At 44.9% G+C, this 56,525-nt stretch carries 63 protein-coding genes, 3 tRNA genes, 1 other RNA gene and 2 riboswitches (2 of these 69 only partly in view); of the genes, 11 read left to right on the top strand and 56 right to left on the bottom strand.

Features of this window, described 5'->3' with window-relative positions; all coding sequences use genetic code 11:
* The 5 genes from lpdA to EDD67_RS04625 all read right to left on the bottom strand — a co-directional run.
* A protein-coding gene (gene lpdA, locus EDD67_RS04645; RefSeq protein ID WP_121438916.1) for a dihydrolipoyl dehydrogenase crosses the window boundary here: on the bottom strand, window positions 1-983 show its 5' portion. It extends 448 nt beyond the left edge of the window; only the first 983 of its 1,431 coding nucleotides appear in the window; it begins with the start codon at window positions 981-983; its stop codon lies beyond the left edge, outside the window.
* A 53-nt stretch (window positions 984-1,036) separates the two neighbouring features.
* Window positions 1,037-2,134, bottom strand: a complete 1,098-nt coding sequence (gene buk, locus EDD67_RS04640; protein ID WP_121438917.1) for a butyrate kinase — start codon at window positions 2,132-2,134, stop codon at window positions 1,037-1,039.
* Between the two features lie 34 nt (window positions 2,135-2,168).
* The gene (locus EDD67_RS04635; RefSeq protein WP_093071644.1) at window positions 2,169-3,266 is read right to left on the bottom strand and encodes a Leu/Phe/Val dehydrogenase; all 1,098 of its coding nucleotides are present in this window, start codon (window positions 3,264-3,266) and stop codon (window positions 2,169-2,171) included.
* Window positions 3,267-3,279: 13 nt separating this feature from the next.
* Window positions 3,280-4,206: a bifunctional enoyl-CoA hydratase/phosphate acetyltransferase gene (locus EDD67_RS04630; protein WP_121438918.1), complete on the bottom strand. Its 927-nt coding sequence runs from the start codon at window positions 4,204-4,206 to the stop codon at window positions 3,280-3,282.
* 160 nt (window positions 4,207-4,366) lie between these two features.
* Window positions 4,367-6,415: a sigma 54-interacting transcriptional regulator gene (locus EDD67_RS04625; RefSeq protein WP_121438919.1), complete on the bottom strand. Its 2,049-nt coding sequence runs from the start codon at window positions 6,413-6,415 to the stop codon at window positions 4,367-4,369.
* 156 nt (window positions 6,416-6,571) lie between these two features.
* Between EDD67_RS04625 and EDD67_RS04620 the strand changes: the two genes are divergently transcribed.
* Window positions 6,572-6,829 carry a DUF2627 domain-containing protein gene (locus EDD67_RS04620; protein ID WP_093071647.1) on the top strand — a complete coding sequence of 86 codons (258 nt, stop codon included), beginning with the start codon at window positions 6,572-6,574 and terminating at the stop codon, window positions 6,827-6,829.
* A 33-nt stretch (window positions 6,830-6,862) separates the two neighbouring features.
* Here the strand turns inward: EDD67_RS04620 and spo0A are convergent, their stop codons facing one another.
* The 18 genes from spo0A to EDD67_RS04530 form a co-directional block, all read right to left on the bottom strand.
* Complete coding sequence (spo0A, locus tag EDD67_RS04615; RefSeq protein WP_121439169.1) at window positions 6,863-7,657, bottom strand: sporulation transcription factor Spo0A; 795 nt, start codon at window positions 7,655-7,657, stop codon at window positions 6,863-6,865.
* A gap of 89 nt (window positions 7,658-7,746) precedes the next feature.
* The gene (recN, locus tag EDD67_RS04610) at window positions 7,747-9,495 is read right to left on the bottom strand and encodes a DNA repair protein RecN (protein WP_121438920.1); all 1,749 of its coding nucleotides are present in this window, start codon (window positions 9,493-9,495) and stop codon (window positions 7,747-7,749) included.
* A gap of 39 nt (window positions 9,496-9,534) precedes the next feature.
* On the bottom strand, window positions 9,535-9,984 hold the full coding sequence (gene ahrC / locus EDD67_RS04605; protein ID WP_093071650.1) for a transcriptional regulator AhrC/ArgR: 450 nt from the start codon (window positions 9,982-9,984) through the stop codon (window positions 9,535-9,537).
* A 104-nt stretch (window positions 9,985-10,088) separates the two neighbouring features.
* Window positions 10,089-10,901: a TlyA family RNA methyltransferase gene (locus EDD67_RS04600; protein WP_121438921.1), complete on the bottom strand. Its 813-nt coding sequence runs from the start codon at window positions 10,899-10,901 to the stop codon at window positions 10,089-10,091.
* Between the two features lie 3 nt (window positions 10,902-10,904).
* Entirely contained in the window at window positions 10,905-12,794 is a 1,890-nt protein-coding gene (dxs, locus tag EDD67_RS04595) for a 1-deoxy-D-xylulose-5-phosphate synthase (protein ID WP_121438922.1), read from the bottom strand.
* Window positions 12,795-12,803: 9 nt separating this feature from the next.
* Window positions 12,804-13,412 carry a CNNM metal transporter family protein gene (locus EDD67_RS04590; RefSeq protein WP_121438923.1) on the bottom strand — a complete coding sequence of 203 codons (609 nt, stop codon included), beginning with the start codon at window positions 13,410-13,412 and terminating at the stop codon, window positions 12,804-12,806.
* A gap of 714 nt (window positions 13,413-14,126) precedes the next feature.
* On the bottom strand, window positions 14,127-15,020 hold the full coding sequence (locus tag EDD67_RS04585; protein WP_121438924.1) for a polyprenyl synthetase family protein: 894 nt from the start codon (window positions 15,018-15,020) through the stop codon (window positions 14,127-14,129).
* Window positions 15,017-15,253, bottom strand: a complete 237-nt coding sequence (locus EDD67_RS04580) for an exodeoxyribonuclease VII small subunit (RefSeq protein ID WP_093071655.1) — start codon at window positions 15,251-15,253, stop codon at window positions 15,017-15,019. The genes EDD67_RS04585 and EDD67_RS04580 overlap by 4 nt, the downstream gene beginning before the upstream one ends.
* Window positions 15,243-16,619 (bottom strand): exodeoxyribonuclease VII large subunit, encoded by a 1,377-nt coding sequence (gene xseA, locus EDD67_RS04575; protein WP_121438925.1) that lies wholly within the window; start codon window positions 16,617-16,619, stop codon window positions 15,243-15,245. The genes EDD67_RS04580 and xseA overlap by 11 nt, the downstream gene beginning before the upstream one ends.
* Window positions 16,620-16,636: 17 nt before the next feature.
* On the bottom strand, window positions 16,637-17,485 hold the full coding sequence (gene folD, locus EDD67_RS04570; protein WP_121438926.1) for a bifunctional methylenetetrahydrofolate dehydrogenase/methenyltetrahydrofolate cyclohydrolase FolD: 849 nt from the start codon (window positions 17,483-17,485) through the stop codon (window positions 16,637-16,639).
* 50 nt (window positions 17,486-17,535) lie between these two features.
* Window positions 17,536-17,928: a transcription antitermination factor NusB gene (gene nusB, locus EDD67_RS04565; RefSeq protein ID WP_121438927.1), complete on the bottom strand. Its 393-nt coding sequence runs from the start codon at window positions 17,926-17,928 to the stop codon at window positions 17,536-17,538.
* A gap of 133 nt (window positions 17,929-18,061) precedes the next feature.
* Window positions 18,062-18,481, bottom strand: a complete 420-nt coding sequence (locus tag EDD67_RS04560) for an Asp23/Gls24 family envelope stress response protein (protein WP_093071659.1) — start codon at window positions 18,479-18,481, stop codon at window positions 18,062-18,064.
* 18 nt (window positions 18,482-18,499) lie between these two features.
* Entirely contained in the window at window positions 18,500-19,861 is a 1,362-nt protein-coding gene (accC, locus tag EDD67_RS04555; RefSeq protein ID WP_121438928.1) for an acetyl-CoA carboxylase biotin carboxylase subunit, read from the bottom strand.
* Window positions 19,862-19,872: 11 nt separating this feature from the next.
* Window positions 19,873-20,388: an acetyl-CoA carboxylase biotin carboxyl carrier protein gene (gene accB, locus EDD67_RS04550; RefSeq protein ID WP_121438929.1), complete on the bottom strand. Its 516-nt coding sequence runs from the start codon at window positions 20,386-20,388 to the stop codon at window positions 19,873-19,875.
* 224 nt (window positions 20,389-20,612) lie between these two features.
* Window positions 20,613-20,978 (bottom strand): hypothetical protein, encoded by a 366-nt coding sequence (locus EDD67_RS04545; protein WP_093071662.1) that lies wholly within the window; start codon window positions 20,976-20,978, stop codon window positions 20,613-20,615.
* A gap of 120 nt (window positions 20,979-21,098) precedes the next feature.
* A complete protein-coding gene (locus EDD67_RS04540) occupies window positions 21,099-21,512 on the bottom strand; it encodes a hypothetical protein (protein WP_121438930.1) in 414 nt (137 codons plus the stop codon).
* 76 nt (window positions 21,513-21,588) lie between these two features.
* On the bottom strand, window positions 21,589-22,146 hold the full coding sequence (gene efp / locus EDD67_RS04535; RefSeq protein ID WP_121438931.1) for an elongation factor P: 558 nt from the start codon (window positions 22,144-22,146) through the stop codon (window positions 21,589-21,591).
* Between the two features lie 20 nt (window positions 22,147-22,166).
* Window positions 22,167-23,237 (bottom strand): M24 family metallopeptidase, encoded by a 1,071-nt coding sequence (locus EDD67_RS04530; protein WP_121438932.1) that lies wholly within the window; start codon window positions 23,235-23,237, stop codon window positions 22,167-22,169.
* A gap of 261 nt (window positions 23,238-23,498) precedes the next feature.
* Here EDD67_RS04530 and EDD67_RS04525 point away from each other — a divergent pair, with 261 nt between their 5' ends.
* Window positions 23,499-23,918 (top strand): SA1362 family protein, encoded by a 420-nt coding sequence (locus tag EDD67_RS04525; RefSeq protein ID WP_093071666.1) that lies wholly within the window; start codon window positions 23,499-23,501, stop codon window positions 23,916-23,918.
* Window positions 23,919-23,987: 69 nt separating this feature from the next.
* Window positions 23,988-24,794, top strand: a complete 807-nt coding sequence (locus EDD67_RS04520) for a hypothetical protein (protein WP_121438933.1) — start codon at window positions 23,988-23,990, stop codon at window positions 24,792-24,794.
* A 41-nt stretch (window positions 24,795-24,835) separates the two neighbouring features.
* On the opposite strand, the gene mntR is transcribed toward EDD67_RS04520, so the two are convergent.
* Window positions 24,836-25,261, bottom strand: a complete 426-nt coding sequence (gene mntR, locus EDD67_RS04515; protein ID WP_121438934.1) for a transcriptional regulator MntR — start codon at window positions 25,259-25,261, stop codon at window positions 24,836-24,838.
* A 132-nt stretch (window positions 25,262-25,393) separates the two neighbouring features.
* Window positions 25,394-27,949 carry a vitamin B12-dependent ribonucleotide reductase gene (locus EDD67_RS04510; protein ID WP_121439170.1) on the bottom strand — a complete coding sequence of 852 codons (2,556 nt, stop codon included), beginning with the start codon at window positions 27,947-27,949 and terminating at the stop codon, window positions 25,394-25,396.
* A 481-nt stretch (window positions 27,950-28,430) separates the two neighbouring features.
* Here EDD67_RS04510 and EDD67_RS04505 point away from each other — a divergent pair, with 481 nt between their 5' ends.
* Complete coding sequence (locus EDD67_RS04505) at window positions 28,431-28,805, top strand: rhodanese-like domain-containing protein (protein ID WP_121438935.1); 375 nt, start codon at window positions 28,431-28,433, stop codon at window positions 28,803-28,805.
* A 43-nt stretch (window positions 28,806-28,848) separates the two neighbouring features.
* Here the strand turns inward: EDD67_RS04505 and gcvPB are convergent, their stop codons facing one another.
* The 11 genes from gcvPB to EDD67_RS04450 form a co-directional block, all read right to left on the bottom strand.
* Window positions 28,849-30,309, bottom strand: a complete 1,461-nt coding sequence (gcvPB, locus tag EDD67_RS04500; protein ID WP_121438936.1) for an aminomethyl-transferring glycine dehydrogenase subunit GcvPB — start codon at window positions 30,307-30,309, stop codon at window positions 28,849-28,851.
* The gene (gcvPA, locus tag EDD67_RS04495; protein WP_242005921.1) at window positions 30,306-31,652 is read right to left on the bottom strand and encodes an aminomethyl-transferring glycine dehydrogenase subunit GcvPA; all 1,347 of its coding nucleotides are present in this window, start codon (window positions 31,650-31,652) and stop codon (window positions 30,306-30,308) included. Before gcvPA ends, gcvPB begins: the two co-directional genes overlap by 4 nt.
* Window positions 31,653-31,677: 25 nt before the next feature.
* The gene (gcvT, locus tag EDD67_RS04490; protein WP_121438937.1) at window positions 31,678-32,787 is read right to left on the bottom strand and encodes a glycine cleavage system aminomethyltransferase GcvT; all 1,110 of its coding nucleotides are present in this window, start codon (window positions 32,785-32,787) and stop codon (window positions 31,678-31,680) included.
* Window positions 32,788-32,868: 81 nt separating this feature from the next.
* A riboswitch (glycine riboswitch) is annotated at window positions 32,869-32,960 on the bottom strand.
* A 3-nt stretch (window positions 32,961-32,963) separates the two neighbouring features.
* A riboswitch (glycine riboswitch) is annotated at window positions 32,964-33,057 on the bottom strand.
* A gap of 79 nt (window positions 33,058-33,136) precedes the next feature.
* Window positions 33,137-33,511, bottom strand: coding sequence for a hypothetical protein (locus EDD67_RS04485; protein ID WP_121438938.1), 375 nt, complete (start codon window positions 33,509-33,511; stop codon window positions 33,137-33,139).
* Complete coding sequence (locus EDD67_RS04480) at window positions 33,508-33,990, bottom strand: ComGF family competence protein (RefSeq protein WP_121438939.1); 483 nt, start codon at window positions 33,988-33,990, stop codon at window positions 33,508-33,510. Before EDD67_RS04480 ends, EDD67_RS04485 begins: the two co-directional genes overlap by 4 nt.
* Window positions 33,962-34,279, bottom strand: coding sequence for a hypothetical protein (locus EDD67_RS04475; protein WP_121438940.1), 318 nt, complete (start codon window positions 34,277-34,279; stop codon window positions 33,962-33,964). The genes EDD67_RS04480 and EDD67_RS04475 overlap by 29 nt, the downstream gene beginning before the upstream one ends.
* Window positions 34,260-34,721, bottom strand: a complete 462-nt coding sequence (gene comGD, locus EDD67_RS04470) for a competence type IV pilus minor pilin ComGD (protein WP_121438941.1) — start codon at window positions 34,719-34,721, stop codon at window positions 34,260-34,262. Before comGD ends, EDD67_RS04475 begins: the two co-directional genes overlap by 20 nt.
* A complete protein-coding gene (gene comGC, locus EDD67_RS04465) occupies window positions 34,711-35,028 on the bottom strand; it encodes a competence type IV pilus major pilin ComGC (RefSeq protein WP_121438942.1) in 318 nt (105 codons plus the stop codon). Before comGC ends, comGD begins: the two co-directional genes overlap by 11 nt.
* A 16-nt stretch (window positions 35,029-35,044) precedes the next feature.
* A complete protein-coding gene (comGB, locus tag EDD67_RS04460) occupies window positions 35,045-36,058 on the bottom strand; it encodes a competence type IV pilus assembly protein ComGB (RefSeq protein WP_242005937.1) in 1,014 nt (337 codons plus the stop codon).
* A 5-nt stretch (window positions 36,059-36,063) separates the two neighbouring features.
* Complete coding sequence (comGA, locus tag EDD67_RS04455) at window positions 36,064-37,143, bottom strand: competence type IV pilus ATPase ComGA (RefSeq protein ID WP_242005922.1); 1,080 nt, start codon at window positions 37,141-37,143, stop codon at window positions 36,064-36,066.
* 159 nt (window positions 37,144-37,302) lie between these two features.
* The gene (locus tag EDD67_RS04450; protein ID WP_121438944.1) at window positions 37,303-37,758 is read right to left on the bottom strand and encodes a YtxH domain-containing protein; all 456 of its coding nucleotides are present in this window, start codon (window positions 37,756-37,758) and stop codon (window positions 37,303-37,305) included.
* Window positions 37,759-37,987: 229 nt separating this feature from the next.
* On the opposite strand from EDD67_RS04450, the gene EDD67_RS04445 reads away from it, so the two are divergent.
* Both EDD67_RS04445 and EDD67_RS04440 read left to right on the top strand, forming a co-directional pair.
* Entirely contained in the window at window positions 37,988-38,695 is a 708-nt protein-coding gene (locus tag EDD67_RS04445) for a helix-turn-helix transcriptional regulator (RefSeq protein WP_121438945.1), read from the top strand.
* 121 nt (window positions 38,696-38,816) lie between these two features.
* Window positions 38,817-39,062: a DUF2626 domain-containing protein gene (locus EDD67_RS04440; protein WP_093072411.1), complete on the top strand. Its 246-nt coding sequence runs from the start codon at window positions 38,817-38,819 to the stop codon at window positions 39,060-39,062.
* A 51-nt stretch (window positions 39,063-39,113) separates the two neighbouring features.
* Here EDD67_RS04440 and EDD67_RS04435 read toward each other — a convergent pair whose 3' ends face one another.
* Window positions 39,114-40,247, bottom strand: a complete 1,134-nt coding sequence (locus tag EDD67_RS04435) for an SAM-dependent methyltransferase (protein ID WP_162843781.1) — start codon at window positions 40,245-40,247, stop codon at window positions 39,114-39,116.
* Between the two features lie 199 nt (window positions 40,248-40,446).
* Window positions 40,447-41,085 (bottom strand): MBL fold metallo-hydrolase, encoded by a 639-nt coding sequence (locus EDD67_RS04430; protein WP_121438947.1) that lies wholly within the window; start codon window positions 41,083-41,085, stop codon window positions 40,447-40,449.
* A 193-nt stretch (window positions 41,086-41,278) separates the two neighbouring features.
* Here EDD67_RS04430 and EDD67_RS04425 point away from each other — a divergent pair, with 193 nt between their 5' ends.
* The gene (locus EDD67_RS04425) at window positions 41,279-41,461 is read left to right on the top strand and encodes a DUF2759 domain-containing protein (protein ID WP_093072408.1); all 183 of its coding nucleotides are present in this window, start codon (window positions 41,279-41,281) and stop codon (window positions 41,459-41,461) included.
* Window positions 41,462-41,507: 46 nt separating this feature from the next.
* Here EDD67_RS04425 and EDD67_RS04420 read toward each other — a convergent pair whose 3' ends face one another.
* Genes EDD67_RS04420 through EDD67_RS04405 form a run of 4 tightly spaced genes read right to left on the bottom strand, consistent with a single transcriptional unit; the run spans window position 41,508 to window position 43,648 of the window.
* A complete protein-coding gene (locus tag EDD67_RS04420; protein WP_121438948.1) occupies window positions 41,508-41,831 on the bottom strand; it encodes an MTH1187 family thiamine-binding protein in 324 nt (107 codons plus the stop codon).
* 17 nt (window positions 41,832-41,848) lie between these two features.
* A complete protein-coding gene (locus tag EDD67_RS04415; RefSeq protein ID WP_121438949.1) occupies window positions 41,849-42,448 on the bottom strand; it encodes a hypothetical protein in 600 nt (199 codons plus the stop codon).
* A gap of 12 nt (window positions 42,449-42,460) precedes the next feature.
* Window positions 42,461-43,441, bottom strand: a complete 981-nt coding sequence (locus EDD67_RS04410; RefSeq protein ID WP_121438950.1) for an ROK family glucokinase — start codon at window positions 43,439-43,441, stop codon at window positions 42,461-42,463.
* Between the two features lie 21 nt (window positions 43,442-43,462).
* Window positions 43,463-43,648, bottom strand: a complete 186-nt coding sequence (locus EDD67_RS04405) for a YqgQ family protein (protein ID WP_242005923.1) — start codon at window positions 43,646-43,648, stop codon at window positions 43,463-43,465.
* Between the two features lie 170 nt (window positions 43,649-43,818).
* Here EDD67_RS04405 and EDD67_RS04400 point away from each other — a divergent pair, with 170 nt between their 5' ends.
* Window positions 43,819-44,220: a YueI family protein gene (locus EDD67_RS04400; RefSeq protein WP_093072403.1), complete on the top strand. Its 402-nt coding sequence runs from the start codon at window positions 43,819-43,821 to the stop codon at window positions 44,218-44,220.
* A 66-nt stretch (window positions 44,221-44,286) separates the two neighbouring features.
* Here the strand turns inward: EDD67_RS04400 and EDD67_RS04395 are convergent, their stop codons facing one another.
* From EDD67_RS04395 to rpmG, 6 genes are all read right to left on the bottom strand, one after another.
* The gene (locus EDD67_RS04395; protein ID WP_123875801.1) at window positions 44,287-44,646 is read right to left on the bottom strand and encodes a hypothetical protein; all 360 of its coding nucleotides are present in this window, start codon (window positions 44,644-44,646) and stop codon (window positions 44,287-44,289) included.
* A 42-nt stretch (window positions 44,647-44,688) separates the two neighbouring features.
* On the bottom strand, window positions 44,689-46,251 hold the full coding sequence (locus tag EDD67_RS04390) for a rhomboid family intramembrane serine protease (protein WP_242005938.1): 1,563 nt from the start codon (window positions 46,249-46,251) through the stop codon (window positions 44,689-44,691).
* A gap of 124 nt (window positions 46,252-46,375) precedes the next feature.
* On the bottom strand, window positions 46,376-47,329 hold the full coding sequence (locus tag EDD67_RS04385) for an L-lactate dehydrogenase (protein WP_093072401.1): 954 nt from the start codon (window positions 47,327-47,329) through the stop codon (window positions 46,376-46,378).
* Between the two features lie 127 nt (window positions 47,330-47,456).
* Entirely contained in the window at window positions 47,457-48,479 is a 1,023-nt protein-coding gene (locus EDD67_RS04380; protein WP_093072400.1) for a ThiF family adenylyltransferase, read from the bottom strand.
* A gap of 24 nt (window positions 48,480-48,503) precedes the next feature.
* Window positions 48,504-49,073 (bottom strand): 5-formyltetrahydrofolate cyclo-ligase, encoded by a 570-nt coding sequence (locus EDD67_RS04375; RefSeq protein ID WP_121438954.1) that lies wholly within the window; start codon window positions 49,071-49,073, stop codon window positions 48,504-48,506.
* A gap of 172 nt (window positions 49,074-49,245) precedes the next feature.
* Window positions 49,246-49,395 carry a 50S ribosomal protein L33 gene (rpmG, locus tag EDD67_RS04370; RefSeq protein ID WP_093072398.1) on the bottom strand — a complete coding sequence of 50 codons (150 nt, stop codon included), beginning with the start codon at window positions 49,393-49,395 and terminating at the stop codon, window positions 49,246-49,248.
* Between the two features lie 184 nt (window positions 49,396-49,579).
* Here rpmG and EDD67_RS04365 point away from each other — a divergent pair, with 184 nt between their 5' ends.
* Both EDD67_RS04365 and EDD67_RS04360 read left to right on the top strand, forming a co-directional pair.
* On the top strand, window positions 49,580-49,921 hold the full coding sequence (locus tag EDD67_RS04365; RefSeq protein ID WP_093072397.1) for a hypothetical protein: 342 nt from the start codon (window positions 49,580-49,582) through the stop codon (window positions 49,919-49,921).
* Between the two features lie 14 nt (window positions 49,922-49,935).
* A complete protein-coding gene (locus EDD67_RS04360) occupies window positions 49,936-50,403 on the top strand; it encodes an endolytic transglycosylase MltG (RefSeq protein WP_121438955.1) in 468 nt (155 codons plus the stop codon).
* Window positions 50,404-50,453: 50 nt separating this feature from the next.
* Here the strand turns inward: EDD67_RS04360 and EDD67_RS04355 are convergent, their stop codons facing one another.
* Window positions 50,454-52,502: a penicillin-binding transpeptidase domain-containing protein gene (locus EDD67_RS04355; RefSeq protein ID WP_121438956.1), complete on the bottom strand. Its 2,049-nt coding sequence runs from the start codon at window positions 52,500-52,502 to the stop codon at window positions 50,454-50,456.
* An 83-nt stretch (window positions 52,503-52,585) separates the two neighbouring features.
* A non-coding RNA gene (ssrS, locus tag EDD67_RS04350) (6S RNA) lies at window positions 52,586-52,774 on the bottom strand.
* A gap of 162 nt (window positions 52,775-52,936) precedes the next feature.
* Here ssrS and EDD67_RS13815 point away from each other — a divergent pair.
* On the top strand, window positions 52,937-53,086 hold the full coding sequence (locus EDD67_RS13815) for a hypothetical protein (RefSeq protein ID WP_154718740.1): 150 nt from the start codon (window positions 52,937-52,939) through the stop codon (window positions 53,084-53,086).
* A 479-nt stretch (window positions 53,087-53,565) separates the two neighbouring features.
* Here the strand turns inward: EDD67_RS13815 and EDD67_RS04345 are convergent, their stop codons facing one another.
* The 6 genes from EDD67_RS04345 to EDD67_RS04320 form a co-directional block, all read right to left on the bottom strand.
* On the bottom strand, window positions 53,566-54,174 hold the full coding sequence (locus EDD67_RS04345) for a superoxide dismutase (protein WP_093072393.1): 609 nt from the start codon (window positions 54,172-54,174) through the stop codon (window positions 53,566-53,568).
* 131 nt (window positions 54,175-54,305) lie between these two features.
* The gene (locus tag EDD67_RS04340) at window positions 54,306-54,557 is read right to left on the bottom strand and encodes a hypothetical protein (protein ID WP_093072392.1); all 252 of its coding nucleotides are present in this window, start codon (window positions 54,555-54,557) and stop codon (window positions 54,306-54,308) included.
* A gap of 203 nt (window positions 54,558-54,760) precedes the next feature.
* Window positions 54,761-54,853, bottom strand: a tRNA-Ser gene (locus EDD67_RS04335).
* Window positions 54,854-54,863: 10 nt separating this feature from the next.
* Window positions 54,864-54,940, bottom strand: a tRNA-Ile gene (locus tag EDD67_RS04330).
* Window positions 54,941-54,948: 8 nt separating this feature from the next.
* Window positions 54,949-55,025, bottom strand: a tRNA-Met gene (locus EDD67_RS04325).
* Between the two features lie 516 nt (window positions 55,026-55,541).
* Window positions 55,542-56,525, bottom strand: partial view of a Na/Pi cotransporter family protein gene (locus EDD67_RS04320; protein WP_162843787.1) — the 3' portion only. It continues 612 nt past the right edge of the window; 984 of the gene's 1,596 nt are visible here — the last part of the coding sequence; its start codon lies off the right edge, out of view; it ends in the stop codon at window positions 55,542-55,544.

Below are 56,525 nucleotides of genomic sequence, written 5' to 3'. Positions count from 1 at the left end.
AGCTGCAAACCGCCGACTGCATCGCCGGCAGCATATATATGAGCTTCTTTCGTTTGACCAAATTCGTTTACTGCAATCACACCGTCGGCGGTTTTTATATCGGTATTTTCTAAACCGATGTCCGTCAAATTGGCTTGCCGGCCGACAGATATTAACAGTTTTTCAGAACTGATCCGGTGCGGTTCACCTTGTTTCTCATACGTAACTGTTACACCGTCCTCAGATGTTTCTGTATTCTCAGCTGAAACGGACGCTGACGTCACTATGCGTACACCCTTTTTCTTCAAGGCCCGCCGCATTTCAGCAGCAATCTCTTCATCTTCTCCCGGAAGAATGCGTTCAGCATATTCAACGACTGTCACGTCAACCTCAAAGTCGGCAAGCATCGAAGCCCATTCGACTCCGATCACACCGCCGCCGACAATCGTGATCGAAGCGGGAAGGTCCGCCATTTCCAACGCCCCGTCGGATGAAAGAATTGTTGTTTCATCAAGCTCCAGACCTTTAAGCGTTTTCGGCCGGCTGCCTGTGGCGATCAACACATTCGTCGGCAAAAGCATATCATTCTCTTTTGTATCATCATCATATTCAACAGATATCGTTCCGGCACTGGGAGAGAATATTGACGGACCGAGTATGCGTCCTGTGCCGTAATAAACATCTATGCCGCCTTTTTTCATCAAATGCTGGACACCGCTGTATAATTGCTCAACAATTTGCTCTTTTCTTGCTTGCACTTGCTGATAATTTAATTGAAAGGAATCAATATCGACTCCAAAGCCGCTGGCACTTTTTACAGTTTGGTACACTTCGGCGCTGCGAAGCAACGATTTGCTCGGAATGCAGCCGTGATGCAAACACGTGCCGCCGAGCTTGCCTTTTTCTATAACCGCCACGTTCATCCCTAATTGTGACGCCCGCACTGCCGCAACATAGCCGCCTGTACCTGCACCTAGTATGACCAGGTCATATTCTAAAGCCATCAAATACCTCCTCTTTACGTGCTGGTTAACAGAAATTGAACCTTTCCGCTCGGTCACTCACCCGTGTAGACGCGTGCTGCTTCTTTTCCCTCTAATACCCGCAGCGCCCCTTCGGACAAGGCTTGCATTTCATTTTCACCAGGTTTTATGACCACGTCTGTAATCCATTGTACACGAGATGAAATAGCTTGCACAAACCCTTTTCCATAAGCAAGCCCTCCCGTAATAATAATCGCATCGATCTTCCCGGACAAAACCGCCGCCTGGGCAGCAATCTCTTTGGCAACTTGATACCCCATCGCCTCATAAATCACTTTCGCCCGCTCATCACCATTGGCAATCCGCTCTTCTACTTCTAATGCATCATTCGTGCCTAAATAACCGGCAAGCCCGCCATTCCCGACAATTTTTTTCATAATTTCATCGGCATAGTAGTCACCGGAAAAACATAATGAAACGAGATCCCCGGCCGGAACGGTGCCTGCTCTCTCTGGTGAAAAGGGACCTTCGCCGTGCAAGCCGTTGTTCACATCGATGACACGCCCGTATTTATGCGAACCGACCGTAATGCCGCCGCCTAAATGAGCTACAATCAACCTGGATGACTCGTAAGACCCGCCCCGCTCAGCTGCTACTTTTCGGGCAACCGCTTTTTGATTAAGGGCATGAAAAATACTTTTCCGTTCCATGCCGGCAAAACCGGATACACGGGCAAGCTCTTCAAGTTCATCGACGACGACCGGATCAACAATAAACGAAGGAATATTAAGCTGGCTGGCAATTTCGTAAGCCAGAATCGCGCCTAAATTCGACGCGTGTTCTCCGTTAACAGCCGATTTCAGATCGTTCAACATCGTTTCGTTTACACTGTATGTGCCGCCTTCAATCGGCTGAAGCAGACCGCCTCGACCGACGACAGCCGACAGTTTAGATAAATTCACGCCGCTTTCTTCAAGGAGTGACATGATCATATCCTTTCGGAAGGCGTATTGCTCAATAATTGTCGGATATTTCCGCAACGTTTGCCGGTCATGCCGGATCGTTTCTTCAAATAATTCGCGTCCTCCAATATAAACCGCGATTTTAGTCGATGTTGATCCGGGATTAATTGCTAACAACCGATAACTTCCGTTCACATTGATTCCCTCCATGTTTCGGTCAGCTTGTTTAATGTGCAGTCCGTTTTTAACGTCCGCGGCTCAGAATATTCATGCCGTTTCCCAGAAACTGGCGGCGCGACTTTCGCATCGTTTCGATCCGCTCTTCCGCCATGCGATCGGCTGCCTGAAACGATGGTATTTGATCGCGCTTTGCGATCTCAAAGATTTTTGAAATATTATCGTAAATCGTTTCAACTTTTTTCAACGCACGGTCGCGATTATATCCGAGCAATTCATCTGACACATTGATGACGCCGCCGGAATTAATCACATAATCCGGTGCGTAGACAAGCCCGTATTCTTCTAGCATGTGCCCGTGCCTGCTCTCTTTCAACTGATTGTTTGCCGCGCCGGCGATGACTTTTGCTTTCAGTTTCGGGATCGTCTCATCGTTAATCGTTGCGCCGAGAGCACAAGGAGAGTAAATATCGGCGTCGGCCTCATAAATGTCTTCGATATCAATCGCCTTTGCGCCGAATGCTTCCACAGCCCGGTTGACTGCCTCTTTATGAATATCTGTTACAATCAGTTTCGCTCCTTCTTCATGCAAGTGACGGCAAAGTTTAAACGAAACATTTCCGACACCTTGTACGGCCACGGTTTTTCCTTCGAGAGAATCATCACCGAACGCCTCTTTGGCAGCAGCTTTCATTCCGACGTATACACCGTAAGCCGTCACAGGTGACGGATCACCAGAAGAGCCGAATGCCTGCGAGATACCGGTAACATAGTCAGTTTCCGAATAAACGAGATCCATATCCCCAACTGTTATGCCGACGTCTTCCGCTGTAATATAGCGGCCGTTCAACCCTTGTATAAAACGGCCGAATGCCCTAAACATTGCTTCATTTTTGTCTTTTTGCGGGTCGCCGATAATAACCGTTTTCCCGCCGCCCAAGTTTAATCCGGCAGCCGCGTTTTTATACGTCATCCCTTTTGCAAGACGAAGGGCATCTTCAAATGCTTCTGCTTCGCTGTTATAAGTCCACATTCGCGTTCCGCCGAGGGCCGGTCCGAGTGTCGTATCATGAATGGCAATAATCGCTTTCAAACCGGATTCTTTATCTTGACAGACCACCGTTTGCTCGTAATCATACATCTCCATGTACTTAAATAATTCCATTTAAATCTCCTCCTCAGTTATCATCATTCTCGTTATTTTTCACAGCGCTTAATCCTAACAATAAAGAAAAGAGCTTGCTTTCAACCGTATCTGTTCGGGATGTCAACACAACCGGAGCTGCCGCACCTGCCAATATCCCTCCGACGGTCGCACCGCCAAAATACGTCAACGATTTATACAATACATTCGCCGTTTCAATCTCCGGAGCAATCAATATATCCGCTTTTCCGGCAACAGCTGAACTGATATTTTTTTTCGCGGCCGCTGTCTCTGAAACAGCATTGTCAAAACCGAGCGGGCCGTCCACCTCACATTTTCCCAGCTGTCCCCGACTGCTCATCTGAGCCAAAGCGGCGGCATCCAACGTTGCCTGCATCGACGGGTTCACTGTTTCAACGGCAGCAAGTACAGCAATTTTCGGTTTTTCGATCCCGATTTTATGCACAGTATTGGCTGCATTTTCTACAATTTGTTTTTTTTCGCTTAAATCCGGTGCGATATTCATCGCTGAATCGCTTAAATACAACAGCGCATCACGCCCGGGCAAAGAAAAAGCAGCCAAGTGAGACAAAATATTGCCGGTGCGCAAACCGTCTTCTTTACTTAAAACAGATTTTAACAGCGTCCCTGTATCGATCATCCCTTTCATGAGCACAGAAGCATTTTTGCCGCGAACATCACGAACAGCTGCAGATCCCGCCGCACCCGAATCTTCTTCGGGAAAAAACGATGCATACTCACTCTCAGAAAATGAAAAATTTGCTTCTGCTACTGCTTTTTTCATCCGCTCTTCTGTTCCGTGAAAATGAAAGCGGCACACGTTCATCTTAATCGCTTCTTCCGCCATTTCAAACAGAGAGGCGTCAGAAGCGTCGGCGACCGCTACTGTCGGAGTGTAATCAGGCAGTTGCAAAGAACTGTTTAAGTCATGCCAATTCATAAAATTCTCTCCCTTGTGTAATAAACATTGCTTTACTATATAGTAATGCAAGAAACGTGCCAAGGATGAAACGCTTTCACCCGGACCGCTCCCTTTTCTTACTATGAACCGATGTGCATGCCACGCAATATCTTGCAGGCAAAATCGTGCAGAGAAGGAATCAAGTCAGTTTTTCCAATCTGTAATACAACGAGCGTATTGAGATCCCTAGCTGAGCTGCCGCTTTTGTTTTATTATCACCATTCTCTTTAATCGCTTGCAAAATAGCTTTTCTCTCCGTCTCGCGGATAACCTCTTGCAGCGTCTTCTTATCAATACTCAGTGCGTCCGCTGCTGAAGATCCCTCGGTACCGCGTTTTTGCAACGGCGGGATATCTTTTTCCGTAATGATCCGGCTTGAATACAACATATGGATCATCGCTCTTCCCAAGACGTTTTCTAATTCGCGGACATTTCCCGGCCAGGAATAGCGGCGAAGTTCTTCATAAGCCCCGGTTGAAAGTTCTTTTACATTCCGCCCGTATTCTTGATTCAGTTTTGTAATGATGTATTCAGTCAGCACCGGCAAATCATCAATCCGATCACTTAAAGAAGGAAGGGTAATCGGCAGACGGTTTAAGCGATAGTATAAATCTTCCCGGAACATTTTCTCTGATATTTTATTTTCAATATTAACATTCGTTGCTGCGATGACGCGGACGTTGATTGATACAGGCTCCGTTCCTCCAACGCGGACAATTTCCTGTTCTTGCAGAACACGGAGCAATTTGGCTTGCATCTTTGCTGATAATTCGCCAATCTCATCAAGAAAAATGCTCCCCTTGTCAGCTTCTTCAAACAACCCTTTTTTTCCTCCGCGTTTCGCGCCGGAAAATGCACCGTCTTCATAACCGAACAATTCACTTTCCAGTAAATTTTCTGACAGCGAGGCACAATTGACCCGGATAAATTTAAAATATTTCCGCGGACTTTCGTTATGTATCGCATGGGCGAACAATTCTTTCCCAGTTCCGGATTCACCGCGTAAAAGTATCGTTGCCGGGGTGGCCGCAGCAGCTTTTGCTTGATCAATCGCGCTTTTAAGCACTTGAGATTCGCCGATAATATCCTCAAAGCGGTATTGTGCTTCAAGAGTGCGAATGATTTGTTTTGCTCTTTCTAATTCGTGCGTTAAAGCTTCTAATTCTGAAACATCGTGAATAACCCCGACACTTCCTTGAATCTCATTGTCTACAATAACCGGAGCAACATTCACCACGACGTCTTTCTTTTGCGGACCGACTTTCATTCTCACCCCGCGGACAGACGTTTTCCTCTCAAGCACGTGCATGTGCATACTTTTTCCTTCGGATATATCCGCCGTTGCCGGTTTACCGATCACATCGCTCTCACTCAAACCGGTCAAGCGGGTGTAAGCCGGATTGATCATTAATCCGCTGCCGTTTTTATCGACGACCGAGATGGCATCATCAGAACTGTGAATAATGGCTTCGAGCATTGTCTGAATACTCTTTAAGTTCGTCACTTCTTCAGCCATCTGCTTAATTTCGGTAATATCTTGAAATACGGCGAGAGCACCGGTTAAATTACCGCTCTTGTATAAAGGAATCCGGGTGGTTATAATTTTCCTCCCGTTATCGAGCGTTTGCTCGCGATTCGCATCCATCGTTTCAGTGGCTAAAACATCTTTTAATCGGCTGGACGGAATAACGTCATTAACCGGCAAACCAACTGCATCAGTGAACGTTAAATCAGTCATTTCTTCTGCCCGTCTATTCATCAATTTAACTGTTCCCCGTTCATCGATCGCGATCATTCCGTCATGAGTCGATTGCAAAATGTTTTCCATTTCCGCGTGCTGATCTTCAATCTTTGCTAACAGGGCTCTTTTTTCATCGATTAATTGAACAAGAATCGAAGCCGCCGCTCCCGGTATCAGCGTAATCTGTTGATGTTGGGCGAAACTTTTCAAAGATTCGCCCGTTTGGCGGTCACCGGTGACATCAATAATGACGTCCGCTGCATGCCTTTTCACCGCATCCTTCCAATTACTGTATACGGGAACTCCTTTCTTTTCTGCTTTTTTCCGCCCGGGGCTTTTTTCATCAATATCGACGACCGCGCTGATTTCTAACTCCTTAGAAACAAAAATCATCTCAAACAACGCCACCCCGCCGCTGCCGCCTCCCACAATAATTAATTTTTTCATCGGTCTCCCCCTTCGTTAACCGTGCAATATTTTTCATTACCTGCTTTTTACTATACACGGTAAAAAGGACAAAATCGAGATGAAGTTTGCCGCCCTCGACTTTTTAGATTGATTTCGATAAAATATAATCAGCATTCAGTGAAAAGAGGATTAACTATGACATCTCAGCGTTTCATTGCCTTAATCGTGTTATTAATTCCGATCTTCACAGCGGGATACGGGATTAAACAAATGCGGGATACCCTGTTTCAAATTATCAATTGGCCCTACCCTTCCGGATATATACAGTTTCTCGCAGGATTGGCCGCGTTTTTGATCGGCGTTTGGTTCATTGGCGGCTTCCTCTTATACAGAGACCGAAAGAATAAAAAAGTATCCGTTCAATTTGAAAAAACGGCATCGAAATCACGATAAAAAGCGCACAGTCCCTGAGACTGTGCGCTTTGTTTAGATACTTTGTTCAAACCGCAGTTTATCGGCAAGCATGGCGACAAATTCACTGTTTGTCGGCTTAGCTTTCGATTTGTTGATCGTTTGGTTAAACATGTTTGAAAGTGTGTCGACGTCACCTCTGTTCCAAGCAACTTCAATTGCATGGCGGATCGCGCGCTCGACTCTGCTTGCCGTCGTATCATGTTTCTCCGCTACACGGGGATATAATACTTTCGTAATTTTCGAGAGGACATCGACGTCTTCATAAACAATCGATATTGCATCCCGCAAGTATTGATACCCTTTAATATGCGCAGGGACACCAATTTCTTGAAGCAATTTCGATATGTTTTGATCTAGTGTTAATCGACGCGGCGCAGCTTGATGAGACGAAAAAGAACTTTGATTGAAACCTGTGCTGTTTATTGACGTTTTCGCTGCAGAGACATCGCGGATTTTATTAATTAATGCATCCATATCAAACGGTTTCAGCAAATAATAGGCAGCTCCAAGTTCAACCGCGCGTTTTGTGACATCTTCTTGACCGAATGCCGTCAGCATGATTACTTCGGGACGTTTATTTGCCGGCATCGAATTGACTTTTTCTAATACTGCAATACCGTCTAAATGAGGCATAATAATATCCAATATCAGCACATCCGGTTCTGTTTCTTCAACAATAGTCAAACACTCTTCGCCGTTATACGCCTCACTGATTAAGTCCATATCATTTTGTTCCCGAATATATTGATTGATTAATTGTATAAGTTCTTTATTATCATCAGCGATTGCAACTTTTACATTTGCCACGCATCTCTCCCCGCTTTCCTCACACAATTGATATTTTGTTTCATTCACAGCCATTATAGCATACCTTCGAACGATTAAACGTCAGATCATCAGTCACGTTGGAAGCTTTCATTTTTCATCGCCGATGCTTGCTCGATCAGCTCTTCTGCATGCTTTCGCGTCAAGTCTGTAATTTCCACTCCCGAAATCATCCGGCCGATTTCTTCGCTTTTTTCCGCTTGATTAAGCGGATTTACCGTTGTTGTCGTCCGGTCGTCTGCATCACCTTTGGCAATGAATAAGTGCGTATCTGCCATCGCTGCGACTTGAGGCAAATGCGTAATGCACAACACTTGTGAAGCCGTCGAGATATGATGAATCTTCTCCGCTATCGCTTGAGCGATCCGGCCGCTTACGCCCGTATCAACCTCGTCAAATATCAATGATGTTACCCCTTCGTGACGTGATAAAATCGATTTCAATGCAAGAATCATCCGCGAGATCTCCCCGCCCGAAGCCACTTTTGCCAGGGGTTTTAACGGTTCACCCTTATTCGTCGCAACTTGAAATGAAATTTCATCAATTCCGTCTTTATGAAACGGCGAGTCATTCAATAAAGCTTGACTCGATGTATCGATGGATACTTCATCGTTAAAAGAAACCCTGAACACTGTATCTTTCATATACAAATCCTGAAGCTGCTCCTCGATCGCCGCTTCAAGCCTCTTAGCTTCACGCTTGCGAATTTCACGCAAATGCTGCCCTTCTACCTTCAAGTCTTCTGCGATGGACGATAATTCGCTTTCCCATTCATGAAGCCTTTGCTCCCGGTTTTCAAGGGTGTCGATCTCCTCTTCGATCGAAGCGGCATATTCTAGAATATCTTTAACAGAGGAGCCGTATTTCCGTTTCAACTCGTGAATTTCACTGAGTCTCGCCTCGATCATTTCTAAACGCTCGGCATCAAATTCAATTGATTCGGCATAATCGCGTAAAGAAAACGCCCCCTCTTCCAGTATGTAATAATTGCTGGAGATTGATTCGCTCAATGTTTTTAAGCCGGGATCAATCGCTTCTGCTTCTGAGAGCTGATTGACGGCCGCCATGATCCATTCCAAGCCTTTTCCGTCCCCGTACAGCGCTTCGTAAGCGCCCTCAACAGACCGAAAAAGATCTTCACTATTGTCAAGCCGCTGCTTTTCTTCCGTTAACCTGTCGTCTTCCTCCGGTTCCAGTTTAGCAGAAGTGATTTCGTCATATTGATAACGAATTAAATCGAGACGCTGCGCATTTTGCTGTTCATTTTCAGCCAGCTTTTTAAGCTGGTCTTTTTTCTGCTTAAACGAACGGTACAAACGATCGTATTCTTTTTTCGGTCCATTGATTTCCTCTTCGGCAAAACGGTCTAAAAACATGAGATGCTTGTCTGCTTGAAGCAATCGTTGATGCTCATGTTGCCCGTGTATATCGACTAATGTTTGACCGATTTCCCGCAAGACGCCAAGCGTCGTTAATTTGCCGTTTACCCGGCAGATACTTTTCCCTTGATTTGTCAGCTCCCGGCGTAAAATCAGCGAATTTTCTTCGGGATCTTGCGGGATTCCCAAATCTTCCAGAAGTTGTGTGAGCTGCGGAGATATTTCCGTATTTATGCTGAACAGCCCTTCTATTTCAGCCCGTTTGCTTCCGTGCCGGACATAATCGGCAGATCCCCGTCCGCCGATTAATTGACCGATTGCATCAATCACAATCGATTTTCCGGCACCCGTCTCCCCGGTCAGCACCGTTAATCCGTCTTCAAATGAGATTGTCGTTTCATCAATTATGGCAAAATCACGAATCGATAATTCGATCAACAAAACAAAACACCCCAGTCTTTTATCCTGATAAACCGTGCATTAAAGCATGTCCAAAAAGCGGCGGGTAATGATTTCTGCATCTTCATCTGAACGGAGAATAACTAAGATGGTGTCATCTCCGCAAATGTTGCCCATGACTTCTTCCCATTCCAGATTATCAATTAACGCTCCCACCGCATTAGCATTGCCGGGCAGTGTTTTCATCACGATCATGTTCTTCGTATAATCGATGCTGATAAAGCAATCGACGAGTGTCCGCTTTAATTTTTGCAGCGGGTTAAAACGTTGGTCGGACGGAAGACTGTATTTATACCTGCCATCCATCATAGGCACTTTAACGAGATGGAGTTCTTTGATGTCACGGCTGACAGTTGCTTGCGTAACATTGTAGCCAGCATTTTGGAGCTGCTCAACCAGTTCATCTTGCGTTTCCACTTCTTGATTGCCGATAATATCACGTATTTTTATATGACGCTGTCCTTTAGTCACAATATATTCCCTCCGTAATCATTTTCCCTCGTCTATTATACTAGATGATTTATATTTATACAATCAGGAGCGAATAATTATTCATAAAAGAGCATAAATTCATGTCACTGGACTGTTTTTTCATGGGCATCATGAACGCATGCTGCAATTTTTTCTGCCGGAAACATCGAGGATCGGTCGTTATTTTTGCGTAAATGAACCAAAAATTCAATATTTCCTCCTGAGCCTCTGATTGGTGAATCTGTTAAACCTAAAACCGTAAAACCAGCGCTTTCGCTGAATCTGATCGTCTCCTCAAGCACTTTTTCATGAACAGACGGAAGACGCACGATTCCGTTTTTGCCGACTTCTTCTTTGCCTGCTTCGAATTGCGGTTTGATAAGAGCGATAACGTCTCCCTCAGCTGATAATATTTTGTATAAAACAGGAAGCAGAAGTTTGAGCGAAATAAACGAGACATCAATTGTTGCAAGATCGGGCATTCCCTCTGTAAAATCTTCCTTTGTACAGTACCGGAAGTTCGTTCGCTCCATGACAATTACCCGCTCGTCTTGACGCAGCTTCCAAGCCAACTGATTGTAACCGACATCGAGCGCATACACTTTAGCTGCTCCGTTTTGGAGCGCGACATCGGTAAAACCGCCGGTTGAAGCGCCGATATCGAGCATGATCTTATCACGGAGCAAAAAATTAAATTGTTCATAAGCTTCCGCCAGTTTAAATCCCCCACGTCCAACGTAGGGGATCTCTTCACCTTTTACGCTCAATAATGCCTCTTCCGAAACTTTCGTCCCGGGTTTATCAATCCGTTCGCCGTCTGCCAAGATTAAGCCTGCCATAATTGAACGTTTCGCTTTTTCTCTTGATTCAAAAAGCCCTTTTAATACAAGCAGTGTGTCAATCCGTTCTTTTTTCATAACTTATGCCTCGCGTTGTTTTTCTGGAATTTCATATTTCACTCGCTCAACAATACCTTCAGGAGTCAGATCGATTTCTTGAAGCAAATCTCCCACGCCGCCGTGCTCAATGTAACGATCAGGAATTCCCATCCGATCAACATGGACACCGTGAAGCCCCTGTTCATGATAATATTCTAAGACTGCACTGCCGAAACCGCCCAGCAAAGCGTGTTCCTCGATCGTTAACACGAAACGTTTCGATGCAGCAATTTCTTTTAGTTTTTCCCCGTCAAGCGGTTTGATTGACCGGGCGTTAACAACTTCAGCAGAAATTCCTTGCTCTTGAAGCAAATCAGCCGCTTGTTCAGCTACTGGAATCATTGTGCCAAAAGCCAACAGCGTTATATCTTTCCCGTCTTTTAACGTCTCCCATTTCCCGATCGGAAGGGTTTTAAGTTCTTGGTCCATCTCTGCTCCTGTACCGCCGCCGCGCGGATAACGGATCGCGATCGGGCCGTTGTCGTGCTTATAAGCTGTGTACAATAAATGCTGCATTTCATTTTCATCTTTTGGCTGCATAATTGTCATGTTCGGCAACGCGCGCAAATAGGTAATATCAAAAACACCTTGGTGCGTCTCGCCGTCTGCACCGACAAGGCCGGCCCGGTCAATGGCAAAAAATACATTCAAATTTTGCCGGCAGACGTCGTGAATCACTTGGTCATAACCGCGCTGTAAAAATGTCGAATAGACCGCAAATACAGGTTTCATCCCTTGAGTTGCCAGTCCTGCAGACATCGTTGTTGCATGCTGCTCAGCAATGCCGACATCATACATTCTGTCCGGAAATTCTTGCGCGAATTTATCGAGGCCGCTCCCGCCGGGCATAGCCGGGGTTACGGCAACCAAACGGTCGTCGCTGCGGGCGATCGTTTTTAACGTTTCAGCAAATACACCGCTGTAACTCGGCGGACCAGGTTTCTTAACAACTTCGCCCGATTCAATTTTATAAGGCCCTAAACCGTGCCACGTACCTTTATCATCATTCTCAGCAGGAGCATATCCCTTACCTTTTTTTGTCACAACATGAACAATGACCGGACCTTTTGTCTTTTTAGCATAAGAAATGTTTGTTTTTAAATCGTCTAAATCGTGCCCGTCTACAGGTCCCAAGTACGTAAAACCGAGCTCTTCAAAAAACATTCCGGACACAAGCAAATATTTCATACTGTCTTTGACCCGCTCTGCCGTAGCAGCCAAGCGTCCTCCAAAAGCCGGGATTTTTTTGATCAGCATTTCTAAATCATCTTTAGCGCGCTGATATTTGCCGGCAGTTCTCATACGGCCCAGCATGCTGTGCATCGCCCCGACGTTTGGAGCAATAGACATTTCGTTATCGTTTAAAATGACCGTTAAATCCGTCTGTTCATGGCCGATATGGTTGAGCGCTTCCAAAGCCATCCCGCCGGTCAAAGCACCGTCGCCGATAATCGGTAATACCGATTCATCTCCGCCTTTTAAATCGCGGGCTAAAGCCATTCCCATCGCTCCGGATAAGGAAGTCGAACTGTGACCGGTTTCCCAAACATCGTGAATACTTTCATTTCTCTTCGGAAAACCGCAGAGACCTTGATATTTTCGTAGCGTATCAAATTTTTCCGCTCTTCCGGTTAATATTTTATGAACATACGCCTGATGACCGACATCCCAAAGAAATTTATCTTTCGGACTGTCGTACAGCTGATGCAATACAAGCGTCAGTTCAACAACACCTAAATTCGGCCCGAGGTGCCCGCCTGTCTCAGATAAATTTTCTATCAAAAATCGGCGGATATCGCCTGCAAGGTCTTCCAGATCATGGTTGCTGCAATCTTTCAGAAATGACGGATCATTGATGTTGAGCAAGTCCAAGAAAAACCCTCACTTTCTCTTTGTAGTCTTAGCTTTTTTCTGCTTTTTGTCCTTGAAAATGGTTACCCTCAATTTTACCTCTAAAAAATAAAATAATCTACCCACATGAAAGATGATTTCCGTGGAATATTGCATCGCCAGCGTTTTTCCCACCGACTTGCCGCCTACAGTTAACGCCGCAACGACACTCGTAAAGAGAACCGACAGGGCGAATTGGACAGTCGATCCCTCATCATAGCCGAGCTGCATCGCCATATGCAAGACGACATACGCGCTGGCTGTACCGCTGATAACCCCGGCGATGTCGCCGATTACATCATTGGTAAAGTTCGCGAAACGATCAGCATTCCTCGTGATTTGAACCGCCTGCTTCGCTCCCGGGAGCCGTTCTGCCGCCATGGCGTGAAAGGGTTTTTCTCTCGCCGCTGCTGCTGCGACACCGACCGTATCTGAAAACACCCCGAGAAAAACGATCAGGAAAACGATAATCATACCGATGCCCCAATGCACACCGCTGAGCATCATCGTTGATATAACTGAAAAAGCAGCTGCTAAAAACAATGTCACAAGAGCGATCAGCATGCTGTAGTTTAATGATTTTTTTAACGATTTCAACATATTCATCAACGTCTTTCTATGTAAAAATTCTATATGTTTTAAAAAAATATTTCCTAAATGAAAAAGTGCCTTTTAAAAGGCACTTTCGCTCTGATGAGTGGTCAGACAGAAGGTAAAGACTGCGCCTTAGGTCCAGTTGGTTTTCCCAGGCGGAGACCGATGCGTCGCCGCACCGGCGGTTTCCCTTTACCCCCGCCTCGGCGATGTCGCCATTCGCCGGACTGGATTACCACTTAGAACGCACTATAATCCCTTTTGCCTGTTTTACAAACAGTCTAGGAATTTTCTTCGGCAGTTCCGGCCACTCTCTATCCTCTTTTGCAGAGATGATTTCATACTTCCGGGAAAACCGAAAATAATCCCCTCATACTCCACTCAAGGCAGGCTACGCTGCTCACAAGTCTCCCACAACTTGCAAAACAGGTTCATACCCTTGCACACCGCTTGCCGGTCAGCTCACAGCATGCAAGGGCCTCCACGGTGCAGGGTTCACGCCTACATGCCATTGTAGATCGCCCTACGACCTTTACTCCCAGTAATGACCCAAGGCTGGGCGCCTCAAGCCAGAACTAGAAACTTCATCGATGTGCCCTTTAGCGGATTTTTAGGCCCGCTTTCGAGAGTGAAGAACCGACTAGAATACTGCACCACTCATCATTATAAGTATATCATGACTTCTAATGCATTAACAATTATCCAGCCCGGTCGTTACGCTTATGATTTGCGGTAACCGATGTAGTCAGTCAGCCCTTTGAGCAGTTCCGGCTCCATCGATAATTGTGCCAGGCAGCGTTTAGCTTCCTGAAGGTGAAAATGTAATTTATCCTGAGCTGCTTTGACTCCGAGTATTTGCGGATACGTGCTTTTTTCATTCATTTCATCACTTCCGACCGGTTTTCCGAGTTCAGCTTCATCGCCTTCAACATCCAAGAGATCATCCTTAATTTGAAAAGCAAGACCCAAATGTTTCCCGAAAATACTCAGCGCTTCTTTGTCTTTTTGTTCAGCATTTGCAATCACCGCACCGCTTTCTAATGCAACACTGAGCAAATCGCCGGTCTTTCGGTGGTGAATCCATTCTAATTCATCGATAGTTAAGCTTTTTCCTTCGCTTTCCATATCAAGCAATTGTCCATAGATCATCCCGGACGGGCCGGCGGCTCGCGCGATGAGTTCGACAGTTGACATTTTTTGCTCCGGCAATAAGTCTTGATTATCTGTCAGCAGCTGAAAGCTTGCTGTCAAAAGAGCATCGCCGGCCAAAATCGCCGCTGCTTCGCCAAACACTTTGTGATTCGTCGGCTTGCCGCGGCGTAAGTCATCATTATCCATTGCCGGCAAGTCATCATGGATCAGCGAATACGTATGAATCATTTCGATCGCTGCTGCTGTCCGATACCCCTTTTGCAAGGGGATCCCATAGCCTTTCAGAACAGCCAGCAACAAGATCGGTCTTATCCGCTTGCCGCCGGCATTAAGTGAATAAACCATGCTTTCTTGAACGGTGGAAGGCGCAGCGGTCCCGCGTGCATATTCCAAAAGCAGCTGATCAAGCGCTTTTTTTTGTTCGGATAGAAATTGCTGTACACCTGCAGGATCGTTTGTCATGATTCAACCTCATCTGTGTTAAAATTCGACAGTTCACCGTCTTCTGACAATACTTCCGCCATTTGTTTTTCAACATGCTGCAGACGCTCGTGACATTCTTTTGAGCGTTTCATGCCTTCTTGAAACATCGTGATCGCTTCTTCAAGAGGCACATCACCTTGTTCAAGCTTTTTAACAACTGCCTCTAATTCTTTTAATGATTGCTCAAATGTGCGATTTTCTTCATCTGTCATCGTTGTCACTCCTTAAACCGAGTCGATTCGCTGATTCGCGTTGATAAACACGGCAATAAAGCTGGCCGTCTTGCACTTCAATCCGGATATTTGAATTATCGGGCGCTGCACTGGTTGATTTAACCAGCTCGTTATTGTCATTGTAAACAAGACTGTAACCGCGCTCCATTAATTTAAGCGGACTTAAAAGATCAAGCTTCGACATTTGCATCGCAAGCAGGTGTTTTTTTTCTTTAAGATGATCGTTGATTTGGCGCTGCAAATTTTCTTGATTTCGAATTAAACGGTCACGCTCTTCTTGAATTTTTGCAGCCGGATGAAGCTGCTGCAAACGCTTGTCGAACTGAAGCAGCCGCTCGTTTTCTGCTGATACTGTCCGTTTGACCTCCCGCACGAGCGTTTCATACAACCGGTCTAAATCCTGCTCTTTTTGCTCAATGAGCTGCTTTGGATACCTGAATGCATAAGCAGAAGAAAGGGTATTCAATCGCTCTTTTCCTGTTTCCAACTGAGATGTCATTGCCCTTTTTAACCTTTCGGTCCGGTCATATAAGAACTGTGTCAATTCTTCTTTGCTCGGCACGGCAAGCTCCGCTGCTGCGGTGGGTGTCGGTGCACGCAAATCTGCGACAAAATCACTGATCGTTACGTCCGATTCATGACCGACAGCAGAAATAACCGGCACAGAAGAAGTATAGATCGCATCGGCGACAGCTTCTTCGTTAAATGCCCACAGCTCCTCTAAAGAGCCCCCGCCGCGCCCTGTAATAATGACATCGAAGCGGCCGGCGCTGTTCGCTTGATGAATCGCATTGGCAATTGATGAAACCGCGGCTTCACCTTGAACAGCGACCGGAAGAAGCGTCACTTTTGCGAGCGGATACCTTCTCGTCAGCGTTGTAATAATGTCGCGGACTGCCGCTCCTGTCGGTGAAGTGATAACAGCAATCGAAGCGGGCATTTTCGGAATCGCCTTTTTATGTTCTTCTAGAAAATACCCTTTCTTTTCGAGTTTCTCTTTCAATTTTTCATAAGCTAAATAAAGGTTGCCGATCCCGTCCGGCTGCATTTCTTTCACGTACAGCTGGTACTGACCGTAAGGCTCATAGACGGATACACTGCCGCGGACGAGAACATTCATCCCGTCTTCTGGACGGAATTTCATGTAGCGGTTATTACCGGCGAACATGACGGAAGAGACACGGGCTTTTCCGTCCTTTAATGTAAAATACATGTGACCGCGGCTGTGGTGTTTAAAATTTGAAATTTCGGCCCGGAGCCAGACGTTTTGTAAAGATGTCTCCGTATCCAATAAATATTTAACCTTATAATTCAGTTGTGATACTGTCCAAAAATCAGGGGTCATTGCAGGCACTCCTTATGTTAAGTGCGTTTTTCAGCAGACTGGATAGTGTTTTTCAACAGCATTGTAATTGTCATCGGTCCTACACCGCCGGGAACCGGTGTTATGTAAGACGCTTTTTGAACAGCTGAATCAAAATCGACGTCGCCGATCAGTTTCCCTTCTTCATTTCGGTTGACACCGACATCGATCACAACCGCGCCGGCTTTTATATCGTCACCGTGAATAAAGCGCTGTTTACCGACAGCCGCTACTACGATGTCTGCCGATTGGATAAATTCTTGCATATTTTCAGTTCGGGAATGGCAATAAGTTACCGTCGCATTTTCGTTTAACAGAAGCTGGCCGACCGGTTTGCCGACGATATTGCTTCTGCCGATCACAACAGCATGCTTTCCTTCAATCGATATGTTTTTCGATTTGATCATTTCGATAATTCCATACGGTGTGCACGGTAAAAACGTATCTTGTCCTGTCATCATCCGTCCGATATTAATCGGGTGAAATCCGTCGACATCTTTGTCCGGATCAATCGTTTCAATCACTTTTTTCTCCGAAATATGTGTTGGAAGCGGCAATTGCACAAGGATCCCGTCGATCGCTTTGTCTTGGTTCAGTTCGGCAATTTTATGTAAAAGCTCCTGCTCTGAGATCGATGTCGGAAGTTCGTCCAACCGTGAATAGATTCCTGTTTCTTCGCACGCTTTTTTCTTTGCGCGCACGTAAGACTGCGAAGCTGGGTCTTCCCCGACTAAAATAACAGCTAAGCCGGGCTGAACACCTTTTCCCTGCAACTCATCGACTTCGCTTTTCATCGCAAGCCTTTTTTCTTTCGCCAATTCTTTTCCCGAGATAATTGTTGCACTCATAGGTCACATTCCTCCAGAAAAATAATGATACCGCATCTTCAAGATATACATTAAAACGATTCCGCTGCATGTGACAAAACGCCGTTGACAAACTTCCCGGATTCCGGATCGCCGGAAAACCCGCGGGCAAGCTCAATCGCTTCGTTAATGCTCACACTGACTGGAACATCATCAAGTTTGATCATTTCATAAAGCGCCATCCGCATAACGGCATGATCTACTTTTGACAGACGCGAAAGCGCCCAGTGATCCATTGAATTTTCAATCAGCGGATCGATTTCAGCTAAATGATCCAGCGTTCCGGTAATTAACGTTTCCAAAAACGGATCAGACACTTCATCTTCTTCAAGCACAAAGTTTAATGCATCATTTATATCTGCTCCGGTCATTTCTATTTGATATAAAGCCTGTACAGCTTTTATTCTTGCGTGTCTTCGATTCATTGTCATTCTCCTTTTTTCCGCCCGTTCCTACGGGAGTAACATCACTATAGATGATAGCATAACTTTCCATCACTGAATAGAACAGAAAACAGTGCCGCCCGGTTTCTCCGGCGGCACTGCCTGATCTTTTTGTTTATTGTGCTTCTTTTTTTTGACTGCCTTCATGCTCCGGTTTTGCCGACTCAAATTGAACGCCGACAACGTGAACATCGACGGATAAAACGTTAATCGCCGTCATATTTTTTAGCGTTTGAAAAACATTTTCCTGCATTTTTTTGCATACTTCAGGAATCGATACGCCGTAATTCGTATCGACAAACAATTCGAGAGTTACGCCTTCTTCGGTAAATTCCACTTTCACACCTTTCCCGTGTGATGCTTTTCGGCCAAGCCTTTCAGCCACACCGGAAGCAAAATTGCCGCGTAAAGAAGCCACTCCTTCAATCTCTGTCGCAGCTATGCCGGCAATGACTTCAATTACTTCCGGAGAGATTTCCACATCACCGAGCTGTTCTTTATTTTGTGCGATTTGAATGAGGTGATTTTCCGTCATTTTAATCCTTCCTTTCGTCTATTGATGGGACGCTGGAATAACTTTGTGTTCATCGAGAAAATTCGTGTTGAAATCGCCGCCGGCAAAGACTTCATGATCCATTAAATGCCGGTGAAACGAAATCGTTGTATCAACACCTTCAATCATAAATTCGTCGAGTGCGCGCTTCATCTTTGCGATCGCTTCATCACGCGTACGGCCGAATGTAATTAATTTGGCAATCATCGAATCGTAGTAAGGTGTGATCATGTACCCGGGATACATCGCGCTGTCCACACGCACGCCGAATCCTCCCGGAGGCAAATACATCGGAATTCGTCCTGGTGACGGCATGAAGTCTTTCTCGGGATTTTCCGCATTGATGCGGCATTCCATCGACCAGCCTTGAAAGGTTATCTCATCTTGAGTATAAGTGAGCTTCTCCCCGGAAGCAACTAACAGCTGTTCTTTAATTAAGTCGACCCCGGTAACCATTTCTGTAACCGGGTGCTCAACTTGAATACGTGTGTTCATTTCCATGAAGTAAAATTCATTTGTCGTATGATCAAATATATATTCGATTGTTCCGGCCCCTTGGTAATCGACCGCCTTAGCTGCTTGTACGGACGCCTCGCCCATTTTCGCTCGTATTTCCGGCGTCAGCGCAGGAGATGGTGATTCTTCAACTAACTTTTGCAGCCGGCGCTGGACGGTGCAGTCTCTTTCTCCTAAATGAATCGCATTGCCGTAGGAATCACCGAGAACTTGAATTTCGACGTGACGGAAATCCTCAATATACTTCTCTAAGTAAAGTCCCGGATTGCCGAAGTTCGCTTTCGCTTCTTTTTGGGTAACGGAAATGCCTTTGCGCAGCTCCTCTTCATCCCGCGCAACGCGAATCCCTTTACCGCCTCCTCCGGCAGTCGCTTTAATAATAACCGGATAGCCGATGTCCTCAGCAATTTTCACGCCGTCTTCTTCATCAATGATAATGCCGTCTGAGCCGGGGACGACCGGAACGCCGGCTTTCTCCATCGTCGTCCGGGCGACATCTTTCGTGCCCATTTGACTGATCGCCCAAGCGCTCGGGCCTATGAACGTAATATTGCATTGTTCGCACATTTCTGCAAAATCCGCATTCTCGGCTAAAAAGCCGTAGCCGGGATGTATACCGTCAACACCCGTTTGGGTGGCTAAACTCATGATATTCGCCTTATTCAAGTAACTGTCTGCCGATGAAACCGGGCCGATGCAATATGCCTCGTCCGCCAATTGAACGTGCAGTGCATCATGATCGGCTTCGGAAAATACCGCGACCGTTTCAATGCCTAATTCCTTGCATGCGCGGATGACCCGAACAGCTATTTCACCGCGATTCGCAATAAGTACTCTTTTCATCATTATGAAATCCCCTACTTCCGTTTCACTGTAAACATTTCTTGACCGTATTCAACTAATTGGCCGTTTTCAACCAAAATATCAACAATCTCGCCGTTTACTTCGGCTTCGATTTCATTCATCAGTTTCATTGCTTCGACAATGCAGACGACGGAGTCCTTTTGAATTGGATCGCCTTTTTTGACATAAGGTTCAGCATCCGGCGACGGCGATTCGTAGAACGTCCCTACCATCGGCGAGGTGATCGCAACAAGGTCGGCATCGGCTGCTGACGCTGCAGCAGTGCCGCTTGCTCCGGCCGGATCAGCTGCTTGGTTTTCCGCATTTGCCGGCGCAGGCGGCTGCGGTGCCGGCTCTGGCGCAGGCGGCACCGCAACAGGTGTTGCGCCGCTCTGATTAACGGCTTGGACCGTCGGTTGATTATTTTTAGACATAGAAACTTTCGAGCCGTTTTGTTCAAATGTAAATTCATCGATTGAAGACTCATCAATCAATTTAATCAGCTCGCGAATCTCCTGAATTTTCAACATAACTCACACTCCGTTTTTATTTTTATTGATTTGCCTTTTTATCAGCTTTTAAACCTTGCTGTTAAAGGCTGTTAATATGTCTTAAGATGTAGTCCTAAAAGGTATGCTACCGTAAAACTGCATACTTGAAAACCTTTTTTTCGCAAGATCGCGCCAATTTTTCATCTTTAAAGTATGTAAATAATATAAAACCGCCTGCCGGCGGCCCGGCAAAGCGGTTTTTATTACTCTTCTTCGGCATTCTCATCAGAAACGTAGGCTTGTTCATGTTCAATCGGTGTTTTATATTCGCGAAAAACAGGATATTCAGAAAGGTTATCCGGAATTTTCCCTTTATCGAGCAGAATAATCTTAACGATATTTTTATTCCGGGCCATATGATACTGTTCGCCGTATTCATTTTCTTGGGTGTATGTCTTTAAGCTTTGGTAGTCCTCTTCTTGGATCGATACGGGGACACCTTCACCGGCCGATTCTTCATCTTGCTCATAACCGATTTCAAACTCAACAATTTGAATTTTATCATTACGGATATTACGGGTTTGTTCCAGTACTGCTTTTGCGCCTTCTGTCAGATCAGACCATTCCATGATTGCAATCTCTCCCTTAAGTCAATCGTTTCCCCCCTGACACTAAGTCCGAGGGGTGCAAGACCGTATTATATCATTTGTTCCCGAAAAATTCATGGGGAGAATACAATCTCGCTTCGGCTACGAGCTTAAATTCAGCTGATCTTGGATGACGCGAAGCAGTTGATCTTCATCCTCCATCCATTCTTCGAATGAACCGCGATCAGCACAAAACGATCCGACATCTTTAAGGCCATCAAAAATATCGACACAGTAAAAATCATCCCAATGCTGATGATATTTAATTTTCCAGCCGTTTTTCAGCGTCAGCGTTTCCTGTTCATTTATTGTGGAACCTTTTTGCATTTGCGTAACATGCAGTTTAATCATATCGATGATTTCCTCTTCATCCCACTCGTCAAAAGTTTGCGCATCTGAGCAGAAAGATCCCATCGATTCTCCGTTTTTCATCACTTCCACACATACAACATATTCGGAAAATTTTTGATAATTTGCTGTTATTTCATCTGTAACTGTGATTTGCGTTTTTTCCATAACGATCCTCCCTTTCGGTTAAAATAAAAAAACACACTCGTAACGTCCCTGCTGTTACAAGTGTGTTTCCTCTTTTCTATGCTCTTGAAACATATTTCCCTTCGCGTGTATCAATCACCAGTACATCGCCTTCATTAACAAAAAACGGCACTTGAACAGTCAGACCTGTTTCAACCGTCGCAGGTTTCGTGCCTCCGGACGCTGTGTCACCTTTTACACCCGGTTCCGTCTCTGTCACAGTTAATTGTACCGTATTCGGCACATCCACGCCGAGTATCTCGTTACCGTAACTCAACACTTGGACCTCCATGTTTTCCTTTAAATAATTTAATTGCTCCTTAATTTGGTCCGTTGTAAGTTCGAGCTGCTCATAAGATGTCATATCCATAAACGTGTGCACGTCTGCACTCGAGTATAGGTACTGCATTTTATTATTTTCTAAATGAGCTTTATTGATTTTTTCCCCGGCCCGAAAAGTTTTTTCCTGAATGTTGCCGCTTCGCATACTGCGCAATTTGGTGCGGACAAACGCGGACCCTTTCCCCGGTTTTACGTGCTGAAATTCAATCACTTGCCAAATATCATTGTCCACTTCGACAGTTAATCCTGTTTTTAAATCGTTGACTGAAACCATTAAACATCCTCCTAGGTAATTTAGTTATTGCCTGCTTGCATAAGTTCTTTCGAAGACTTTGTCATAACATCATTTCCGTTTTCAGTTATAACGATGTCATCTTCGATTCTTGTTCCGCCTTTGCCTGCAATATAAATGCCCGGTTCAACAGTGACAACCATTCCAGGCTTAAGAACGGTTTCACTCATTTTAGAAAGGCGCGGAGATTCGTGCACTTCCATGCCCATGCCGTGCCCGGTTCCGTGACCGAAATAACTGCCAAACCCTCGTTCAGTAATGTAACTCCGGGCGATTTGATCGGCCTCTTTTCCGGTCATTCCTGCACGGATTTGTGCAACTGCGCGTTTTTGCGCCTCGAGTACCGTCGCGTAAATGTCTTTAAGTTCGTCATTTACTTCGCCGACAGCGACCGTCCTCGTCATATCAGAACAGTAACCTTTATAATAAGCGCCAAAATCGAGCGTGACTAATTCGCCTTCTTCAATTCGTTTATCGCTGGCGACGCCGTGCGGCAGAGCGGAACGGTAACCGGATGCAACAATAATATCAAACGACGATGAGACAGCTCCTTTTTTCCGCATGAAAAATTCCAGTTCATTTGCGACATCGATTTCCTTAACACCCGGTTTGATATAAGACAAAATATGATCAAATGCCTCATCGGCGATATCAACAGCTTCTTGTATGAGCGAAATTTCTTCTTTGCTTTTAACAGCTCTCATGGCTTCAACGAGCCCCTCTGCGGGAATCATTTCCGCAGATAGCGCCTTTTGATAAGTTGTATATTGGCTGTAAGTTAAATCCGTCGATTCAAATCCGATTTTCTCGAGGCCTGCTTCACTGATAACCTTGGCGACCGTATCATGTATCGGGCCGGAATGTTCAATCACGGTGAAATCACCGGTCTCCTTTTCTGCTTGCTCGACATAACGGAAATCGGTGATCAAAAAAGCTTTCTCGCTTGAAACAACAGCTGCTCCGGCTGTTCCAGTAAAACCTGTTAAATACCGCCGATTATACGGGTTGGTAATTAACAAGCCATCCATTTCTTGATCAGCTAATTGTTTTTGCAGTTGCGCTAAACGGCTCATCGCTTCCCCTCCTGTATTCGTAAACGCTGCGTATGTACGTCCTGTATTTTAACACAGCCGTGCAGGGATGAACAGCCAGGGCGGGGCATTTTACCTGCCGGCGAAAAAGATGTGTGAAACAATCAGCAACCGGGAATATACTTTATGATACTTGGTATATGTAGAGGAATTTGGCGAAATCGTGTAAAATAAGATATATAAACAGTTGTTCTGATCTGCCAAACTGCATGAATTTTATAACGTTTTCCGGAGGTGAATAAAATGGTCTCCCGCATTTTCCGCAGTCCGCTTCTCATCATCCTTTTAAGTCTTGCATTTCTCGGAATAGGCGTTCAGCTGTTCACGAGTCCGGGCGCATTTTTCACATCGCTTTTTGTTACCATCGGTGTCATTACAGTTTTAATTTTGCTTTTTCGCACATTCATCATGCCGCGTTTAATGAACAGACAAGGAGGCGGCGTGCCCAAACAATACAAAGCTGCTGCCAAAGCCACGCAGCATAAAGCCCAAGCAAACACCGGCACGGCACCGAAGAAAAAACCGGTTGCCGCTGTAAAAAAACCAAAACAATCAGAAAAAAAGAAGCCTGCCGCCAAACCGTTAGTCAAACGTTCTCCGGAAGTGCAGTTAACAGTTATTGAAGGAAAAAAGAACAAGAAAAAAAGCCGAGCTAATTCTTGATGCTTGGCTTTTCTTTTTTCCCTGCTGAAGTTTTCAACCTGACGTCTTACTAACCGGAGGTGTACCAATATGCAGGAAACAGCCAGCCCCTTTTTATCTTTAGCGCTATGGTCTGAATGGCTTTTTGTCTTTTTTTTGCTCATTGCCGGCGGTATTTTTTGGCTGCGGCATAAACGGACGGGCTTTATGATTCTTTATTTAACTGTGTTGTCCTTATCTGTAAGTTTTATTATTACGCTCTATTTTCCTTACTTATATACAGAAGATATGCCTGTGCCGATTACTCATCCGCATATTCAAGCAACAATGACGCTTACGGCATTTCTTATTCCGCTGGCAAAGAAACGGATGACCGTCCTTGTATTGTTGGTTCCGATTACGGCTATGAGCTTTATATATTTACTGCTTCATCAAATACCTGCCCTGTCGATCGTTGGAGGAATTTTAATCGGCGGATTTATCAGTTACAGCTACTACCGCAGTCAAGATTGGATGGGCGCGATGCCTGAACCGTTTTTGTTTTTATTCGCCGCTGTTTTGCCGATGTTTATTGCTGTGCTCGTTTATCCGCAAACGCCGTTTCTTTATTTAGCCGGGGTGCTGTTTGGAACAGGCGTAGGGGCTGCATATGAACAGCTGAAAGTCCGAATGATCTATGAGGGCACCCTTTTACGAAACAGAGTGCAAGCGATGGTGATCGGTTCATTCGGAATTATTTCCGGCTATCTTCTCTACACACTCGGACTCTTCAACTCACCGTTTTTGAATTTTTCCTTCGGTTTGTTAACCGGACTATGGATCACATTTATCGTTCCGCTCTTGTTAGTCTCATTAGGTTTCTTCAGTAAAGAAGGCGCTGAAGAGCGTGTTTTTTAACAGTAAAGGGCCGTGCTGTCTCAGACAGCACGGCCCTTTACTTACTGATCCAGTTCATTTTTGCGCTGTACGTCGCGCAATTCTTCAATCCGTGACGGGTTCTCTTCAAAATACTGCACGACATCGCCGATCCGGTCAATCGCATCCCAGCTTAAATGATGTTCAATCCCTTCTACATCCTCGTAAATTCCCGATTCATCTACACCGATGATTCGCATGAACGACTCCAATAACTCGTGACGGTACACGAGGCGTTTGCCGATTTTTTTCCCTTTCCCGGTCAATACAAGCCCGCGGTATTTTTCGTATACAAGATATTCATTTGAATCGAGTTTTTGCACCATTTTCGTTACTGAAGAAGGATGCACCTGAAGTGCATCAGCAATATCCGATACTCTTGCGTAGCCTTTGTCTTCTATCAATATGTATATTCGCTCTAAATAATCTTCCATACTCGGTGTCGGCATGAGCTTCCCTCCAAAACAATTAAACAGCTTCATTTGCACTTTGTATTATACTACATTTCAGAGTTTCACACTATATCAAACGAATAAAACCTCCAGCAGCCGTCAGGCCAGCTGGAGGTTTTAACAAAGCAATTACAGCCCGCATTTCAATTGAGCACTGCAGTTCGTACACGTGTTGCATCCGCCGATGTCTTCTACGGTGCCTTGACGGCAAACCGGACAAGTGTTGCCGACTTCGCTGCCGTAAGTGACAGAGGTCGAACGCAAGTCTGCAATCGTATCAACAAGCACAACCGGCCTGTTCTCTTCATCGCGTTCTTCACCGCCGGTCAAGTCGACTGTATATTCGTCGTTCTCTTCAGCTTTCAGAGTCAGCACCTGACTGTCACGGCTGCCGTCTACATAAACGGTTCCGCCTTTAGCTCCTCCGCGGTAAAGCCGCTCGTATAAATTCTGGACTTGCTCAACCGTATAACCTTTAGGAGCGTTGACTGTTTTGCTCAATGAACTGTCGACCCATTTTTGGATCACACATTGAACATCCGCGTGCGCTTCCGGCGATAAATCCATGCTCGAAATAAACCACTCCGGCAAGTCGTCCGGGTCTGTGTCAGGATGTTCGTTTAAATAATCCTGTAAAATTTGTGCTTTCACCTCGATAAATTTACCAAGCCGTCCGCTTCGGAAATAGGAAAAGGAAAAATACGGTTCAAGGCCCGTTGATACGCCGACCATCGTTCCTGTTGAACCGGTAGGCGCAACCGTCAATAAATGCGAATTGCGAATACCGTATTTTTTCACACCTTCAAGGATATCTTCCGGCATCTTTTTCATATAGCCTGTATTCGTAAACTTCTCCCGGAGATATTCAGTCTCTTGATCATTATCACCTGTTAAATATGGAAAACTTCCTTTTTCCCGGGCGAGTTCCACCGACGTTCGATACGCGGTTGTCGCGATCGCTTCGAAAATGTCGTCCACAAGCTGATTGCCTTCTTCTGATCCGTAAACCGTTTCCGTATAAATAAGCAGATCGTGAAGACCCATCACACCGAGACCAACCCGGCGTTCGCCTTTCGCCTGTTTCGTATTTTCATCTAAAAAGTACGGGGTCGCGTCAATGACATTATCTTGCATACGGACACCGGTTGCGACCGTCTGTTTCAGTTTGGCGAAATCAACTTTTTTATTCGTTGTATCAGCCATCTCGGCCAAGTTCACAGCAGCAAGGTTGCAGACCGAATAAGGCGCGAGCGGCTGCTCGCCACATGGATTAGTCGCTACAACTTTTTGGCCGTACGCGCTTGCGTTCGTCATTTCATTGGCATTATCAATAAAGAAAATCCCCGGCTCAGCAGAGTAAGTTGCACAAATGTTGATCAAGTTCCATAATTCTTTTGCTTTAATCGTCCGGTAAGTTCGCGTAGCAAAACCGAGCGCTTCCCATTCACGGACGTCGCCGTACTCGTGCCACTCGCGGTTGTATGCTTCCATCTCAGCCGGTGTGTAACTTTCGACATCCGGAAAACGAAGCTCATAATCTTCATCACGTTCAACGGCGTCCATGAATTCTTTTGTAATGCAGACAGAAATATTTGCCCCTGTTAAAAACTCAGGGTTATTCACTTCATAAGTTCCGCCGGTGCGCAGCGTATCTTCAGCTTGGCGAATGACTTTAGGATCAAAGCCGCCTTGCCCTTCAATTGCTTTATAATTCACAATGCTTTGATACATCGCTTCTTCTACTTCTGTGAGCGGTTTAAACCGCAGTTTTTCTGAAACCAGCATACGAATTTGCTCATCTTCGGTATTTTCCAGCAAATAACGTAAAATACGCGGATTTTGCATTTTTGAAATAATGAATTCGAGAATATCCGGATGCCAGTCAGACAGCATAATCATCTGCGCTCCGCGGCGAGAACCGCCTTGTTCAACTAAATGAGTCAATTTCGCAATGTCATCGAGCCAAGAGACAGATCCTGATGATTTTCCGTTCACACCGCGCGCCAGGGTGTTTCTCGGGCGCAAGGTAGAACCATTCGTACCGACACCGCCGCCGCGGCTCATAATCTCCATTACCTGCTTCCGGTGTTCAGAAATACCCTCGCGGGAATCTGCAACAAACGGCATGACATAACAATTAAAATACGTGACATCCGTCTCCGCACCGGCTCCGTACAAGACCCGCCCTGCAGGAACAAAATTCATGTTCACCAATTCATGGTAAAAAGATTCAAAGGAGCTTTGGCGCTGTTCCTCATCCGTTTCAACTTCGGAAAGGCCTTTCGCATTACGTTTCGCGATTTGTTCATAATAGATTTCTAAAGGCTTATCAATCGTTTCCAACGGCCGTTTAACCGTACCAGTTTCTTTTTCGTCTGCCTCTTCAAGCACATGGTGAAATTCATCGTCTACTGCAATGACAGCTTCACCGCTGTTCCAATCAATTGAGGAAACAAATCCAAACCCCCGAGCCGGAAACTTTGGATCGGCTTTGACTGTTAAGACTACAAAATCTCCTTCTTTCAGTGTCAGCTTTTCCGTATCCTTAAAGGTGTAACGGTCCAGCATTACAAGACGGGAAACACCGCTTTGCATTCGTTCCATGTCAGGAGTAATCGGAAACACTTGCGGGAATTTCGCAATATCTTTGTTTAACTGTTCCGTGTTAATTTTGCGCTCAGACATAAATGTAGTCACAAGCCTCTCTCCTTTGTCTAAATATATCGTAAAGACTCTGTGCAGTCCTCGATGACTTGTTTCACTATATCACAACGAGACACCATTCATCAATCAATATATTGTGTTTTGATGAAGACTTCATATACTATATATCGAATTACGACTCTTTTTTCAGCTGATTTGTCAACTGTTAAAAAACAGCGCAAAGCAGCTCAAAAAAGCATTTGGCTGATATCCGGGCGTTTAATTGCATTTTTTAACGAATTTCAGTAATTGCATTTATTTGTAAAATGTGTCAGGTGACGAGTGATAATCACACAGCTTGGACAGCAGAAATTAAAATCATACCATCTTTTAAAAGACAAAAAAAGCGAAAGAAAATATATAGCTGTGATGAATCATTTTGAAAATATTGCGTATTCGGTAACAAACCGATATTATATCTAATGGAGCCGATAAATGAACGATTTAGAAAAGGAGGGGTAAAGTGGATCTGTGGATTTTCGTTGGTTTAACCTTAATATTAATTGCTTTTCTCATTCTTCGTACGAAGAAACCGAAATATTTAAAAACCCTAAGCGAAGAGGAATTTAAACAAAATTACCGTAAGGCGCAGCTGATTGACATCCGGGAAGAAAAAGAATTTAAAACCGGACACATTCTTGGCGCCAGAAATATTCCTTTGTCGCAATTAAAACGAAGAGCAGAAGAAATTCGACCGGATATGCCGGTTTATATGTACTGTCAAAACGGATCAAGAACGGCCCAGGCAGCAAAGATCCTCCGCAAAAAACGCGGTGTTCAAGACTTAGCCAGCCTGCAGGGCGGGTTTAAAAAATGGACGGGCAAGATTAAAAAATAATCACAAAACAAAACAGCCGGCCTGATGAGGCCGGCTGTTTTTCTTATTGTTTTTCGTATCTTAAAACCGGTTGTCTGGCTGCTTTCGTTTCATCAAGCCGGTCGATCACGGTATGATGCGGGGCTTCCTGAACAATCTCAGGATGATCTTCCGCTTCTTCGGCAATTTGAATCATCGCATCGCAAAACTCATCGAGAACTTCTTTCGCTTCCGTTTCCGTCGGTTCTATCATCATCGTTTCCTCGACGTTAATCGGAAAATAAATCGTCGGCGGGTGGTAGCCGAAATCCAAAAGTCGCTTCGCCATATCCAATGTGCGCACACCTTGCTTTTTCTGCCGCTTTCCGGACAAAACAAATTCATGTTTGCAATGTTGCGAGTACGGCACATCAAAATACGGTTCTAACCGGCGGAGCATATAATTCGCATTTAGCACCGCAAACTCTGAAACTTTACGAAGACCGGCAGGACCCATCGTTCGAATATAAGCATACGCCCGGACATTGATGCCAAAATTTCCGTAGTACGGCTTCACCCGGCCGATTGACTCGGGAATATCGTAGTGAAACACATAACGGTCCGCTTGTTTAATGATTTGCGGTGCCGGCAAGTACGGAACGAGGTCTTGTTTGACACCGACCGGACCGGAACCCGGGCCGCCGCCGCCGTGAGGCGTTGTAAATGTTTTGTGTAAATTAAGATGAACCACATCAAATCCCATATCACCGGGACGGGCAATTCCGAGAATCGCATTCGAATTTGCCCCGTCATAATACAATTTTCCGCCCGCTTCGTGAATAATTTCGGCCATTTCAACGATTTCTTCTTCAAACAAACCGAGCGTGTTTGGGTTTGTAAGCATCAAAGCCGCTGTATCTTCGCCAGTCAATTCTTTAAGATGATCTAAGTCAACCAGCCCCCGATCATTCGTTCGAACGGTAACCGCTTCAAAGCCTGCGACGACAGCCGAAGCAGGATTCGTTCCATGCGCCGAGTCCGGAACGATCACTTTGTTTCGCTTGTAATCCTGATTCGCTTCATGAAAAGCGCGGATCAGCATTAAACCGGTCCATTCTCCGTGCGCTCCTGCTGCAGGCTGCAGGGTAACTTCGGCCATTCCAGTAATCTCAGCCAACGAAATCTGCAGCCGGTACATCACTTCCAATGCACCTTGAATCGTTGCAGAATCCTGATAAGGATGGATATGTGCGAAACCTTTGAACCGGGCAATATCCTCATGTACTTTCGGGTTGTATTTCATCGTACAAGAACCGAGCGGATAAAACCCTGTATCGACGCCGTGATTACGCTGCGAGAGCGCCGTAAAATGACGCACTGCCTGAAGCTCAGAAACTTCCGGCAATTCCGCAGGTTCTTTTCGCTGATATGACCGGGGAAGCAGATCATCAAGCGGCTGTGTTTCGATATCCAAATCCGGCAAACTGCAGCCTGTCCGACCCGATTTACTCAATTCAAATATTAGCGGCTGATTTGATTGTGTCATATTAATCCCCCTAAAACCGTTGTAAATCGATCGATTTCCTCTTTAGTACGCAGTTCGGTCACAGCTGCTAACATTTGATCTTCTCTTCCGCGGTAAAAACGTCCAAGGTCTAATCCTCCGATCATTCCTTCTGCCAATAAAGACTCATTAACTTCTTTTACAGGCTTTGTCAGCTGAATAACAAATTCATTAAAGAACGGCGTCTCGTAAACTACCGGCACACCATTTTCTTTTAATTTCCTTTTCGCATAATGCGCTTTTTGAATATTTTGCTCGGAAAGCTCCCGGAATCCTTGTTTCCCCAATAAACTCATCGAAATCGAGACTGCCAATGCATTCAGCGCCTGATTGGAACAAATATTGCTCGTAGCCTTTTCACGGCGAATATGCTGTTCGCGCGCCTGCAAAGTTAAGACAAATCCTCTTTGCCCGTGACGATCTTCGGTTTCGCCTACCAGCCGGCCGGGGACTTTACGCATTAATTTTTTATTAACGGCAAAATAACCGCAATGAGGTCCGCCCAGCTGCGACGGAATGCCAAACGGCTGCGCATCCCCTACGACGACGTCTGCCCCCAAATGTCCCGGCGCCTGCAGGACACCTAAGCTCATCGGGTTCGATGATACAACGAACATCGCTTTTTCGTTATGAACAATTTCCTCGATCGATTGCAAATCTTCCACTTGGCCGAAAAAATTCGGGTACTGAATAAGCACGCTGCCAACGTTCTCGTCCAGCGAAGAACGAAGTTTATCGATATCAGTCATCCCGTCTTTTAACGGAATTTCAACCAATTCCAGGCGCTGCGCTCTAGCATTGGTAGCTAAAACTTCCCGCGCTTCCGGATGAACTGCCTCTGAAACTAGTATTTTTGTTTTTTTGGTATGACCTGCAGCCATCATCGCCGCTTCTGCTAAAGCAGTCGGACCGTCGTACATTGACGAATTGGCTACTTCCATCCCTGTCAGCTCACAAATCATTGATTGAAATTCGAAAATTCCCTGCAATTCGCCTTGCGAAATCTCCGGCTGATAAGGTGTATATGCTGTATAAAATTCAGAGCGCAGCAGCATATGATTGACAACCGAAGGAATGTAATGCTCATAAACTCCTGCCCCTAAAAAAGACGGATAGTCTTTTGTATGAACATTTTTCTTCTCCAGTCTTGACATTTCCTTCAGAAGCGATGTCTCATCCAACGCTTCTTCAATCGGCAGATCACCTTGATAACGGACGCTTGCCGGTATGTCGGCGAATAATTCTCCTAGACTGCTGACTCCGATCGTTTTCAGCATGTTTACTTGATCCTCATCAGTCATAGGTAAATAACGAAAAGATGACATCGGTTTTGCCCCTTTCTCATGTTTGTCAATTGCCCCGTTTATAAAACGGCCGTTCAATCACAACTGCGTCAAGCTGGCGGTTGCGAATATCAACTTGAAGCTTGTTGCCGGGTTCGCAATATTCCGGTTCCAGCAAAGCAAGCCCGAGATTTTTTTGCAATGTCGGCGAATGAGTCCCGGACGTTATTTGTCCGATCAAACGGCCTTTTGCCAACACATTGTACCCGTTTCTTGGTATGCCTTTATCGATCATTTCGATTCCTGCAAGTTTTCGGGGCGGCCCCTCGGCTTTTTGTCTTTTTAATACTTCTTTCCCGATAAAAGGCGCGTCGACATTTGTTTTCACGGCAAAACCCAACCCTGCCTCGATCGGCGTAATCTCTTCTGTTAACTCCTGTCCGTAAAGAGCCAAGTTAGCCTCAAACCTGAGCGTATCACGCGCGCCGAGGCCGCAAGGCTCAACACCTTCAGCCTCTCCCTCTGCAAGAATCGCCTCCCACAATGCCGGTGCATTTTCCGGTGCGAGATAAAGCTCAAATCCGTCTTCGCCCGTATACCCCGTCCTTGAAATTAAGACGTCTGTCCCGGCAATGGTCACTGACTCTTTAAACGAAAAGAATGTAATAGCAGCCAAAGATTCTTCTGTCAGCCGCTGTAAAACTGTTTCAGCTTTAGGACCTTGAAAAGCTAATTGTGCATAGTCTTGTGAGACGTTCTCGACCTTCACGCCGGAAAAGTCTCGGCTTTGCTCGCTTAACCAGTTAACATCTTTTTCCTCATTTGCAGCATTCACAATTAAGAGCGCTTTTTCTTCATTCAGTCTGTACCAGACGAGATCATCAACTGTTCCGCCATGCTCATAACACATTGCCGTATACTGGCATTTGCCGTCTTTCGATTTTGCTGTATCATTTGTCATGATATACTGCAAAAATTCTATTGTTCCTGGACCGTAAACGATGACTTCGCCCATATGCGATACGTCAAAAATCCCGGCTCTTTCCCTGACAGCAGCATGTTCTTGTTTAATTCCTCCAAATGAAACCGGCAGTTCCCATCCGCCGAAATCCACTGTTTTTGCGCCTGACTTTTTATATTCAGTAAACAAGGGGGTGCGTTTTAACGCCAATACCATTCACCTCCATTAGTAATCTGCTTGAACGTATGTACAAAACGGTATTAAAAAAAGACAGAGACATGCCGGAAATCAGCATGTCTCTGTCTTTTATACCTGAGAGTTTTACCCGCGCAAGCATTTGCCGGCACGGTTTCCCCATCGGTGGACCGATATTTAAGCCCTTTCCAGAGGTGCGTCCAATAAGAGTCTGGCTGCCTGAGAGATTCACGCACTGCGTTTGCTCCTTCGGCGATGACCTGATCTGTCATTCTCTCCCCTTATTATCATTCGCAAATATGAAGTTAGTCGTTAATACTTTTATCTTACCATCAAATAAATTTAACCGGCAACGTTTTTTTACAATACCTCATCGGATGCGCCGAATCAGCTCGCCGTTTTGATCAAATAAATAACGACGGTCACGCTCATAAGTTTGATATTGTGCAGCAATAATAACATCGTAGTCCTCGTCTGACATCTCGGTCATAATATTCACTTCGCCTTGATCGTACATGAGCGTAAAATTTGTTGATTCATCGTTTTGAATCGCTTTTTTGACAGCATCTAAACCGTTGTCAAAATAATGTTCAGCGTAAGTATGCTGAATTTCCATAATTATAAACCCCTTTTCACGGTCAAACACAGCCAGCGCATGAATCGTAACAGCAGAAAACACAATAAGCATCAGCATAGTGACAAACAAGAAGAAACCATGTTCATTCAATCGAAAACAATTCTTCATACCGAACCTCCCGATCCTTTAGATAGCGAAGGATGGATCAATGAACGGTGGTAAATTTTTCCTTCTAGGGTTATTTCAAACCTTATGCCTGAGCGTTCTTCATATACACGAAAATCTTCAACAAACTGCATCCACACGACATGTCCGCTCCCGCTCACCCGGCGGCGGATTTTATCTTCATACAGTTCAAACGAAGTAATTTCCTCACGATCCCGCTCAATTATTTGTAAAACCTTGCCGTCCTCGCTTACCCAGTAATCTTCCGAACGGTCGAACAACCTTTTCATATCCGTCATAAAAATACCTAATTCTTCTTCACCGTGGTGAGATCCGAGTTGATCTGCAAAGAAAAAAACATAGGCTGTTGTTAAAAAAAGGGCCGCAAACATCAACATCAATAATAACGCAAACATTGTTTCGATGAGCGTAAATCCTTTTGTGTGATGTTCATTATTTCGGAAAACAATGCTGCGCCTCACGCTCGGTCGCCCCTTCCCATTTTATACAGACGTACTTCGGTTCAACGGTGACTGTATACTCATTAAACTCGCCATCAATTGCGTGTACTTTCTTTGAGCTATCTGCCGCTGCAGCGGTGTAGGAATACAATAAATGGATCGCCTCTCTCTGTTCAGACACATACAGCCGTTCTGCCTGCACATGAGTATAAACAGGAAATAAGGTCATCGACATGACAGCCACTAAGACAACGGCCAACATCACTTCGGCAAAAATATACCCTTCGTCTTTAAGAGAGCCGTTCAACATAAAAACGCCCCCTTCGAAATTGAAATGTCAAACGATACCTTTTGTCATCCCGTTCAATAAAAATTGTTCCGGATGAGCGCACGGTTCCCGTTGGATAAAAATAAATGTCATTCATCGCAATCGTTCCGGACCGAAAGTGAACATTAGAGGGGATCGTATGCCTTTCAATCAATTGAATCCCGTAATAAAATCCGTAAGTTTGCTTCGGTCCGGAAAACCTCATCTGAACCGTTCTTCCTTCTGTCCGTGCAAGCATTTTGTAATAATACATGTCTTTTTCGAGCTGTTCGACGAATTGATTGAATTCCCGTTCTTCTGCTGAGGCGGATACAACAGGAACAGTAATTAGCAATAATGAGGAAAGAATGAGCATGACAATCATCATTTCAATCAAACTCACCCCGCGCGAATTCTTCGCCCATCTGTTGGCCTCAATCTTCAACTTTAACGACCCCGGATGAGGTTAACGTCAATTCAGTATCACCATCAGGGCAGGTTATTCGGTCGACATACCCTTCTGTTTCCAGCTCTTCCAACGAGGACGGGCGTTCCCCTCTGTCCGCTTCAAACGCCATCACTTGTGCGTTTAACAGTTCTATCGTTGCTTCGCAGCCTTTCGACCCGGCTACTTCTTGGTTTTTCGCCATCGCAGGCACCATTACTAAAAGCAATATGGATATAATTAGAAGCACAACCATCATCTCGATTAAAGTGAAACCTTTTTCATTTTTCATTTTTGTCATTTTCATTGCAATCCCTCCAGATTTAAATTCCGTCAATCATTGTAAATACCGGCATCATCATTGATAAAAACAGCATGAGCACAACCCCGCCGATGATCGCGAAAAAAACAGGCTGAAACCAACGGAGCCGCTCGTATGTCTGGCTGTAAATATGTGAAAATAAATACGCTGAAAAACGTTCTAATTCTTCACCTAAACGCCCTTTCGATTCTCCGATTTCGACAATTTCCGTTAACTGATCGACGTAATAAGGAGCGGCAGCAATCGCTTCGGCAAACGGCTCCCCTTCTCTTAAAGAGGCTGTTATCCTTGCTCCTTCGTTTCGGTAAAGTTCATGCAAAGCTTCCTCCTCAATGGTTTTTATGCTGTCTCTTAAGGAAAAACCGTTTATGAGCAGCGGTGAAAGCTGAGCGAGAAAATAATACGTCAAAAAGCTGCGGAAATAGTTTTTTGCGAAAGGTATTTTTAATAATGTTTTCCATTGTTCAACTGCTGTTTTTCGCCGAAATGAGAATATGACAGCCAAGACGCAGAAAACGATTCCAGCAAGCAGACTGACATACGTAAACTGAAAAGCCTTTAAAACAAATTGCGTAATCCAAGGAAGCTGATGTCCCATGGAATCAAAAAATACATCAAAACGGGGAATCACACCTTGTACCATAACCCCGATAATGGCGATAAACCCGACGAGAAGAAAAGCCGGATAATGTAAAACGGATTTGATCTGTTCTTTCATTTCAGCCCTTTTCCGTAATATTGAAGCGGATCGCAAAAAACCGTTTTGCAAATCCCCGTACATTTCTGCAAATCGAAGCGAACTGACAAGTTCTTTCGGAAACCCTGCCTCCTGCAGCGAATCGGCCATCATCCCGCCCGTATTTAAGTGCGAAACGGCGTTTGTCAGCCATTCTTTCTGCTTTCCTTGACTGAATCGTTCGTAAAGCGCTGCGGCTTCCCCGAGCGGATAGCCGCCGTCCAATAAAGAACCGAGCTGAAAGAGAAATTCTGCTCTGGCACGATCATCGCGAAACACTTTGGTCAATATACCCGGCCCCCTTTAGCGCTGAAGCGGTAAACCGATTTTTCGATATATCCGAGCGCATATCCTTTATTAATTTGTCCTTGTAAAGCATGATTTCTCTTTTCAGGATAAGCCGTTTGTTCCTTGATCTGCTCGATAGCTTGCTGCAAATCAGAGGCGGTTAAAATTTCATAAACGGCTCTTCGCCGCGATTGTCGTTTCATTCGGCAATAAAGCGAACAATCTTCGCCGCAATACGGACAAATTAAGGAAACGAGTTCCTGAGCAACTACACCGTTTAAAACTTCTTGTAAATCCCTGTAAGGAACACCTAAATCATTCATTCTTTTAATCGCGCCGGAAGCCGTTTTACTGTGCAAGGTGCTAAAGACAACATGTCCGGTCAGCGCTGCGCGCACAGCGATTTCCGCAGTTTCTTGGTCTCTGATTTCACCGATCATGATAATATCCGGGTCGTGACGCAAAAGACTTCTTAACCCGGAAGCATATGTCACTCCGGCTTTTTCATTAATCTCCATTTGTAAAAACCGGCTTTGTTTTTGCTCCACCGGATCTTCCAATGTGATAATATTCGCTGGTTCGAGAGCGTAACGTTCATGAAGCAAGGAGTATAGTGAGGTCGTTTTGCCAGTGCCTGTGGGGCCGCAAAAGAGAAGTAATCCTTGGGGTTGTTTTATGAGGTGCTGTAATGCTTGTGCTTGTTCAGGAAATAATGCAAGTTGGGAAATTCGGTGTGTCTGAGCTTGGGGAAAAACGCGGATAACGAGTGTTTCGTTCGAAGAGACGGGAAAAGTCGAAAGGCGCAGGTCAATCTCGCGGCCATTCAAGCTCATCATAAGACCTGAACTTTGCGGACGTCTTCGTTCACCCGGATCCATACCGGAAATAAATTTAAAATGGGCAATCATTTTCAAGATCATAGCTTCTGGAATATCTTCCGAGTCGTAGAGCTGTCCATCCATCCGGTACCGGAGTATTCCCCTTTTTTCTTTCGGAATAAAATGAACATCAGATGCTTGCATCTTCACTGCCCGGCCGATAATCAGTTTCGCACGCTGTTCAACGTCCATAGACATAAACCACCACCTGTATCGATATTTAGTCTTACGCTAATTATATTCGGCGTTTTTTTTAAAACTCCTTCTTTTCAGCAAAAAAAATTTGCAATGGGCAAACAGCTCTATAGGCGTTATTTCCCCAGCAATAAAAAAACGGCAGCTTTCGCTGCCGTTTTTTTAGTTCTCATCTTTATTTTCTTTATAACTTTCCACATCTTCTTTTAAGCGTTCTTTCGTTTCTTCTATTTCATTGACAACTTGTTTCGCCAATTTTTTCCCTTCATCTTTTTCCGTTTCCATGATTTCACGGACGTCTTCGGCAAGCTCTTCGCCCATTTTGGACGCTTTTTCTGATACGCCTGTTGCTTTATCAGCTACGCGCTCCCATTGATATTTAGCTTGATGCGTTAAATCGTCCGTTTTTTCTTTCGCTACTTGCGACCATTCTTCTGTCTTTTCTTTAGCAGCTTGCGTATATTCCGTTCCCTTTTCTTTTACATCGGTTGCCCGCTCATTAATATCCGTACGGATTTCTTTTCCTGATTTAGGGGCAAAAAGCACCGCTGTGGCTGCTCCGATTAAACTGCCTACTACTGCGCCGATAACAAAATCTTTAGTGTCCATTTTACTCATGTGTAGTGCCTCCTTATTTTAGTATGTAAAGTATTTCTAGTACTATATTCATTACCTTAATTAAATCGAGCTTAAACATCATTTTGATAAAAGCTGAAAATATCCGCAAAAATGTTAACGAATTATGACATTTAACACATTAGTCACATGTTTAGATTGTAAAGCCATTTATTTATGATTCCCCCTGTACTATACTGAAAGTATACTAATAACGGGAGTGACGTATGATATGGAACAGCACACGTTAAAGATCACAGGCGTTTTATCGGATCCGACACGTTATTCTATATATCAATACATCGGCAAGCAAAAACGTGATGTTACGGTCCAAGAGATTGCCGACACGTTTAAAATTCACGCCAATGTCGCACGCTTGCACTTATCCAAACTCGAAGAGGTTAACATGCTCGTCTCCGATACGAAAAAAACCGGTAAAGGCGGACGTCCAAGCCGCTTCTACCGTCTTTCCGATGAGGTTATCAGCATTCAATTTCCTTTCCGTGATTATCAGCGCTTGGCAGAGATAGCGATTGATTCGCTTGCTTCATTAGGTTACGAAGGAATCGAAGCCTTACGAAAAACAGGATTGAAGTTCGGTTATGAAGCAGCACATGAATTTGTATCATCTTTCAATCAAAACCCTGAAGCGATGGCTCCGGCAGAAAAAACGAAGTTTATCGAACAAATTGCGATCAACCAAGGATTAAATCCTGAACTGCACTATGATGAACAAAAGGAAGAAATTACATTCCGGATATACAATTGCACGTTTAAAGAAGTTGCTAAAGATAATCGCGGCGTATGCGCGATGCACCATTCATTAATGAACGGAATTTTTCAATACTTCTTTCCAGACTTAGAACTGAAAGAAGAGGCGAACATGATGAAACAAAATGAACTTGCATGCACATATACGACAGCGATTGTATCCTCCTAAAAGCTTTCTGCCCGAAAACATTTACAAAGAAGCCGGTTCGTTTTATAATAAAGTGAACTTAATTCTTCACAAATTTGTCACTGAAATGGGCTGACCGGGTCGGTTAAGGAGGTTGAATGAAATGGAACGAATGTACCGCGTACTCGCTTTCTGGACAGGAATTTTTGCCGTTTTATTCTTAGTCGGAGACATGAACGGAGCTGCGTTGCTCTTCTTCTTGCAAACAGCGATTTTTATCGCCGTCAGTTATTTAAAACTTTCCGAACGAATGTATGTCTACATTTTTGGCGCGTATTTAACATTGTTTTTCGTCGGATTTACCTGGTATACCACCTTTATGATGGTCCCGGAAATCGGCGGACACTAAAACAGCAGTAATGCAAAACCCGAGACCGGCAGCCGGTCTCGGGTTTTTACGTTACTTGATCCGGTAAGGATCCTCATTAAAATAACGGTAATGAACCGTATTTGCTAAGTTTTTCCCTTTAACATCCACTTGAAAGGCGGAGCTGATGCCCCCGGGTTGAACAAAACTTTGAATCGCCCGGTTTAATTTAAACACATCCGAGAAAGGGTCGATCGTATCAGGCGTTTGCAGAAAGGAAAAAAGGCCTGCTTTCAGTAAAAATTGGTCTTGCCGCTCATGAATAATCGTCTCTAAACCGTTCAGTTCAGCTGCTTTATCATACGCGTCCCAATGAATGTGATGCGTTAAATCCATTTCTCCCGGAGACTCCAGCGGATTATGAACAAGTTCATGGTTTCTGTACCCTCTTAACGAACCTTCTTTACGTTCCGGTCTTTTCAATTCTTCATCACGGTAACCGTAATCTGCTGTCACGAGTATACCGCGCTTCAGCCATGAAGCAAGCTGTTTTAAACGAGCTTCCATTAATGGGCTTGCTTCTGTGCGAAAACCATCAGGAATGTCCGGACCAAACTGAGCGAGCCATTGCAAAAGCCGATCATTTTCACACTTAAAAACTCGTTCAGCCAACTTATCATTTTGATCTTCAACAAATACTTCATACCATTTTTCAGCATGGCGCTCGACTTGGTGAACCGGGAGGGCATCAAAAAATTCATTGGAAAAAATGATCCCTTCTAATTCGGGGTTAGCCTTGACCGCTTCACTTATACTCTGATATATATCAAATTTACCCTTATGTCCGGCAAGGGCTGCTTCGATGCGCTGCCGATGATCGCCGCTCTGCTCAATCAGGATCATATAACAACTCTCATATATTTCCGGATGAAATTCAGCGAAATAATCCAATACAGATAAACTGAACCTTCCCTCTCCTGCCCCGAGTTCAGTAATTACCGGCGAAAGCTGTTCAGAGCTGATCACATCAGCAAAAAAGCGGGCAAAAGTTTGCCCGAAGACGGGGTGAACATGATTGCTCGTATAAAAATCGCCGTCTTTTCCAAGCTTGATCTTCTCAGATTGGTAATAGCCTGCTGACAAATCGTAAAGAGCGGTTTCGATAAACGTCGCCATATCCCAAGGTCCGTTTCCTCTTTTACGCAATTGTTCCGCGACACTGCACATATTGATTACTCCTTTAATAAATAAAGTTAACACTGTTGACATATTGTTTTCTTCACATTATAATGTGAATTGTCAGTGAGACAATGATCTTCGGGAGTTCCCCCTCCCCTCAAAGTTCATTGATACTTGATTAACTCCCCAAACGGCCTTCTATGTTCCCCCATAGAAGGCCCTTTTTTTGTTAATTTTTAACCTGCTTTTACCATCCGAAACTGTTAATAAACGGATTGGTTTCTTTTTCATCTTTGATTGTCGTCGTGGGACCATGTCCGTTTGCTACTTCGGTTTCATCCGGAAGAGCAAGCATTTTCGCCTCAATCGATGCCATTAAAGCTGCATAGTCTCCTCCCGGCAGATCGGTGCGGCCGATGCCGCCGCGAAACAATACATCGCCGGAAAAAACTACGTTCTCCTCCGGAAAATAAAACGATACACTTCCCGGTGAATGACCGGGGGTATAAAACAATTCGCATTTAAACCCAGCTGACGTAAATGTCCCTTCATCAGGGAAGGTACACTCCGCAGGCCGGGCAGACACCGGTTCAATGCCGGGAAACAGTCCCGACCCGTTCAATTCCGGCTTTTCAAGCCACTGTGCTTCTTCTGCATGAATGTAAACCTCGGCGTTCCAGTCATTTCTGAGTTCTTCTAAGGCTCCAATATGATCAAAATGAGCATGTGTCAGCCAAATCTCTTTCAGCTTTAGATCTTTTTTATTCAATGCTTCATTAATGCGGTCAACATCACCGCCTGGGTCAATCATGACAGCATTTTCACCATCATCAAGCAAATAACCGTTTGTCTGTAACGGACCAAGGGGCAATCGTGTCCAATTCATCTTTCATTCTCCTTTCAGCAGTCAGTACTTTTTAAAAAATATTCGGCTAACTTATATTAACACAGAGGAAACGTTGTAATCTTATGCTGAACTATCGACAAACAAGCAAAAAGAAAGTAAAATAAACGTGAAATCATTGCATAACATGGCGTTTGCCGGGATAAAACGATCATCATTAAAGGGGGTACAGCTTATGGCTTTAGGTGTTATCTTTTTATTGATTACAATACTTGCTTTTATTGGAGCAGTACGTGAATTTAAAAAGAAAAATTTCTTTGCTGTTGGGTTTGCGGGCATAACGGTTGCTGTTTTCGGGTGGTTCTCAGTGAGAACGATCGTCGCATTTATCATGTACGGCGGAGGCGGAACAGTTTAATTATAAAAAGGTAACGGACGCAGCTTAAGCTTGCGTCCGTTTTATTTTATTGGTCTCCGTCTTTGTCTTTTAAACGGGTATTCACAGAAGCAAGTTTGCCTGCCATATTTGAATCTTTATCCCTGCGGTCATCTATGCGAATATTAACAGCTGTTCGTTTAAAACCGAGTTTAAAAGGGACCTCATGAATCTCAGCCAGTAAACTGTATAAAACAGCTGCGTCCCCTTCAATCAGCGTGCTCATCGGTGTTAATTGAACGGACACCGGCTCGGCTGTATGTTCAAGTAAAGAATGAATTTCTGCAACGACGTCCGAAACGCCTGTTGTTTCCTTTCCTAACGGGATCACGGTTATATCAGCAATCGCCATAAACAGCCTTCCTTTCCTTAAAATTCTGTTACGGAAACAGCTTTTGACCACCATTGCGTGATCGCACTGTCTTCCAGCGCTTGTTCAAGTGTGGTTGTTGACGATAAATCAACGGATCCGTCTTGCCATGTATGGATATAACGGACAGCAAAATCAGGCAGGTCCTCTTCGGCAAAACGGAACTCTGCTTCCCCTTGCGCGCCGAGCACCAGTTCTTGCTGCATTTCATTCGGAAAACGGAGCAACACTCCCTCAGCTGTTGCCTCCACCTCATCAGATGCAAAGGTCACCTCATCCCCCGATGTCAGTTGAACACTGCCGTCCTCCAAAGTTTTTTGTAGTTTTTCAGCGGCTTCTTGGTCTTCCGTCTGCAGCTCAATAAAGTCATCGCCTGCAATACCGTCTTCCGGATACTCGCCCCAACGCCAAGAGACCGTCAGTTCATATCCGTTTGGCGAACCTTCCTCGCGATCCGTCCAATAATAATCGAGTTCCGCCGTTTCTGCCAATTCTTCATGCGAATACGTTTCGTTTCCGCTGAGCGCGAAATAGCCGGCAATAAATAATCCCGCCATAACAGCAACGGGTAAAAACAATACAATTTTATTTCCTTGCAACTGCCTTCCTCCTTATCGATTGCCGGCCTCTTCCAAGCCGTTTTGTTTCGCAAGCCATGCCGCGCCGATAACTCCTGCATCGTTGCCGAGCGTTGCAATGTGAAGTGATGTTTCACGGCTGATTTTCGGAATTGTATAACGGTCAAACGAAGGGCGAATATAATCGAGCAGCACCTCGCCTGCTTTGCTTACCCCTCCGCCAATGACGATCCTTTCGGGATTCAGTGAATTAGCTAAATTCGCCAGGGCCAATCCGAGGTGATCCATTGCTGTTTCAATCACGGAAACAGCCAATTTATCTTCGTTAAGTGCCGCATCAAAAACATCTTTAGCGCTCACTTGCTCGCTTTCTTTTTTAAGTGCTTGCAGCTCCGAAACAGTATCCTGCGCTAACGCTTCTTCTGCAAGGCGCACAATCCCGGTTGCCGAAGAGACCGTTTCGAGGCAGCCGGTTTTGCCGCAATTACAGCGGGCTCCCCCTTCTTTCACCGAGGTAATATGACCGATTTCTCCAGCGAGACCGGCAAATCCGTGCACAATCTGATTTTCTGCAATTATGCCGCCGCCTACACCTGTCCCTAAAGTTACCGCAAGCAATTCTTCCGCTCCGTCTCCTGCTCCTTTCCATTTTTCGCCCGCAGCCGCCAAATTGGCATCATTATCAGCGTAGACAGGAATCCCCAGTTGATTAGAAAGTTCCGCTGACACCGGGTAATCGCGCCATCCGACATTAACAGCTTCCACGATGATGCCGTTTTTCACATCAATGTAACCGGGTGCACCGATTCCCGCCGCAATCAATCGATCCGCAGAAATATTTAACGTTTGCATTTTTTTTGCGACGCTGTTACTGATATCTGCGACGATTTGACTTCCGCCGTCCGTTAAGTCCGTTTTGATTTCCCACTTTTCATGGATCACGGCTTCTTCATCAAGAAAGGCCATTTTGACCGTAGTACCTCCAACATCAATCCCTAAAAACCACTTATTCATTCTGCTCATCCTTTATTACAGTTATTTATAGTTGATATTTTGTTCTTGGCGTCGTTTTTGCATTGTCATTTTTGCTTCCGAATAAAACTCTTTAGAAATTAACCCAAGACGGTACAGCTCATTTATCTCTTCGTGGATAAGATCGAGATCGCCTGCGGCTGAACCTGTGTAAACAAATACATGATAAGGTTTTAACGCTTCGAGCAACTCTGAATATTGAATCAGTCCGACCTCCCTCTGCCTTGATTTTCCCTTTTCAGTATATCAGCTAATTCATGGTAAGGAAAAACAAAATATCACGGATCAAGTCCTCTTGGTTATTTCAGTTGAGATTGATATAATCAACATACAATCATTATAGAAGAGAGGGACCACCATTGACGGAAAACAATAAACTCGAGCAATTACTGCACCAAGGAATGTACGGAACACCTGAGCTGAAGCCGCAAGAAAAAGCTCTGTTTCTCAGCAATTTTGCTGAGCGTGTTCTGATCGCACTGACCCGTTCGCAAGTGCGAAAAAACGGTGTTTATGATGAGATAGCCCGTGCGCTGAAAAACGAAAATAACATCCGTCTTTACGTAAACGGAGAAATGAATTACACGTACTACCATGATTACATTTTACTCGCAAACAAACACCACATCCCTTTTACGGTGATTAACGACAGCAAAGATTCCCCTTTAGGCCTGGTTATCGCCGCGGGCGAAGCTGTCCACCAACAAGGCCCAGCGTTTATCAAAGATGATTTATATCACGACGACCTTTCAGGTCAATAAAAATGCCGTATCAGGCCGTTTTTTAGACTGTAGCTAAACTATATTTTGATGTCAGCCATGAATCCACTACCCTCCGCTTGCCCCGGGCAAGGACTCAGCTAGTATTCGGCGGCCCGAGACCGCCGAATCCGGATCTTCGTCTCTTGCTTTCCCGGAGGCGTCGGAGGAGTGGATGCATGGCTTCTTTTTTATGAATACACTCGCTTCAAAAAGAGGATGACCCAGCATCCCGGCTTTCTCCTGCGGGATAGCGAGACAGACGAGACCCTGCAGGGCATCAGCCCGAAGCGGCTCGGCGCTCGCCCGCGGACTAGTAAGACACGGAGAAGTCTTTTTGAGCCGATGTCGCAGTGATACCTTCAGGTGAAAGAAGCCGGACGATGCGTCGTCATCCGTTCTTTTTAACATGACATCTAACGATGTCATGACTTTGTCAACACTCTAAAAACGGTCGTATCAGGCCGTTTTTTATTGTATTTCTTCTTGTAACTCTTGATAATTCGTATTTTCCGGCGCCAATTCGACAGCTCGATCGATATATACTGACGCTTCATCAGAATCGCCCTGTTCATGCAAAACGAGCGCTAAATTATAATACGCCTCATGAAACTCCGGGTTCAACTCTATTACCTCGCGAAAAAGACGTTCCGCTTCACTGTATCGTTCCATTTGCACATCAGCGTACGCCTGCATAAAAAGTGCATTTACATAAAGCTCTGGGGAAATTTCTTCTTCCATAGCCGCTACATCGTTGAAGTAAGAAGAAGCCTTTTCCGGTTCTTCCCGTTCAATCCATTCTGACCCGACCTGCAAATAAATCGAACTCAGTTGATTAGGATCTATATCCTGATCATAACCGATCCATAATAACGCTGCGGCAGCAACAGCCGTAACGAACAGCCCGGTTTTTCGAAAAAATTTCTCTTTGTGCTTCGGCAACCCTGTTATGACGGCTCCGGCGAACCCGCCGACCAAACCGCCGATGTGCGCACCGTTATCCACCATCGGTACAACAAATCCAAATACGAGATTAATCGCCAAAATAACGATCAAACTCATGCCGATCGTGCGAAAAAATAACCGTTTATGTACCAAACCAAAGTACAGCAAGGCACCGAAACAGCCGAAAATCGCTCCGCTGGCTCCTGCAGAGATATTGTCATTAAAAACAAAACTTGACACTGAGCCGATAAAACCGGCCAAAAAATAAATGAATATAAACCTTTTCGTCCCGAAAATCCGTTCGACCGCACCGCCTAAATAAAAAAGAGCGAGCGAATTCATCATTAAATGAAGCAAGCCGATATGCAAAAACATCGCACTGAAAAAGCGCCACCATTCGCCTTCCAAAATAAGCGGATCGAACTTGGCGCCGAACTCAATTAACGTCAAAGGACTTTGGGTATTGGCAACCGTTTCAATATAAAGGAAAACAGCGAGGATGAGCCCGATCAATAAACTTGTAAACGTCGGCTTCCCGAATAAAAATAGCTCTTGATCTTTTCTTTGACGTTCTTTCGTTGACTGCTTTACTTGTATTTGTAAGTAGCGGATCCATTCGTCTTCCGCTTCCTCTTGTTCAATTTGCCATTTCGGCATATAATTCGGTGTTTCATTTAACTTCCATTCCGTCGCCAACGGGAAAAATTGCTGTTCAATTTCAGACGTAACGAGCATAATCGTACGGAATTGCTTTTTGCCGCCAGCTGTGAAAGGGAGCGGTTCTGAAAGGAGCGGACGATAATCATCCACAGGAAACTGATTGGATAAAATCAGATTGACTACATTCGCCTGCCGAAGATTGAGGCGTTTACGAACATTCTCAGAAGATTTTTTCACACGTTCGATATCGCCGCGCAGCTGATTGCTCCAATCGTAATCTTTTCGCGATATTCTGATAATTTGGTATGGCTCTTTGCGGTCATCTTCAATCCAAACAACATCTTCATCTTCGTTGATTTGGACTAAGCGCATGCCTTCCTTAGTGATTAAATGATAAACGGTCTCCCAAAAACGGACACGCTCCGTCATAACATTCAACTGATCAACCCCCAACATTTCTGCCGAACATACTGTAACCGTATTATAGCAGATAATAAACTGTTTAGACGAAAATAAAACCGGCTCGCAATGAGCCGGTTTTACTTAATTGCTGTTACGCATCTTTTACTGGCTGCAGCACCTCTTTCAGCGTCGCTGAAGAATGTTGCAGCTGCTTCATCTCCTGTTCATTCAAATCAATTTCAATGACTTTTTCAACGCCTTTTTCACTGACAACAGCCGGAACGCCGATATACACATCGTCTAAACCGTATTCGCCTTCCATGAGCGTGGAAACGGTCATGATCGACTTTTCATTGCGCAAGATTGCTTTTGTTAAACGGGCCAGGCCCATCGCAATCGCATAATGCGTTGCACCTTTACGCTCAATAATATGGTAGGCAGCGTCGCGGACGTTTACAAAAATTTCATCGAGATCTTCTTTGCTCCCTTCCGGCTTATATTTCGACATATAGCGCTCGAGCGGTTCCAGACCGATACGGGTTTGGCTCCAAACCGGAAGTTCAGTATCGCCGTGTTCGCCCATAATATATGCGTGAATATTGCGGACGTCAATATCAAAATATTCGCCGAGCAAAAAGCGGAATCTTGCTGTATCAAGAATCGTGCCTGATCCGATGACACGTTCTTGCGGCAGGCCGGAGAATTTCCACGTAGCATAAGCCAATACGTCCACCGGGTTTGTTGCAACGATAAAGATGCCGTCAAAGCCGCTGTCCATGACAGAACCGACAATTCCTTGGAATATTTTCGTATTTTTTTCGACTAAGTCAAGGCGGGACTCACCAGGCTGCTGGGCCGCACCTGCAGTGATGACAACAATATCCGCATCCTTGCAGTCGCTGTATTCGCCCGCCCAAATTTTCGTCGGGCTGCCAAACGGCAAGCCGTGATTTAAATCCATTGCATCGCCTTCGGTTTTTTCTTTTTGCAAGTCGATTAAAACCATTTCATCCGTTATATTTTGGTTGATCATCGAAAACGCATAACTCGATCCGACTGCTCCTGTACCGATAATAACGACTCGTGATGTTTTTGTTAGTGCCATAAATGCATCAACCTCTCTCATTAAAATTATTTATTATGTTGTCTGCTTAATTACTATTTTACACGTGTTTATACAAGAAAAAAGAGCTGAAAACGATTACGAAATGGCGATTTTGTTAAAATTGCAGTTAATTCCCGACGTATTTGCTGTAAAGGGTCTTCGCACGGCCGATATCTTCAGTACCTTGTACCAGCGTCCGTCCGTCCGGAAAAAGGACAAGCGTTTCACCTTCATGGAGCTGCACCCGAATTAAAAAAGGCGTTTCTTTCACGTGAGCCGTAATGGGTTCTAAGCTTTCCCGGCGCTTTTTAAGGTCAAAACCTTCTGTATGCGAAAGTTGCACTGTATCGCGTCCGCAAAGAACGGCTGCCTCATCGGCGCTTCCCCCCGTTAAATCCGGGTATTGCTGTGTACCGCATGTCGGGCATGCTTCATCCGCTTCCCCGAATTTCATCGAAAAATGATCATTGCGCCACAAATCGAAGGTTAACAGCTGATCATCAATCTGTTCTTGATTCCCGGATAAATATTTTAACACAGCTAATGACTCCATGCTCGCAACCATGTCAATCAACGGCGACAGCACTCCTACCGTATCACACGTTTGGCCGGTAGCGCCATGTGAAGGAAATAAACAGCGCAAGCACGGGGTTTTCCCCGGGACAAAGACGGCATGCATCCCTCTTGAACTGACAGCGCCGCCGTATACGTACGGTATACCGTGCTTATAAGCAGCGTCGTTCATTAAATAGCGTGTTTGAAAATTGTCCGTTCCGTCGATGATCATATCGACATCTTTCAAATACGTTTCGATGTTTTTGCTTGTAATATCTGTTACAACCCCTTCGACAATAACGTCGCTGTTAACGGCCTTCAGTTTACTTTCGGCTGCGACTGCTTTCGGCATGAAGTTTTTCACATCATTCTCATCAAACAGTGTTTGACGCTGTAAATTACTCATTTCCACAAAATCGCGGTCACAAAACATCACATGCCCGACGCCTGATCTGACAAGATGGTTCGCTGCCACAGTGCCTAAAGCTCCCATCCCGACAATGAGAATTTTTGAAGCAGCAATTTTTTGCTGTCCTTGTTCTCCGATCGGTTTAAACAACATTTGTCTTGAATACCGATTCCATAATTCTTCCATTCAAGCCGTCTCCTCCATTTTCAATTATTGACACTCGATGACTTCATCTGCCGTAATAACGAAATTGACCCTTTGGTCATGCGGTTCATTCGGAAAGCGTTCAGTTGCTAACTGTTCGCGGTATGCAAGTGAAACAGTGTCAAATGAACGGTACCCTGCCAGAAAACGGTCAAAATAACCGCCGCCGAACCCGATCCGATAACCTTTGCGGTCATAAACGAGCCCGGGCACAATGAGCAAGTCTATTTGATCGCGGACTATTTTTTTACATTGATCCGGATCGGGTTCCATCAGCCCAAAAAATGACGGTTCCAGCTGATCGAGTTGCTCGATTTCATAAAAACGCATATCTTTTGTCTCAGGCACGCACTTGGGCATCGCAATCCGCTTACCTTCGTTAAAAGCTTGCTCGATAATCTGTTTTGTAGGAAATTCATCACCTACAGCATATGTCAACGCAATCACACTGGATTTTTGCCAGACATCATGGGCAAATAAGCGGTTTTGCACAGCTTCCGTCTCTTCTTTCACTCTCTCTTTATCTTTCATCTGCAGCTGATTTCGGACATTTTCTCGGAACCGTTTTTTTGACATCTGTCATCCTCCTTTTCAACAGTTTACCAAATAAGCAGACTTTCAGCGATAATTTATCTGTCCTGCACTGACACTCGAGCTTTTAGCGTTAATAAATACCTCCCGCCGCCAAAGTATAAATAAAAACCCGCAACCCCTTGATGACAAGGAATTCCGGGCAGCTTGCGCTAAACTATTTTGTTTCGCGGTGAGTTGTGTGGCGGCCGAGACGCGGGCTGAATTTTTTCAGCTCTAAACGTTCTGGATTCGTCCGTTTATTTTTTGTGGAGATGTAATTACGATCGCCAGTTTCAGTGCAAGCTAATGTGATTTGTACACGCATATTTTTCCCTCCAAACTATCTGCTTTCAAATTCATACTTTAAAATGATAGCAGAGTATTTACAAATCTTCAAGTATCTTTGCAGTAATCACAAAAAAATTTTTCAGCAAAAATCTTGTTGCAGACACAAGTATACACGATTTTTTGATAAGATAAAGAAGCAATCTAACCAGGAGGATGACACGATGGAATGGATTATTATCACACTGCTCGCTTTTGCGATTTTACTTTTTATTGTATCTTTCTTTCAAAAAGGGGCAGCAGCCCATGCTGAAGAGCAAGTCGAACAAGTTTCCATTCAGCTAATGAAAGAAATCTATTACATGAAAAAAAAGCTCCGCAAATTAGAGGAAGAATACATGCTCGACTTCGACGAACAAGCTTATGCATTTCATTCGACGGCTGATTTAAAAAGAGACGACGTGCTTGCGATGTTTGAAAACGGGAACAGTCCCGAAGACATTGCTGTGCAAACGAACCGGGATGTTAACGATATCGAAGCATTATTAGCAAACGAAAAACAGTGACAGGAGGATAAGCATTGTCAAAAGAATTTTCTCGCGGCGCTGCGCTCGGATTGCTGTTGAGCGCGATCGCACTGAGCTCAATTTATTGGTATGCTCCCGATTTGATTTCCTCCGGGAAACAAACAGCAGAAACCGAAGAGATTAATAGTCAGCTGTATGAGCAAGAGGAGATAGAAATTAAACTCGCTAATAAAGAAAAGAAAATAAAAGAACTCGAACAAGACTTATCAGAGGTTCGAGCTGAGTCTGAAGGAGCCAAATCTGAAACTGACCAGGTACATCACGCCGTATTTGAGATTGAATCCGGTGAAAGCGCAGAAGAAATCAGCGATCGGCTGGCAGAAAAAAATATTCTTGAAAACAGTGAATCTTTTTATCAAAAGCTGTCGGATAAAAATTTGCAAAGTCACATACAAACCGGTACGTTTCACTTAAACAGCACGATGAACAGCGAAGAGATAATCGAACAGATTACTTCTTAAAAAGCGGGAGGCCTAAATCAAGGCCTCCCGCTTCTTTTTTTATTTTCACGTCAGGCATCTTCCGGATCCTCATCCAAATCTTCATCATCTATCTCCGGATCATCTTCCTCATCAGGACCTGCACGGTCTTCTTGCAGATCAAAATAATGATCCAACACAGCCTGAGTAATTTCATTGGCAATTCCGCTATCTTCATCGCCGCTGCTCGCACCCGGTACGAGGACAGAAACGGCAACTTCAGGTTCGTCAAACGGGGCATAACCGACAAATGCTTGGTTATTTCCGTCTTCGCCGTCAACCCTTACCTGTGCTGTTCCGGTCTTTCCGGCCGGATCATAATCACGGTCATTAAAGTAGCCCCTTGCTGTTCCATCGTCGCCGTGAATCACCCGGTGAAAACCTTCTTGCACACGGTCCATTACCTCATCATCAATTTCCAGATCATTTAACACCTTCGGCTTCAGCTGTCTTGAAACGGATCCGGGCTGATTGGAAGCATCCGGCTCGCGTATTTCCGAAACGACTCGCGGCGCTACTCTTTTGCCGTCATTGGCAATCGTCGATACGTATTGCGCCATTTGCATCGGTGTATAGTTGTCGTACTGACCGAAGGAATGAAACAAGAGATTCCCTGGTTCTGTAATATCACCCTTAAAACCGGTAAATTCACCGGGAAGATCCACCTGCGTCTCCACACCAAGGCCGAATTGACTGAAATAGTCACGGAACGTTTCAAGCCCCTCTTCATACCCTCGCCATTGTGTCGACGTTTCTAAATTAAATCCGATCATCCGCATCGCGACGTACGACATGTACACGTTTGATGAACGTTCGAGCGCAACGATGTCATCGACATATCCCATGTTCGTATGTGAAGAGACTTCGCGTTCCATCCCTGACGGTTGGATCGGCCGGTCGACGATCCCTTCGCCCGGTTCAAACACATTTTGATCAAACCCTAACAGCACTGTCGCACCCTTTATCGTTGAACCGGCTTCATATCCGCTAGTAAAAGTTCCTAATTCACTGCTGCCTCCATACATAGACAAAATATCCCCGGAATTCGGATCCATCAGCACGACATAAGCATCTTCTTCATCGATAAAGCTCCCGCTCCGGTTATCTAAAATTTCATCTACGGACTCCTCAATCAGCTGCTGCAGTTCCATATCAAACGACGAGATCAAATCATAGCCGCGGCTGCCTTCATCCAGCTCAGGGTTGCGCAAAAAGTTGCCGTCATCATCCATATAATTTTCTAATTCTCCAGGGTTGCCGCGCAAGACGGATTCATATTCTTGTTCTAAATATGATTGACCAATTTCTTCATTACGCTCATATCCTTGCGCAACATAAGAATCCAATTCTTCACTCGGAATCGGACCGACGCGCCCAAACACGGACCGGAGCGTATCGCCGTACGGGTACTTTCTCGTTGAGTCGCGAATGACATCAACACCTTGAAGATTTTCAATATTCTCCATAATTTGTGCCGCTTCTTCATAATCAATACCGCGTTTCACTTTATGGGGCAGATCGGTATAGCCTGAATTCAGTTCGCGCCATATCATGAAAACTTCCCAGTCTTCTTCAGTCAATTCGGCGATTTCTTCATCCGTGATCGCTTCAAGCCGTTCATTATGAACTTCATTATCCTCTAAACCGCGCTCTTCTGCTTCTTCCATTGGAAGTTTTTCTTCGAATTCATCCTCATTCATGATTGACCAAAAATCACGTCGTTCTCGCTCATAGCGGTCTTCTCCGACATCGTCTGTGTCTAATGTTATATATTCATTCAATTGTTCTGAGATTTCGAGCATTTGATTTTGACTGACATTATGGTTCGTATACGTCACCGTGTAGAGAAGTTCATTATCTACTATGATATGACCGTGGCGGTCATACACAAATCCGCGCGGAGCCTCGATCGGCTGACTGACGTGTACTTCTTCGTCCATTTCTTCTTGATAGCCTTCTCCCTGCACAATTTGCACAACGCCTAAACGAAGAATTAAGGCAGAGAAAAGCAAAAATACAAAGAAAAAAAGGATATTCAGTCTTACAGGCACATACGGTTTCATGCGTTTTTTGTCAGCCATAATTTTTTATCTCCTTCTGTGGCACAAGGGCAATTTACGTTTCAAATTTAGAACAGACACCTTAAAACTAAGGTGTCTGTAAACTGAAGCCCGCATGTGCGGTTACCTTCTACTTTTTCACGAACCCGCATAAGGCAGGTGGGTGCTCGCAAAAGGATCTTCATCTTCCCGGAACAAGCCGGGCATGATGTCGACCCCTTTATCTTGAGCTCCCTTTGTGAATAGGTGTTCGGTTCGAATTAAATCGAAGTTCACCAACACCGCAGGCAAGCTATTTACATTTGTATTATAGCATATCCGATTTATCTATCAAAAGTATTCTCAAGCAAAAAATCCATTGTCTGATTCAATTTAAATAAGCTCTCCGTTTAGCAGGCTTTCAGAGTGTTGACAAAGTCATATTATCGTCATATCTTAACTTGATTAAAGACCGGATGACGACGCATCGTTCGGCTTATGTCCTGCGGGCGAGCCCCGAGCCGCTTCAGGCTTATGCCCTGCAGGTTCTCGTCTTTCTCGCTATCCCGCGGGAAAAAGCCGGGATGCTCGGTCATCCTCTTTTTTTGAAGCGAGCGTATTCATAAAAAAGAAGCCATGCATCCACTCCTCCGACGCCTCCGGGAAAGCAAGGAGACTGCTGAAAAAGTGCTGGATAAATAAAGTCGGTGTTTATTTATGAGCCGCATAGAATACAGAATATTATGAACCCTGCGCAAACTCGCTTGCCGCGGGCAACGCCTCAGCCTCCTCAGAAGCGAAACCGCTTCTTGCGGGGTCTTCAGCAGTTGCTTTTCCCGCAGGCGTCGACTTTGCTCCGGTCTCATAAAACTTCTCGCTTTATAAGGAAGAGTAAATATGCAGGCTTCCAATTGATCTTCTACTTTTTCAGCAGCCTCGAAAGCAAGAGACGAAGATCCGGATTCAGCGGACTCCGGCCGCCGAATACTAGCTGAGTCCTTGCCCGGGGCAAGCGGAGGGTAGTGGATTCATGGCTGACATAAAAATAATCGTTTATCTACAATCGAAAAACCCGCCGTTTGGCGGGCTTTTAATAATTTCTGCATTATTTCGCTTCGGCATAACGCTTAGCGACTTCGTCCCAGTTGATGACGTTAAAGAACGCATCGACATAATCCGGACGACGGTTTTGATATTTCAAGTAATAAGCATGCTCCCAAACATCAATTCCCAAAATAGGTGTTTTACCTTCAGTGATTGGATTGTCTTGGTTTGGCGTGCTGGTAATTTCAAGTTTGCCGTTATTTACAACGAGCCATGCCCATCCGGAACCGAACCGGCCCAACGCTGCATTTTTAAATTCCTCTTTAAAAGATTCAAAGCTTCCAAACGCTGAATTGATTGCATCAGCAAGTTCGCCGGTAGGCTGACCGCCGCCTGCAGGAGACATCAGCTGCCAAAACATTGTATGATTTAAGTGGCCGCCGCCGTTATTTCGGACAGCTGTGCGAATACTTTCCGGTACTTGATCTAAATCCCGGACAAGTTCGTCAATGCTTTTAGATTCGAGCTCGCCGTGACCGGAAATCGCATCGTTTAACTTAGTGACATACGTGTTATGGTGCTTCCCATGGTGAATTTTCATTGTTTCTTCGTCGATGTGCGGTGTTAATGCATCGTGTGCATAAGGTAAATCTGGTAGTGTGAAAGCCATTCGTATCTCCTCCTTCGTATTATCGCTACAGGTGAAAACTTCTAAAAGCAAAAGTAACGGCTACTTTTCACTTCAGCAATAGGTTTAACCTGCACGTTTTTTACATTATCAAATGTTCCCTGGAGATTCAATCAATAAACATACGGATTTGAATCAATCTCCAGTTTTTTAAATTTCATCCGCGGTTTCATCGTTTCCTCAGCAGATTTCAATCGAAAAACAACCGGGTTGTCGGTTAATTCCACCTTCATGTTTTTCCGAAAAACCCATTTGTAGTCCGTTTCAATATAGACATTTTTATCAATGTTTTCTGCCTCAATTAATTGCAGATCCGCATCCGGATCCGGTTCAGGGATTTCGACAAGTTCGATCACCCCGCTCATCGTTCAACCGCAGCCGTCTGTTGCATACTTTAAAAGCAATACTGTATCTTTTCTTGAACTTAACGTTGTCACCGCATTTTTAGCATCTTCCGTAAACACTGCTTTCATGAAAAACGCCTCCTTCTTCCTTCAATAATTCCCGCAATACCAATCAAAAAAACCATTAAACCTTAAGTTTAATGGCGGACAATGTTTCGTTATTATGGCGGAGGAGGAGGGATTCGAACCCTCGCGAGCCGTAAAGCTCCTAACGGTTTTCGAGACCGTCCCCTTCAGCCGGACTTGGGTACTCCTCCGTATAAAAAGTGGTGGACCCTGCAGGACTCGAACCTGCGACCGGACGGTTATGAGCCGTCAGCTCTGACCAACTGAGCTAAGGGTCCTTATATTATGGTAGCGGCGGAGGGAGTCGAACCCACGACCTCACGGGTATGAACCGTACGCTCTAGCCAGCTGAGCTACGCCGCCGTGCGTTTTTCAATCACAGACAACAAACATCATAGCATGCAGGGTGTCAGACGTCAATCTTCAAAATAAAAATCCTGCTTGAATTTTTCAAGCAGCTAGAGTGTTTACAAAGTCATGACATCGATGGATGTCATAATAAAAGGAACGGATGACTACGCATGGTCCGGCTTATGTCCTGCGGGCGAGCGCCGAGCCGCTTCGGGCTGACGCCCTGCAGGGTCTCGCCTGTCTCGCTATCCCGCGGGAATAAGCCGGGATGCTGGGTCATCCTCCTTCTTTGAATCGAGTGTATTCATAATAAAGGAAGCCATGCATCTACTCCTCCGACGCCTCCGGGAAAGCAAGAGACGAAGATCCGGATTCGGCGGCCTCAGTCCGCCGAATACTAGCTGAGTCCTTGCCCGGGGCAAGCGGAGGGTAGTGGCTGCTTGGCTTCCGTCAAAATAACAATTTGTCTACAAGCTACCTGCTTGAATTTTTCAAGCAGGATTAATTTTCTCTTTAGGCAATTTTAAGTTATTCATTGATAACCGTTTCAGCAATATTCGTTGCGTGGTCGCCGATCCGTTCCAAGTTGCTGATCATATCGACAAAAATAATTCCTGCCGACCCTTCACACGACCCATCGTTCAAACGCATAATATGCTTTTTCCGGAACTGCCGCTCCATTTTATCGACCTGCTCTTCTTTTTGCATCGCCGATTTTGCCGCTTCCACATCATCATCTTCTAATGCGCGAATCGCTTCTTTGAGCGTTTCCGATGTCAGTGCAAACATTTCACGCAAATCAACCATCGCCGATTCTGACATTTTTACTTTGTTGGCTATTTGATACTCTGTCAACTCGACAATGTTTTCCATATGATCTCCGACCCGCTCTAAATCTCGCACTGTGTCCATTAATAACGAGTGTATTCTTGAATCAGCTGCGGTCAAAGAGTTTGTCGAAATGCGGACTAAATAATCCGTGATTTTTTTATCAAGGTTGTTTACACCGTCTTCCAATTGATACGTCATTTCCGCATGCTTCTTCTGTTTTGTGTCAGCAAACTGCCCTGCTTCATGCAGCCCCTGCGTTGCGAGCTCGGCCATACGGAGCGTTTCCTTTTTCGCCTGTCCAAGTGCAATCGAAGACGATTGATTAATTAAAACAGGATCCAAATGCTGCGCTTTGTACTCAATCAATGTTTCTTTGCCAGGTATCAATTTAGTAACAATCCAGGCAAGAACAGCCACAAACGGCAGCTGAATCAAGACGTTGGTGCCGTTAAACAGTCCGTGCGCAACAGCAATCGTCATCTCTTCATTCAACATAAACCGGTCTTTAATGTAAATCATCATTGCAATAAACGGCTGGATAAAAATCAAGACAACGATCGTACCGAGCAAGTTGAAAATGACGTGAGCCATCGCCGCGCGTTTAGCGGATAAGGATGCACCTAATGATGCCAGTATGGCCGTGATCGTTGTGCCGATATTGTCGCCGAACAGCACCGGCAA

Origin of the sequence: Salisediminibacterium halotolerans (assembly GCF_003814815.1) — a bacterium.
Classification (GTDB): Bacteria; Bacillota; Bacilli; order Bacillales; family Salisediminibacteriaceae; genus Salisediminibacterium; species Salisediminibacterium halotolerans.
The sequence above is the reverse complement of the archived record's forward strand: the minus strand, read 5'-3'. Positions and strand labels throughout refer to the sequence as shown.

Coding starts and splice junctions, on each gene's coding strand:
- comGC (WP_121438942.1), bottom strand. CDS start 35,028: ATGAAAATGACAAAAATGAAAAATGAAAAAGGTTTCACTTTAATCGAG.
- accC (WP_121438928.1), bottom strand. CDS start 19,861: ATGATGAAAAGAGTACTTATTGCGAATCGCGGTGAAATAGCTGTTCGG.
- EDD67_RS04600 (WP_121438921.1), bottom strand. CDS start 10,901: ATGAAAAAAGAACGGATTGACACACTGCTTGTATTAAAAGGGCTTTTT.
- EDD67_RS04580 (WP_093071655.1), bottom strand. CDS start 15,253: ATGACAGATGAAGAAAATCGCACATTTGAGCAATCATTAAAAGAATTA.
- accB (WP_121438929.1), bottom strand. CDS start 20,388: ATGTTGAAAATTCAGGAGATTCGCGAGCTGATTAAATTGATTGATGAG.
- EDD67_RS04635 (WP_093071644.1), bottom strand. CDS start 3,266: ATGGAATTATTTAAGTACATGGAGATGTATGATTACGAGCAAACGGTG.
- efp (WP_121438931.1), bottom strand. CDS start 22,146: ATGGTTTCAGTCAACGATTTAAAAACAGGATTAACTGTCGAAGTGGAC.
- buk (WP_121438917.1), bottom strand. CDS start 2,134: ATGGAGGGAATCAATGTGAACGGAAGTTATCGGTTGTTAGCAATTAAT.
- EDD67_RS04365 (WP_093072397.1), top strand. CDS start 49,580: ATGGAATGGATTATTATCACACTGCTCGCTTTTGCGATTTTACTTTTT.
- EDD67_RS04475 (WP_121438940.1), bottom strand. CDS start 34,279: ATGTTGAACGGCTCTCTTAAAGACGAAGGGTATATTTTTGCCGAAGTG.
- EDD67_RS04625 (WP_121438919.1), bottom strand. CDS start 6,415: ATGAAAAAATTAATTATTGTGGGAGGCGGCAGCGGCGGGGTGGCGTTG.
- EDD67_RS04540 (WP_121438930.1), bottom strand. CDS start 21,512: ATGGAAAAAACGCAAATCACAGTTACAGATGAAATAACAGCAAATTAT.
- EDD67_RS04430 (WP_121438947.1), bottom strand. CDS start 41,085: ATGAATTGGACACGATTGCCCCTTGGTCCGTTACAGACAAACGGTTAT.
- xseA (WP_121438925.1), bottom strand. CDS start 16,619: ATGACCCCTGATTTTTGGACAGTATCACAACTGAATTATAAGGTTAAA.
- EDD67_RS04410 (WP_121438950.1), bottom strand. CDS start 43,441: ATGAATAAGTGGTTTTTAGGGATTGATGTTGGAGGTACTACGGTCAAA.
- EDD67_RS04390 (WP_242005938.1), bottom strand. CDS start 46,251: ATGACGGAGCGTGTCCGTTTTTGGGAGACCGTTTATCATTTAATCACT.
- EDD67_RS04385 (WP_093072401.1), bottom strand. CDS start 47,329: ATGGCACTAACAAAAACATCACGAGTCGTTATTATCGGTACAGGAGCA.
- EDD67_RS04395 (WP_123875801.1), bottom strand. CDS start 44,646: ATGACATCGTTAGATGTCATGTTAAAAAGAACGGATGACGACGCATCG.
- EDD67_RS04420 (WP_121438948.1), bottom strand. CDS start 41,831: ATGGCGATTGCTGATATAACCGTGATCCCGTTAGGAAAGGAAACAACA.
- EDD67_RS04450 (WP_121438944.1), bottom strand. CDS start 37,758: ATGAGTAAAATGGACACTAAAGATTTTGTTATCGGCGCAGTAGTAGGC.
- EDD67_RS04345 (WP_093072393.1), bottom strand. CDS start 54,174: ATGGCTTTCACACTACCAGATTTACCTTATGCACACGATGCATTAACA.
- EDD67_RS04375 (WP_121438954.1), bottom strand. CDS start 49,073: ATGTCAAAAAAACGGTTCCGAGAAAATGTCCGAAATCAGCTGCAGATG.
- nusB (WP_121438927.1), bottom strand. CDS start 17,928: ATGAATCGAAGACACGCAAGAATAAAAGCTGTACAGGCTTTATATCAA.
- EDD67_RS04585 (WP_121438924.1), bottom strand. CDS start 15,020: ATGACAAACGATCCTGCAGGTGTACAGCAATTTCTATCCGAACAAAAA.
- EDD67_RS04560 (WP_093071659.1), bottom strand. CDS start 18,481: ATGACGGAAAATCACCTCATTCAAATCGCACAAAATAAAGAACAGCTC.
- gcvT (WP_121438937.1), bottom strand. CDS start 32,787: ATGGTATTGGCGTTAAAACGCACCCCCTTGTTTACTGAATATAAAAAG.
- EDD67_RS04440 (WP_093072411.1), top strand. CDS start 38,817: ATGGAACGAATGTACCGCGTACTCGCTTTCTGGACAGGAATTTTTGCC.
- EDD67_RS04355 (WP_121438956.1), bottom strand. CDS start 52,502: ATGGCTGACAAAAAACGCATGAAACCGTATGTGCCTGTAAGACTGAAT.
- EDD67_RS04520 (WP_121438933.1), top strand. CDS start 23,988: ATGCAGGAAACAGCCAGCCCCTTTTTATCTTTAGCGCTATGGTCTGAA.
- EDD67_RS04630 (WP_121438918.1), bottom strand. CDS start 4,206: ATGAATTGGCATGACTTAAACAGTTCTTTGCAACTGCCTGATTACACT.
- rpmG (WP_093072398.1), bottom strand. CDS start 49,395: ATGCGTGTACAAATCACATTAGCTTGCACTGAAACTGGCGATCGTAAT.
- gcvPB (WP_121438936.1), bottom strand. CDS start 30,309: ATGACACAATCAAATCAGCCGCTAATATTTGAATTGAGTAAATCGGGT.
- EDD67_RS04425 (WP_093072408.1), top strand. CDS start 41,279: ATGGCTTTAGGTGTTATCTTTTTATTGATTACAATACTTGCTTTTATT.
- EDD67_RS04435 (WP_162843781.1), bottom strand. CDS start 40,247: ATGTGCAGTGTCGCGGAACAATTGCGTAAAAGAGGAAACGGACCTTGG.
- EDD67_RS04485 (WP_121438938.1), bottom strand. CDS start 33,511: ATGAAGAATTGTTTTCGATTGAATGAACATGGTTTCTTCTTGTTTGTC.
- EDD67_RS04340 (WP_093072392.1), bottom strand. CDS start 54,557: ATGAGCGGGGTGATCGAACTTGTCGAAATCCCTGAACCGGATCCGGAT.
- mntR (WP_121438934.1), bottom strand. CDS start 25,261: ATGCCGACACCGAGTATGGAAGATTATTTAGAGCGAATATACATATTG.
- EDD67_RS13815 (WP_154718740.1), top strand. CDS start 52,937: ATGACGACGCATCGTTCGGCTTATGTCCTGCGGGCGAGCCCCGAGCCG.
- EDD67_RS04510 (WP_121439170.1), bottom strand. CDS start 27,949: ATGTCTGAGCGCAAAATTAACACGGAACAGTTAAACAAAGATATTGCG.
- comGA (WP_242005922.1), bottom strand. CDS start 37,143: ATGTCTATGGACGTTGAACAGCGTGCGAAACTGATTATCGGCCGGGCA.
- gcvPA (WP_242005921.1), bottom strand. CDS start 31,652: ATGTCATCTTTTCGTTATTTACCTATGACTGATGAGGATCAAGTAAAC.
- folD (WP_121438926.1), bottom strand. CDS start 17,485: ATGAGTGCAACAATTATCTCGGGAAAAGAATTGGCGAAAGAAAAAAGG.
- EDD67_RS04545 (WP_093071662.1), bottom strand. CDS start 20,978: ATGGAATGGTCTGATCTGACAGAAGGCGCAAAAGCAGTACTGGAACAA.
- EDD67_RS04590 (WP_121438923.1), bottom strand. CDS start 13,412: ATGTTGAAATCGTTAAAAAAATCATTAAACTACAGCATGCTGATCGCT.
- EDD67_RS04620 (WP_093071647.1), top strand. CDS start 6,572: ATGACATCTCAGCGTTTCATTGCCTTAATCGTGTTATTAATTCCGATC.
- EDD67_RS04445 (WP_121438945.1), top strand. CDS start 37,988: ATGGAACAGCACACGTTAAAGATCACAGGCGTTTTATCGGATCCGACA.
- EDD67_RS04525 (WP_093071666.1), top strand. CDS start 23,499: ATGGTCTCCCGCATTTTCCGCAGTCCGCTTCTCATCATCCTTTTAAGT.
- EDD67_RS04380 (WP_093072400.1), bottom strand. CDS start 48,479: ATGGAAGAATTATGGAATCGGTATTCAAGACAAATGTTGTTTAAACCG.
- EDD67_RS04530 (WP_121438932.1), bottom strand. CDS start 23,237: ATGAGCCGTTTAGCGCAACTGCAAAAACAATTAGCTGATCAAGAAATG.